This is a genomic window from Shinella sp. GW821-FHT11G07 (assembly GCF_058808115.1).
The window spans coordinates 57,672-113,821 of sequence record NZ_JBXARJ010000002.1 but is presented as its reverse complement, the minus strand read 5'-3'; the positions used below and the strand labels follow the sequence as shown (position 1 = coordinate 113,821).

The 56,150-nt window shown below is 63.3% G+C and carries 54 protein-coding genes (1 of these 54 only partly in view); 26 read left to right on the top strand and 28 right to left on the bottom strand.

The features are described from left to right. Positions 1-73: 73 nt before the first annotated feature. The 3 genes from AC1RT2_RS04040 to AC1RT2_RS04030 all read left to right on the top strand — a co-directional run bounded on the left by AC1RT2_RS04040 (position 74) and on the right by AC1RT2_RS04030 (position 3,921). Positions 74-895 (top strand): cyclase family protein, encoded by an 822-nt coding sequence (locus AC1RT2_RS04040; RefSeq protein WP_493099706.1) that lies wholly within the window; start codon positions 74-76, stop codon positions 893-895. 49 nt (positions 896-944) lie between these two features. Next, positions 945-1,358 (top strand): carboxymuconolactone decarboxylase family protein, encoded by a 414-nt coding sequence (locus tag AC1RT2_RS04035; protein WP_069058378.1) that lies wholly within the window; start codon positions 945-947, stop codon positions 1,356-1,358. Between the two features lie 103 nt (positions 1,359-1,461). Next, positions 1,462-3,921 (top strand): ATP-dependent helicase, encoded by a 2,460-nt coding sequence (locus tag AC1RT2_RS04030; protein WP_493100374.1) that lies wholly within the window; start codon positions 1,462-1,464, stop codon positions 3,919-3,921. Between the two features lie 31 nt (positions 3,922-3,952). On the opposite strand, the gene AC1RT2_RS04025 is transcribed toward AC1RT2_RS04030, so the two are convergent. The 5 genes from AC1RT2_RS04025 to AC1RT2_RS04005 form a co-directional block, all read right to left on the bottom strand. Next, positions 3,953-5,656: a methyl-accepting chemotaxis protein gene (locus AC1RT2_RS04025; RefSeq protein WP_493100372.1), complete on the bottom strand. Its 1,704-nt coding sequence runs from the start codon at positions 5,654-5,656 to the stop codon at positions 3,953-3,955. A 225-nt stretch (positions 5,657-5,881) separates the two neighbouring features. After that, a complete protein-coding gene (locus tag AC1RT2_RS04020; RefSeq protein WP_493099704.1) occupies positions 5,882-7,072 on the bottom strand; it encodes a DUF2778 domain-containing protein in 1,191 nt (396 codons plus the stop codon). A gap of 250 nt (positions 7,073-7,322) precedes the next feature. Further along, a complete protein-coding gene (locus AC1RT2_RS04015; RefSeq protein ID WP_493099702.1) occupies positions 7,323-8,741 on the bottom strand; it encodes an amidase in 1,419 nt (472 codons plus the stop codon). 64 nt (positions 8,742-8,805) lie between these two features. Next, a complete protein-coding gene (locus tag AC1RT2_RS04010; protein WP_493099700.1) occupies positions 8,806-9,288 on the bottom strand; it encodes an anthrone oxygenase family protein in 483 nt (160 codons plus the stop codon). A gap of 2 nt (positions 9,289-9,290) precedes the next feature. Continuing rightward, a complete protein-coding gene (locus AC1RT2_RS04005) occupies positions 9,291-10,109 on the bottom strand; it encodes a Rossmann-fold NAD(P)-binding domain-containing protein (RefSeq protein ID WP_493099698.1) in 819 nt (272 codons plus the stop codon). A gap of 98 nt (positions 10,110-10,207) precedes the next feature. On the opposite strand from AC1RT2_RS04005, the gene AC1RT2_RS04000 reads away from it, so the two are divergent. Continuing rightward, positions 10,208-10,816: a TetR/AcrR family transcriptional regulator gene (locus AC1RT2_RS04000; protein WP_493099696.1), complete on the top strand. Its 609-nt coding sequence runs from the start codon at positions 10,208-10,210 to the stop codon at positions 10,814-10,816. A 28-nt stretch (positions 10,817-10,844) separates the two neighbouring features. Here the strand turns inward: AC1RT2_RS04000 and AC1RT2_RS03995 are convergent, their stop codons facing one another. After that, entirely contained in the window at positions 10,845-11,936 is a 1,092-nt protein-coding gene (locus AC1RT2_RS03995; protein WP_493099694.1) for a hypothetical protein, read from the bottom strand. Positions 11,937-12,120: 184 nt separating this feature from the next. On the opposite strand from AC1RT2_RS03995, the gene AC1RT2_RS03990 reads away from it, so the two are divergent. From AC1RT2_RS03990 to AC1RT2_RS03980, 3 genes are all read left to right on the top strand, one after another. Continuing rightward, entirely contained in the window at positions 12,121-12,912 is a 792-nt protein-coding gene (locus AC1RT2_RS03990; RefSeq protein WP_493099692.1) for a DUF1194 domain-containing protein, read from the top strand. Positions 12,913-13,010: 98 nt separating this feature from the next. After that, positions 13,011-13,247, top strand: coding sequence for a hypothetical protein (locus AC1RT2_RS03985; protein WP_444797122.1), 237 nt, complete (start codon positions 13,011-13,013; stop codon positions 13,245-13,247). Between the two features lie 163 nt (positions 13,248-13,410). Continuing rightward, a complete protein-coding gene (locus AC1RT2_RS03980; RefSeq protein ID WP_493099689.1) occupies positions 13,411-14,610 on the top strand; it encodes an aromatic ring-hydroxylating oxygenase subunit alpha in 1,200 nt (399 codons plus the stop codon). 3 nt (positions 14,611-14,613) lie between these two features. On the opposite strand, the gene AC1RT2_RS03975 is transcribed toward AC1RT2_RS03980, so the two are convergent. After that, positions 14,614-15,684, bottom strand: coding sequence for a D-alanyl-D-alanine carboxypeptidase family protein (locus tag AC1RT2_RS03975; RefSeq protein WP_493099687.1), 1,071 nt, complete (start codon positions 15,682-15,684; stop codon positions 14,614-14,616). Between the two features lie 193 nt (positions 15,685-15,877). Beyond that, positions 15,878-17,293, bottom strand: a complete 1,416-nt coding sequence (locus tag AC1RT2_RS03970; protein WP_493099685.1) for an aminotransferase — start codon at positions 17,291-17,293, stop codon at positions 15,878-15,880. Positions 17,294-17,529: 236 nt separating this feature from the next. On the opposite strand from AC1RT2_RS03970, the gene AC1RT2_RS03965 reads away from it, so the two are divergent. Genes AC1RT2_RS03965 through AC1RT2_RS03955 form a run of 3 tightly spaced genes read left to right on the top strand, consistent with a single transcriptional unit; the run spans position 17,530 to position 20,387 of the window. Beyond that, a complete protein-coding gene (locus AC1RT2_RS03965) occupies positions 17,530-18,447 on the top strand; it encodes an ABC transporter permease (RefSeq protein WP_493099683.1) in 918 nt (305 codons plus the stop codon). Then, positions 18,444-19,268, top strand: coding sequence for an ABC transporter permease (locus AC1RT2_RS03960; protein ID WP_493099681.1), 825 nt, complete (start codon positions 18,444-18,446; stop codon positions 19,266-19,268). The genes AC1RT2_RS03965 and AC1RT2_RS03960 overlap by 4 nt, the downstream gene beginning before the upstream one ends. 24 nt (positions 19,269-19,292) lie before the next feature. Beyond that, a complete protein-coding gene (locus AC1RT2_RS03955) occupies positions 19,293-20,387 on the top strand; it encodes an ABC transporter ATP-binding protein (RefSeq protein ID WP_493100370.1) in 1,095 nt (364 codons plus the stop codon). A 9-nt stretch (positions 20,388-20,396) separates the two neighbouring features. Here the strand turns inward: AC1RT2_RS03955 and AC1RT2_RS03950 are convergent, their stop codons facing one another. The 4 genes from AC1RT2_RS03950 to AC1RT2_RS03935 all read right to left on the bottom strand — a co-directional run bounded on the left by AC1RT2_RS03950 (position 20,397) and on the right by AC1RT2_RS03935 (position 23,434). After that, the gene (locus AC1RT2_RS03950) at positions 20,397-20,648 is read right to left on the bottom strand and encodes a DUF982 domain-containing protein (protein ID WP_493099679.1); all 252 of its coding nucleotides are present in this window, start codon (positions 20,646-20,648) and stop codon (positions 20,397-20,399) included. 103 nt (positions 20,649-20,751) lie between these two features. Continuing rightward, on the bottom strand, positions 20,752-21,834 hold the full coding sequence (locus AC1RT2_RS03945) for an extracellular solute-binding protein (protein ID WP_493099677.1): 1,083 nt from the start codon (positions 21,832-21,834) through the stop codon (positions 20,752-20,754). Positions 21,835-21,863: 29 nt separating this feature from the next. Continuing rightward, on the bottom strand, positions 21,864-22,529 hold the full coding sequence (locus tag AC1RT2_RS03940) for a TetR family transcriptional regulator C-terminal domain-containing protein (RefSeq protein WP_493100368.1): 666 nt from the start codon (positions 22,527-22,529) through the stop codon (positions 21,864-21,866). A 41-nt stretch (positions 22,530-22,570) separates the two neighbouring features. Then, positions 22,571-23,434 (bottom strand): methyltransferase domain-containing protein, encoded by an 864-nt coding sequence (locus AC1RT2_RS03935; RefSeq protein WP_493099675.1) that lies wholly within the window; start codon positions 23,432-23,434, stop codon positions 22,571-22,573. Positions 23,435-23,553: 119 nt separating this feature from the next. Between AC1RT2_RS03935 and AC1RT2_RS03930 the strand changes: the two genes are divergently transcribed. Genes AC1RT2_RS03930 through AC1RT2_RS03915 form a run of 4 tightly spaced genes read left to right on the top strand, consistent with a single transcriptional unit; the run spans position 23,554 to position 28,195 of the window. Continuing rightward, positions 23,554-25,173: a phytoene desaturase family protein gene (locus AC1RT2_RS03930; protein ID WP_493099673.1), complete on the top strand. Its 1,620-nt coding sequence runs from the start codon at positions 23,554-23,556 to the stop codon at positions 25,171-25,173. Continuing rightward, positions 25,160-26,716, top strand: a complete 1,557-nt coding sequence (locus tag AC1RT2_RS03925) for a phytoene desaturase family protein (RefSeq protein WP_493099671.1) — start codon at positions 25,160-25,162, stop codon at positions 26,714-26,716. The genes AC1RT2_RS03930 and AC1RT2_RS03925 overlap by 14 nt, the downstream gene beginning before the upstream one ends. Positions 26,717-26,721: 5 nt before the next feature. Next, the gene (locus tag AC1RT2_RS03920) at positions 26,722-27,945 is read left to right on the top strand and encodes an aminomethyl transferase family protein (RefSeq protein ID WP_493100366.1); all 1,224 of its coding nucleotides are present in this window, start codon (positions 26,722-26,724) and stop codon (positions 27,943-27,945) included. Between the two features lies 1 nt (position 27,946). After that, the gene (locus tag AC1RT2_RS03915; protein WP_493099669.1) at positions 27,947-28,195 is read left to right on the top strand and encodes a hypothetical protein; all 249 of its coding nucleotides are present in this window, start codon (positions 27,947-27,949) and stop codon (positions 28,193-28,195) included. Here the strand turns inward: AC1RT2_RS03915 and AC1RT2_RS03910 are convergent. From AC1RT2_RS03910 to AC1RT2_RS03865, 10 genes are all read right to left on the bottom strand, one after another. Then, positions 28,187-28,810 (bottom strand): TetR family transcriptional regulator, encoded by a 624-nt coding sequence (locus tag AC1RT2_RS03910; RefSeq protein ID WP_069058359.1) that lies wholly within the window; start codon positions 28,808-28,810, stop codon positions 28,187-28,189. The two genes, AC1RT2_RS03915 and AC1RT2_RS03910, sit on opposite strands and share 9 nt — an antisense overlap. A 5-nt stretch (positions 28,811-28,815) precedes the next feature. After that, entirely contained in the window at positions 28,816-31,953 is a 3,138-nt protein-coding gene (locus AC1RT2_RS03905) for a multidrug efflux RND transporter permease subunit (protein ID WP_069058358.1), read from the bottom strand. 11 nt (positions 31,954-31,964) lie between these two features. Next, the gene (locus tag AC1RT2_RS03900; protein WP_069058357.1) at positions 31,965-33,281 is read right to left on the bottom strand and encodes an efflux RND transporter periplasmic adaptor subunit; all 1,317 of its coding nucleotides are present in this window, start codon (positions 33,279-33,281) and stop codon (positions 31,965-31,967) included. A 190-nt stretch (positions 33,282-33,471) separates the two neighbouring features. Further along, positions 33,472-34,473 carry an ABC transporter ATP-binding protein gene (locus AC1RT2_RS03895; RefSeq protein WP_493099666.1) on the bottom strand — a complete coding sequence of 334 codons (1,002 nt, stop codon included), beginning with the start codon at positions 34,471-34,473 and terminating at the stop codon, positions 33,472-33,474. An 11-nt stretch (positions 34,474-34,484) separates the two neighbouring features. Beyond that, positions 34,485-35,549, bottom strand: a complete 1,065-nt coding sequence (locus tag AC1RT2_RS03890; RefSeq protein ID WP_493099664.1) for a Gfo/Idh/MocA family protein — start codon at positions 35,547-35,549, stop codon at positions 34,485-34,487. Continuing rightward, complete coding sequence (locus AC1RT2_RS03885) at positions 35,546-36,385, bottom strand: carbohydrate ABC transporter permease (RefSeq protein WP_069058354.1); 840 nt, start codon at positions 36,383-36,385, stop codon at positions 35,546-35,548. Before AC1RT2_RS03885 ends, AC1RT2_RS03890 begins: the two co-directional genes overlap by 4 nt. 14 nt (positions 36,386-36,399) lie before the next feature. After that, positions 36,400-37,350, bottom strand: a complete 951-nt coding sequence (locus tag AC1RT2_RS03880) for a carbohydrate ABC transporter permease (RefSeq protein ID WP_069058353.1) — start codon at positions 37,348-37,350, stop codon at positions 36,400-36,402. Between the two features lie 287 nt (positions 37,351-37,637). Further along, a complete protein-coding gene (locus AC1RT2_RS03875) occupies positions 37,638-38,897 on the bottom strand; it encodes an ABC transporter substrate-binding protein (protein WP_493099661.1) in 1,260 nt (419 codons plus the stop codon). A gap of 44 nt (positions 38,898-38,941) precedes the next feature. Further along, positions 38,942-39,835: an N-acetylmuramic acid 6-phosphate etherase gene (locus tag AC1RT2_RS03870; protein WP_493099659.1), complete on the bottom strand. Its 894-nt coding sequence runs from the start codon at positions 39,833-39,835 to the stop codon at positions 38,942-38,944. A 58-nt stretch (positions 39,836-39,893) separates the two neighbouring features. Next, positions 39,894-40,022, bottom strand: coding sequence for a hypothetical protein (locus tag AC1RT2_RS03865; RefSeq protein WP_493099657.1), 129 nt, complete (start codon positions 40,020-40,022; stop codon positions 39,894-39,896). 10 nt (positions 40,023-40,032) lie between these two features. Here AC1RT2_RS03865 and AC1RT2_RS03860 point away from each other — a divergent pair, with 10 nt between their 5' ends. The 7 genes from AC1RT2_RS03860 (at position 40,033) to AC1RT2_RS03830 (ending at position 46,340) form a co-directional block, all read left to right on the top strand. Next, positions 40,033-40,920 (top strand): glucosamine kinase nucleotide-binding domain-containing protein, encoded by an 888-nt coding sequence (locus AC1RT2_RS03860; RefSeq protein ID WP_493099655.1) that lies wholly within the window; start codon positions 40,033-40,035, stop codon positions 40,918-40,920. Further along, positions 40,917-41,681 (top strand): GntR family transcriptional regulator, encoded by a 765-nt coding sequence (locus AC1RT2_RS03855; RefSeq protein WP_069058349.1) that lies wholly within the window; start codon positions 40,917-40,919, stop codon positions 41,679-41,681. Before AC1RT2_RS03860 ends, AC1RT2_RS03855 begins: the two co-directional genes overlap by 4 nt. 23 nt (positions 41,682-41,704) lie before the next feature. Beyond that, positions 41,705-42,727 carry an SIS domain-containing protein gene (locus AC1RT2_RS03850; protein WP_493099653.1) on the top strand — a complete coding sequence of 341 codons (1,023 nt, stop codon included), beginning with the start codon at positions 41,705-41,707 and terminating at the stop codon, positions 42,725-42,727. Next, positions 42,724-43,884 (top strand): N-acetylglucosamine-6-phosphate deacetylase, encoded by a 1,161-nt coding sequence (nagA, locus tag AC1RT2_RS03845; protein WP_493099651.1) that lies wholly within the window; start codon positions 42,724-42,726, stop codon positions 43,882-43,884. Before AC1RT2_RS03850 ends, nagA begins: the two co-directional genes overlap by 4 nt. A gap of 71 nt (positions 43,885-43,955) precedes the next feature. Next, the gene (locus AC1RT2_RS03840; RefSeq protein WP_493099649.1) at positions 43,956-45,011 is read left to right on the top strand and encodes a dipeptidase; all 1,056 of its coding nucleotides are present in this window, start codon (positions 43,956-43,958) and stop codon (positions 45,009-45,011) included. 19 nt (positions 45,012-45,030) lie between these two features. Further along, on the top strand, positions 45,031-45,777 hold the full coding sequence (locus tag AC1RT2_RS03835) for a copper homeostasis protein CutC (protein ID WP_493099647.1): 747 nt from the start codon (positions 45,031-45,033) through the stop codon (positions 45,775-45,777). A gap of 59 nt (positions 45,778-45,836) precedes the next feature. Then, on the top strand, positions 45,837-46,340 hold the full coding sequence (locus AC1RT2_RS03830) for a CreA family protein (protein WP_493099645.1): 504 nt from the start codon (positions 45,837-45,839) through the stop codon (positions 46,338-46,340). Between the two features lie 53 nt (positions 46,341-46,393). Here the strand turns inward: AC1RT2_RS03830 and AC1RT2_RS03825 are convergent, their stop codons facing one another. The 3 genes from AC1RT2_RS03825 to AC1RT2_RS03815 all read right to left on the bottom strand — a co-directional run bounded on the left by AC1RT2_RS03825 (position 46,394) and on the right by AC1RT2_RS03815 (position 49,398). After that, positions 46,394-46,756 carry a hypothetical protein gene (locus tag AC1RT2_RS03825; RefSeq protein WP_493099643.1) on the bottom strand — a complete coding sequence of 121 codons (363 nt, stop codon included), beginning with the start codon at positions 46,754-46,756 and terminating at the stop codon, positions 46,394-46,396. Positions 46,757-46,958: 202 nt separating this feature from the next. After that, positions 46,959-47,423 (bottom strand): chemotaxis protein CheW, encoded by a 465-nt coding sequence (locus AC1RT2_RS03820; RefSeq protein WP_069058342.1) that lies wholly within the window; start codon positions 47,421-47,423, stop codon positions 46,959-46,961. Position 47,424: 1 nt separating this feature from the next. Next, positions 47,425-49,398, bottom strand: a complete 1,974-nt coding sequence (locus AC1RT2_RS03815; protein WP_493099640.1) for a methyl-accepting chemotaxis protein — start codon at positions 49,396-49,398, stop codon at positions 47,425-47,427. Between the two features lie 291 nt (positions 49,399-49,689). On the opposite strand from AC1RT2_RS03815, the gene AC1RT2_RS03810 reads away from it, so the two are divergent. From AC1RT2_RS03810 to AC1RT2_RS03790, 5 genes are all read left to right on the top strand, one after another. Then, the gene (locus AC1RT2_RS03810) at positions 49,690-49,845 is read left to right on the top strand and encodes a hypothetical protein (RefSeq protein ID WP_493099638.1); all 156 of its coding nucleotides are present in this window, start codon (positions 49,690-49,692) and stop codon (positions 49,843-49,845) included. A gap of 125 nt (positions 49,846-49,970) precedes the next feature. Continuing rightward, positions 49,971-50,570: an SCO family protein gene (locus AC1RT2_RS03805; protein WP_493099636.1), complete on the top strand. Its 600-nt coding sequence runs from the start codon at positions 49,971-49,973 to the stop codon at positions 50,568-50,570. A 78-nt stretch (positions 50,571-50,648) separates the two neighbouring features. Continuing rightward, the gene (locus AC1RT2_RS03800; RefSeq protein ID WP_069058339.1) at positions 50,649-51,530 is read left to right on the top strand and encodes a 50S ribosomal protein L11 methyltransferase; all 882 of its coding nucleotides are present in this window, start codon (positions 50,649-50,651) and stop codon (positions 51,528-51,530) included. A gap of 407 nt (positions 51,531-51,937) precedes the next feature. Further along, the gene (locus tag AC1RT2_RS03795) at positions 51,938-52,462 is read left to right on the top strand and encodes a hypothetical protein (RefSeq protein ID WP_493099634.1); all 525 of its coding nucleotides are present in this window, start codon (positions 51,938-51,940) and stop codon (positions 52,460-52,462) included. A 60-nt stretch (positions 52,463-52,522) separates the two neighbouring features. Further along, positions 52,523-54,358 (top strand): aminopeptidase P family protein, encoded by a 1,836-nt coding sequence (locus AC1RT2_RS03790; RefSeq protein ID WP_493099632.1) that lies wholly within the window; start codon positions 52,523-52,525, stop codon positions 54,356-54,358. On the opposite strand, the gene AC1RT2_RS03785 is transcribed toward AC1RT2_RS03790, so the two are convergent. The 3 genes from AC1RT2_RS03785 to panB all read right to left on the bottom strand — a co-directional run. Further along, positions 54,348-54,659: an AzlD family protein gene (locus AC1RT2_RS03785; protein ID WP_493099630.1), complete on the bottom strand. Its 312-nt coding sequence runs from the start codon at positions 54,657-54,659 to the stop codon at positions 54,348-54,350. The two genes, AC1RT2_RS03790 and AC1RT2_RS03785, sit on opposite strands and share 11 nt — an antisense overlap. Positions 54,660-54,661: 2 nt before the next feature. Then, entirely contained in the window at positions 54,662-55,396 is a 735-nt protein-coding gene (locus tag AC1RT2_RS03780) for an AzlC family ABC transporter permease (protein ID WP_069058335.1), read from the bottom strand. Positions 55,397-55,525: 129 nt separating this feature from the next. Further along, positions 55,526-56,150 carry the 3' portion of a 3-methyl-2-oxobutanoate hydroxymethyltransferase gene (gene panB / locus AC1RT2_RS03775; RefSeq protein ID WP_069058334.1) on the bottom strand. It continues 200 nt past the right edge of the window, so 625 of the gene's 825 nt are visible here — the last part of the coding sequence; the start codon falls outside the window, past its right edge; the stop codon is at positions 55,526-55,528.

Below are 56,150 nucleotides of genomic sequence, written 5' to 3'. Positions count from 1 at the left end.
TTTCCACGGCCCGCGTGGCCAAGCCTATTTCAGTATTCTTTCATCAACGCATTGACCGACAGGGGGAAAATCCATGTGTGACGCCTGCGTCATCGAATCCGTCAAGAACCGCATGCTTTCGAGAAGAAGCTTCTTCCGCGCTGCCGCTGCGGGTGCTGCTACCGTTACCGCTGCCAGTTCCGGTGCGCTGAGCCCGGCTTTGGCTCAGGCACCGACGAAAGCCACGGACCTCACCCATGAACTCTATGAAGAGTTTCCGACCTTTTTCGGACAGCAGCAGTTCTGGCGAGAGCAGAAGTTCAATTACAAGGAACACAAGTTCAATCTGTTCGAACTGCGCGTCAACGAGCACACCGGTACGCATCTCGATGCGCCGCTGCACTTTTCCGAAGACGGCAAGTCGGTCGCCGAAATCCCGGTCTCCGATCTCGTCGTGCCGCTCGCCGTCATCGACATCCGCGCGAAGGCCGATGCCAACCCGGATGCACAGCTGACGCCGGACGACATCAAGGCGTGGATCGCCACCAACGGTGACCTGCCGGAAAAGGCCTGCGTTGCGCTCCTCTCCGGCTGGGGCAAACATCTCGGCACGGACAAGTTCCGCAATGCCGACGCCGAGGGCAAGATGCATTTCCCCGGCTTCCATGTCGAAGCCGTGCAGTATCTGGCGGAAAACTCGAGCGCCGCCGGCATCGCCGTCGATACACTGTCGCTCGACTATGGCATCTCGCCGGACTTCGCCACGCACTATGCCTGGCTTGCTTCCGGTCATTGGGGACTTGAAGCTGCCGCCAATCTGGACCAGCTTCCGGCCAAGGGCGCGACACTCATCGTCGGCGCGCCGAAGGTGCGGGGCGGCACGGGTGGCCCGTCCCGCGTCATCGCACTGGTCTAAACGACATCGGCCGGCGGATTTTCCGCCGGCCTTTCCTCCAGGAGAAACCATGAGCACCGTCAAGCCCGCCGAAGACCTCGAAGCCGATCCGCGTGTCAAGGCGGTGTTCGACGACATCCGCACCACCCGCAAGTCGGATTTCGTCAACAATATGTGGCGCTACCTCGCCTTTGATCCAGCCCTGCTGGAGCGCACCTGGGCCGAGGTGAAAGCCGTGATGGCGACGCCGTCCACGCTCGATCCGCTGGTCAAGGAAATGCTCTACATCGCCGTTTCGGTGACGAACGGCTGCAGCTATTGCGTTCACTCCCACACTGCCGCCGCCAAGGCGAAGGGCATGACGGATGCGCAATATGCCGAATTGCTCGCCATCGTCTCGCTCGCCGGCAAGACGAACCAGCTTGCGACGGCCCTTCAACTGCCCGTGGACAATGTCTTCGATGCCGACCGCGCAAAGGCCTGAACGGGCGCCGCTTTCCACACTCTTTCGGCTGTCGTTTCCCCACAGGGAATAAAAGCAGAACAGAAAACTGGTCTTTCGAACCCGAATCACTACATTGAACCGCATGATCAGCGGTTACGACGACATTCCCTTCTTCGACGAAGACCCGCAACTCGCCAAGAAACCCGCAGCGCCGGCGAAACCGGCCGGCGGCGGCATTGCTGCGCGCGCCATGGCAGCACGGGATTCCGGTCGGGCGCCGGACTATCTTTCCGGCCTCAATCCCGAGCAGCGCGAGGCCGTGGAAACGGTCGACGGCCCCGTTCTGGTGCTCGCCGGCGCCGGCACGGGCAAGACGCGCGTGCTGACGACGCGCATCGCCCATATCCTTGCCACCGGCCGCGCCTTCCCCAGCCAGCTGCTTGCCGTGACCTTCACCAACAAGGCGGCGCGCGAGATGAAGGAACGCATCGGGCTTCTCGTCGGCGGCGCCGTCGAGGGCATGCCCTGGCTCGGTACCTTCCACTCCATCGGCGTCAAGCTGCTGCGCCGCCATGCCGAACTCGTCGGCCTGCGCTCGGACTTTTCGATCCTCGACACCGATGACGTGGTGCGCCTGATCAAGCAGATCCTCCAGGCCGAAGGCATCGACGACAAGCGCTGGCCGGCAAAGCAGTTCGCCGGCATGATCGACGGCTGGAAGAACAAGGGCCTCGACCCGGCGCAGATCCCGGAGGGTGACGCCCGTGCCTTCGCCAACGGCAAGGGCCGCGAACTCTACATTGCCTACCAGAACCGCCTGAAGACGCTGAACGCCTGCGACTTCGGCGACCTGCTGCTGCATCCGATCCGCATGTTCCGCGCCAATCCGGACGTGCTGGCCGAATATCACCAGAAATTCCGCTACATCCTCGTCGACGAATACCAGGACACCAACACCGCCCAGTACATGTGGCTGCGCCTCCTGGCGCAGCGCCCCAAGGGCACGCCGCAGAACGTCTGCTGCGTCGGCGACGACGACCAGTCGATCTATGGCTGGCGCGGGGCGGAAGTGGACAACATTCTGCGCTTCGAGAAGGATTTTCCCGGCGCGAAAGTCGTCAAGCTGGAGCGCAACTATCGCTCCACCGCCCACATTCTCGGCACCGCCGGCCACCTGATTGCGCACAACGAGGACCGTCTCGGCAAGACGCTCTTCACTGACCGCCACGATCCCGACGACGACAAGGTCGTCGTGCATGCCGCCTGGGATTCCGAAGAGGAAGCCCGTGCCGTCGGCGAGGAAATCGAGCAGTTGCAGCGCAAGCAGCACAAGCTCAACGACATGGCGATCCTCGTGCGCGCCTCCTTCCAGATGCGCGAATTCGAAGACCGTTTCGTCACGCTCGGCCTGAACTACCGCGTCATCGGCGGCCCGCGCTTCTATGAGCGGCTCGAAATCCGTGATGCCATGGCCTATCTCCGCCTCGTCAGCCAGCCAGCCGACGACCTGGCTTTCGAGCGCATCGTCAACACGCCGAAGCGCGGCCTCGGCGACACGACGATCCGCAACCTGCACGACTATGCCCGCGCCCGCGATATCCCGATGCTGGCCGCCGCCGCCGACATTATCGAGACTGACGAATTGAAGCCGAAGGCGCGCAAGGCGCTTTTCGACGTCGTCACCGATTTCCGCCGCTGGCAGTCGCTGCTGGAAACCATGCCGCATACCGAGCTTGCCGAGCAGGTTCTCGACGAGAGCGGCTACACCGCCATGTGGCAGGCGGACAAGTCTGCCGAAGCCCCGGGACGTCTTGAAAACCTGAAAGAGCTCATCCGCTCGATGGAGGCCTTCGAGTCGCTGCGCGGCTTCCTGGATCACGTGTCGCTTGTCATGGATGCCGAGCAGAACGCCGAACTCGATGCCGTCTCGATCATGACGCTGCACTCGGCCAAGGGTCTCGAATTCGAGACCGTCTTCCTGCCCGGCTGGGAGGAAGGCCTGTTCCCGCACCAGCGCGCGCTCGACGAGGGCGGCCGCTCCGGCCTGGAGGAGGAACGCCGCCTCGCCTATGTCGGCATCACCCGCGCCAAACGGCGCTGCCACATCTGGTTCGTCTCGAACCGCCGCATCCATGGCCTCTGGCAATCGACACTACCGTCGCGCTTCCTCGATGAATTGCCGGAAGCGCATGTCGAAGTGGCCGAGGTCGAACAATCCTATGGCGGTTACGGTCGTGGCGGCTACGGCCAGTCGCGCTTCGACAAGCAGGAGCCGTTCCAGAACAGCTATTCGACGCCCGGCTGGCGTCGTGCGCAGACGAACCGCACGGATGCGACCCGCGATAACTGGGGTTCCCGCTCCGGACATGCCGTGGAGCGCATCGGCTATGGTGAGTCCGGGCCGCGCTCGCGCACCATCGACGGCGAACTGGTGGCGAAGTCGACCACGACCGAACCGTCGAAGTTCTCCGTCGGCGACCGTGTTTTCCACACCAAGTTCGGCAATGGCAATGTGGCGGCGATCGAGGGCAACAAGCTGACGATCGATTTCGACCGTGCCGGCCAGAAGCGCGTGCTGGACGGCTTCGTCGAAAAGGTCTGACGGGACCGCCGAGCGGCCCCGTCATCGGATATCAGGAGGCCCTGCGCATGCCGCCGAGACGGGCGGTGCGTTCTTCCGGCGTCCAGATTTCGCTTCCGTCACGGCGAAGGGCGCGGCGATTGAGCTGGAAGCGGTTCACCAGCTCGCTCAGGGTTATCGCGCCTTCGGCAAGCGACTGGCTGGTGGAGGTGGTGTGCTCCACCATGGCGGCGTTTTCCTGGGTGATCCGGTCCACGTCGCTCACGGCCGCGCTGATTTCCTCCAGCCCGCTCGCCTGTTCGGCGGCAGACGTCGCGATGGCATCGACATTGTGATCGATCTCTTCGACGAAGCTTCCGATTTCACGCAGCGCCCGGCCCGTCTCGCCGACAAGACGCACGCCATCCTGAACCTCGGCGCTGGAATTGGTGATCAGCGTCTTGATCTCGCGGGCCGCCTTGGCCGAGCGCTGGGCGAGTTCACGCACTTCCTGGGCCACGACGGCAAAGCCACGCCCCGCCTCACCTGCCCGCGCTGCCTCGACGCCGGCATTGAGTGCCAAGAGGTTGGTCTGGAAGGCGATTTCGTCGATGACGCCGATGATCTGGCTGATCTCGCTCGAGGCGGACTCGATCCGCTGCATGGCGCTGACCGTGTCGTTCACGACATTGGCAGATGTGTTGGCGGAGGCACGGGCATCCTGCACGAGCTTGCGGGTTTCCCGTGTGCGATCGGTCGAGGAACGCACGGCGACGGTCGCTTGCGTCAATGCTGCAGCCGTCTCTTCGAGGGCGACAGCCTGCCGGCGGGTACGCTCGGAAAGATCCTCGGCAGCCTTGCGCATGTCCTGGCCACTGCGGTTTTGCATATGCGTCTGGTCCAGCACCTGCGAGAGGGTTTCCTGGAACGCGCTGATCGAGTTGTTGAAGTCGCGGCGCAGCGGCTCGAATTCGGGCACGAACTGGTTGTCGATCGTCATGCGGATATTGCATTCGGCAAGCCGCCCAAGGCCCGCACCGATCTCCTCGATCGCCCGCACGCGTTGCGTCATGTCGGTGGCGAACTTCACCACCTTGAACACCTTGCCGTCGGCATCGAAGATCGGGTTGTAGGAAGCGTGGATGTGGACCTTGCCGCCACCCTTGGCGATGCGGGTGAACTGGTCGGAAACAAAGTGGCCTTCGGCCAGCCTTTGCCAGAAAAGCTTGTATTCCGCGCTCGCCACATAGTCCGGCGCGCAGAACAGCGAATGGTGGCGGCCGACGATCTCGGACAGGTCGTAGCCAAGCGCCGACAGGAAGTTCTGGTTCGCCGTCAGGATATCGCCCTTCGGCGAGAACTCGATGACCGCCTGCGCGCGACCAAGGGCCGTAAGCTTGCCCTCGTCCTCCAGCGCTTTCCGCTTCGCCGCGGTGATATCGGTCGCGAACTTCACCACCTTGTAGGGCTTCTTGCCGCGGAAGACCGGATTGTAGGATGCCTCGATCCAGATCTCGCGGCCGCCCTTGGCGATGCGCTTGTACTGGCGCCGGTCGAAATGCCCCTCGGCAAGGCGGCCCCAGAAGGCGGCATAGTCCGCCGATTTGGCCTCGGACGGTTCAACGAAGATGCGGTGATGCTGACCGACGATCTCCGACAGCTGGTAGCCGACGGCTTGCAGGAAGTTCTCGTTGGCATGCAGGATTTTGCCCGTCAGGTCGAATTCGATGATCGCCTGAGAGCGTTTCATCGCAGCAAGCACGGCGCGGGCATCCATTCCAAAGTCGAAAGCGGTCACGTGTCATCCCCAGCAGGAAACAGTCACAGAGCCGGCCAATCCGGCAGTCCTATTAGAATTGGCTGAAAATTCTTAGCAATTGCTAAACCAAACTGGTGTTCGGCGTAACATTCAGAAAAAAATCATATGAATGCGCGCCGGAAAGAGCGCGCATAAAAAAACCGGCGCACACGGCGCCGGTCTCATCACAAATATCCGTAAATCTCAGGCGCCCGCCTTGCGGTAGAGCGCCGCGAGCCGTGTGCGCGACGACGGCAGTTCCGGTACCACGACCATCATGGTGATGTGGCCACGCTTGAAGGCATTGAGGAACGGCTCGTAGTTCTGGAAGGCGACGCAGCCGTGCGAGCCCTTCTGACCGCGCAGCAGGTTGGTGTGCGTCAGCAGTCCCGTGCGGTTCTTCGGGTCGCGGCCGTCGATCGATGTCATGCGGATCGCCTCGACGCCATGGAAGCGCCGCTCGCGCATCTTCAGGCGGTAGATGCCGGCCGGGGTCGGGCCGGTCATCTTGACGTGCTCGTAGTCCGGATTGTCACGCATCTTGCCGATGCCGGAATGGGCGCGCAGCTTCGTGCCGTCGGGCATGTAGACGGTCGCGTTGGAGACGTCATAGATCGCCACCCGCGTACCCTTGCCCGGCCAGCCGGTTGCGCTGCCCTTGCTCTTGAAGAAATCGTTGAACAGCGAGCGCTCGGGCTTCGCAATGGCGATGTCTTCCTTGTCGTCCTGCTTTTCGCGCCGCGTGCGGGCGACCGGCTTTTCTTCCACCGGCTTGCGCTCGATGGTGACGGTCTCAAGCGCCGGCTTGGCTTCCGGCAACGGAATTTCGCTGAGGATGCTCTCCTCGTCGGTCTCCGGCTTCTGCATGACGAGGCCGAAGGGCTGGATGTTCTTTCGGGCGGATTCGTCGGGAAGCAGCGCCGTCACCATGGTCGGCTGGCCGGTGATCGCCTTTTCCTGCTCGACGGAGCGCTCGGCGCGCGCAACGGCCGCCTCGATGAGCGCCGCCTTGGCCTTCTCGCGTTTGACGGCTGAGGCCAGCTGAATGGAAATGCGGCGCTGGTGCGCGACCTGAACCGCTTCGGCGGTCAGTTGCTTCTGGCGGCGTTCGCTTTCCGAAGGTTGCGAGAGCCGGGAGAACTTTGCGATCTTCACCGTGCGCTCGGCACGGTTCCTGTCGGTGACTACGGACTTGCCGTGAAGAGACGCGGCAATCGCCTTCTTGCCTTCCGAAAGCGAGGACGCCGCATCCTGCATCGCGCCGAGCGTGGAGACGACAGCCCAGGCGGACCCGGCAATGACGCCGCAGGCAAGCAATGCGCTGAGAAGAATACCCCCGGAACGGACCCGACGGGATTTGGACGCGGAACGCGCGGACTCGTACACAGACGCCATGATACTCGTTACCCGAAACTCGTTACTCGACGCGGCCGCGGAGATGACGCTCCGAAAGCCGTTACGCTGGCGGCGAGCGGCGCGACCTGCGCCGGACCTCTGCCGAACGAGCAAAGAATGACGAAATATGGTAAGCAATTCCTAAACGGCGCCTCGTGTTTTTGAAGGAATCCGCCGGAAGGTCCTCAACATCCGGCAAGGCTGCCTGTCACGAGAATGCGGCAATGACGTGTCGGACCGCCCTGCCTCCCTAGAATTGGGGATGCTGGCCAAGCCAGTCGGTCGCCTTTTCGTAGCTTGCCGCCACTGCAAGCACGTCACGGTCAGCGCGCGCCCGGCCGATGATCTGGATGCCCGCCGGCAGTCCATTCGCGCCGAAACCGGCCGGCATGGCGGCGACGGGAAGCCCCGCCAGCGTCGGGCCGATCACCACTTCCATCCAGCGGTGATAGGTATCCATCGCCCGCCCGTCGATGGCCTTCGGCCAGTCCAGCTCCGCGTCGAAGGGGAAGACCTGCGCCGACGGCAGGATGAGGAAATCGTAAGTCTCAAAGAGGCCGGCGACATGGCGATGCCAGTCGCTGCGCGCCAGCGAGGCGGCATAGACGTCGTTGGCGGACAGCTGCTGACCGTTCTCGATCTCCCAGATCATCTCCGGCTTCATGCGCGCACGCCGCGCCGGATCGGCATAATCCGCCGCCTGCCCGTTGGCGACGAGGAAGTGGCGAAGCGTGCGCCAGGTCTGCCACAACCGCGCCATGTCGAAGCCGGGCGCGACCTCCTCGACCGTGCAGCCAAGCCGGCGGAAGACGTCGAGCGAGGCGCGGCACAACTCCAGCACGCCAGGCTCGAAGGGCAGATAGCCGCCGAAATCGCCGAGCCAGCCGATACGGGCGCCGGAAAGGTCGCGATGCGCATTCAATGAAAGGCTTTCGTCGGTCAGCGACAACGGATCGCGCGGATCATGCCCCGCCTGCGTGGCGAACAGTGCCGCGACATCGGCGACGCTGCGCCCCATCGGGCCGTTCACCGCGAGTTGGCCGAGGAAAAGCTCGTTGCCCAGCGATGGCACCCGGCCGAAGGACGGACGGAAACCGACGACATTGTTGAAGCCGGCGGGATTGCGCAGCGACCCCATCATGTCGCTGCCATCGGCGACAGGCACCAGCCGTGCTGCGAGCGCTGCCGCCGCGCCGCCAGAGGAGCCGCCGGCGCTCTTGCCCGTATCGTAGGGATTGCGGGTAACGCCGAAGACCGGATTGTAGCTGTGCGAGCCAAGCCCCATTTCCGGTGCATTGGTCTTACCGATGATGATGGCGCCCGCCGCGCGGATGCGCTCGACATGGATGTCGTCATAGTCCGGCACGAAATCCGCATAATTCGCCGAGCCGAAGGAGCAGAGAATGCCCTTGGCCTCGGAGAGATCCTTCACCGCAAACGGCAGGCCGTGCAGCCAGCCGCGATACTCCCCCGCCGCCAGCGCCCGGTCGGCCGCCTCCGCCTCGGCCAGCAGGTCTTCGACTGGACGGAGGCTGACGATGGCATTGATGCGCGGATTGATCGCCTCGATGCGGGAAAGGTAGGCCGCCATCACGCTGCGGCAGTCGAGCCGGCGTTCGGCAATGGCGGCGGAAAGGGCAAGGGCAGAAAGGGCGGTAATGTCCTGCAAGGTCGGCTCCGGCATTCGTCTGACAGAAGAGCTAGCAGGCCCGATGGAAGAGCGCCAGCCCGCCTCAGAGCCCTTGGCGGAAGGCCAGCGCGAAAAGCCCGACCGCGGCGAGCGAACCAAGCGTGCGCACATGGTTCCACATCGTCCAGACATCGAGATAGCGCTGCCAGAGGGCTGCCTGTTCCGCGCTACCGGCGGGGGCCGCGGCCAGCGCATTGTTGAGCGGCACGTTGAAGACGATCGTGACGCCGATGACCGCAACGAGGAAGATGATGCCGCCCGCCGCCGCCATCAGCCCGCCGGCCCCGCCCTGCATGAAGCCGAGAACAGCCAGCACCAACGACAGCAGCGCGCCGCCGAAGAAGGCCGAGAAGAACCAGGGGTTCTGGATGACGACATTGATGGCGTTCATCGCCGCAGCTCCTTCCGCTGGCGTCAGGCGCGCGAAGGCGGCCATGATGCAGACGGAGAAGATGAAGAACAGGCCGGCATTCAACGCCGTCGCAAGGATGGCGAGGAAGGTCAGGATGGGAAAGGCGCTTGCCATGATCAGGTCCTCCAGAAACCGGTTTCAGCCACGTCACGGGCGAAATCCGCAAAATCGCGCGGCGGTCGGCCGAGCACGCGCTCGATGTCATGGGTAAGCGCCTCGTTACGGCCGTCGAGCACCGAGCCGAACAGATAGGTGACGAGCCAGATGACATCCTCCGGCATCTGAGCGTCGCGCAGCATGGCAGCATAAGCGTCGATCGTGACCGGCGTATAGGTCACCGCGCGCCCGCCGGCCGCGGAAAATTCCGACGTCGCCTCGCGGAAGGTCATCAGCCGCGGACCGGTCAATTCATAGGTCTTGCCGGCATGCCCCTCCTCCGTCAGCGCCGCCACCGCGACGTCGGCGATGTCGCGCGTATCGACGAAGGGTTCGCGTACCGTTGCCGAGGGCAGGACCAGTTCGCCGGCAAGGATCGGCTCGGCAAACAGGCCTTCGCTGAAATTCTGGAAGAACCAGCTGCCGCGCAGCACCGTCCAGGCGATACCAGCCTCCTTCATCGCCTCCTCGCTCACTTCCGCGGCATCCTCACCGCGGCCCGAAAGCAGAACGAGGCGCGTGACGCCCGCTTCCGCGGCCAGGCGAGAGAACCGGCGAATGTCGTCGTCCGAGCCCGGTACGGCGAGGTCCGGCTGATAGGCGATGTAGACTGCCTCGACGCCCTCCAATACCGCCGGCCAGCCGGAGGCGTCGCGCCAATCGAACGGGATCGCCGCCGAGCGCGACCCCATCCGCACCTCATGCCCCTTTTCGCGCAGCCGCTCGGCAATTGGCCGCCCCGTCTTGCCCTCACCGCCCAGAACCAGAATGCGTGTCATCCGTTCATCCTCCAAAATATGAGTAATACTCATGTTTGCAAAATGTGAGGAATCCTCGTATTTGTCAAGCGTGATTTGAATGGGCCGTGGAGAAAGCGATGAACGACACGCAGATGCGCCGCGCGCCGAGCCAGAAGCGCAGCCGCGAACGGGTGGACGCCATCCTTGCCAATGCGACGGGGATGATTGCCGAAACGGGCAGCGACGCGCTGCGCATGAGCGAGCTTGCCCAGCGCACGGGCATCTCGATCGGCTCGCTCTACCAGTATTTTCCGGACAAGAGCGCCGTGGTGCGAGCGCTGGCCGAGCGCTGCAACGAGGACAGCCGCGCCTGCATCGCCGAAGGTCTCGCCACCGTGACAAGCATGGACGATCTCGCCACCGCCTTCGGTGCACTGATCGACACCTATTACGCGATCTTCCTTGGCGAACCCGTCATTCGCGACATCTGGTCGGCCGTGCAGGCAGACGGTGCGCTGCGCATCATGGAGGTGGAGGAAAGCCGTCGCAACGGCGCGCTGCTTGCCGAACGGTTGAAGGCACTGCAGCCGGCCGGCGATCCGCAGAAAATCGACGCAACGGCCCTCCTCGTCATGCATCTCGGCGAAGCGACGATGCGCCTTGCCGTCTCGATGGCGCGGCCGGAGGGTGACGCACTGGTCGAAGCCTATAAGCACATGGCGATCCGGCAATTGACGACGCCGTAAGTCGCGCGCCCGGACGCTCGATCCGTAGCTAGCCGGGCTTTCGCCCTTCCAGAACCTCCGCCGCTTCGAGCAGCGTGGCGAAGAGATAGGACATCTGGTCACTGCGCGTTTCGCCATACCATATCTGCGGCACCATCACCCGGAACCGGGTTTCGAGCAGATCGGCGAGCGCTTCGATGTCACCCATCCATTCCAGCGTGTCGGCATAGAGGTTCATCACGCTCGGCGCGGGAAAGCGGGCGAGCAGGTCCTCGAAACCCCGTTTCACCAGATCGGGATCACACAGCGTATCGGCAAGTTCATGGTCGCCGACATCGGTGTTCGCCTGCTGGATCAGTGCATAGAAGCCGAGGCCGAAACGGTCCTTCGTCCGCTCCGCGGCACGCCGCGCAAAGTCTTCCAGATCCTGTGCGTCGCGGCCGAGCCAGCGCGGCATGATCATGCGGGCATGCGAGCGGCAAAGGTCTATGTTGTAGCGGTCGAGCAGCAAGGCCCGCTCGAAGCGCGCCTTGAATGTTTCGAAATCGCCCTCGTTGGCCGAGCGTCGATAGTCGCTGATCCGCCAGCTGAAATTCTCGGGATCGGCATGACCATCGAGAACGTCGTCGGCCTCCTTCAGCAATTCCTCATAGCCCTGCCACTGGTCGGCCCGCACATCGCGCCCCCAGCCGGTGCCGCGCCGCACGAAGGCGGTGACGCGCAGGGCATCGGCATAGGTGGCGGCGGAAAAGGCCGAGGGGCTGCGATGGAAGAAATCCCGGAACGGTTTCAGCATGTCTTCATGCTCCGGCGCAGCCGCCTCATCATCCGGCAGCGCCATGAAAGGCTCGAGGAACCAGTCCTTGACGAGCGAATAGAGTGGCTTGCCGTTGTCCGCGATGACGCCGCTTGCCCGCGCGGCCTCGAAAGCCTGGTGGTAGACCTCGAAATCACCCCTGTGCCAAGCCGCGCGCATGGCATCACGCTGTGGAATGAGGGCCGGCATTTCGTCATGCAGATCGATGAGGTAGAGGTCGTAGTCGCGGACCAATTGCTCTTCCGGGGAGAGTGGCGTTGCCGGTGCGGCGCCTGCGCCTGATATCCTGCTGCGAAACCTGGCAAAAATATCCTTGAAACCCATGTGATCCGTTCTCTGCTCCAAGCGGCAAGCCCTGTTCGGCACCCGCAGTCGCGGGTCATGAGGCAACGGATGCGACCCGCGCACTATTCGCCGGCCATCACCGATTTTTGAAGAGCACGTACCCTTTCCAACCGTCCATCGTGCACCATCTAATGAATGGGATATGCACGGATGGGTGATGGTCATGCTGACGACGCTTGCCTTGCTGATGAGCCTGACGGCTGGTGTCGAGATCGCCGCTACCTCCGCGGAGGAGGTGGATGTCGAACTGGTGCTGGCGGTTGATGTGTCCGGATCCATGGATCTGGAAGAAGCGCAGGTGCAGCGCGCCGGCTATGTGGATGCACTGCGGCACCCCGATTTCGTCAATGCTGTACGCGAGGGCCTGACCGGCCGTATCGCCATCAGCTATTTCGAATGGGCGGGCACGATCCAGGACAGTTCGCACCTGCCCTGGCAGATCATATCCAGCCCCGAGGAAGCCAATGCCTTCGCCGCACGGCTGGAGGCGCGCCCGATCGCCACGCGCCGCGGCACGTCGATTTCGGGGGCCATCGCCTATGGCGCAAAACTGTTCGATGCCAACAGCTATTCCGGCATGCGTCGCGTCATCGATGTTTCCGGTGACGGCCCCAACAATTTCGGCCCACCGGTGACACCGGCACGGGATGCCGCGACCGCACTCGGCATCATCATCAACGGGCTTGCCATCATGATCCGGCCCTCGGCCGCCTACGGTTCGCTCGATGATTACTACTCCAACTGCGTTATCGGCGGTCCCGGCGCCTTCGTGCTGCCGGTGCAGGAGCCCGAGGACTTCGCCATCGCCATCCGCCGCAAGCTGATCCTGGAAGTCTCCGGCGTCGAACCACCCGCCCGCGTCATCCACACCGCGGCAACAGACGCCGATTGCATGATCGGCGAGAAACTGCGGCCGAGCAATATGGAACGCTACTACCCTGAACTCGACCGATAAGGCCTGTTCCACCCGAAACAGCGCCGCCCAGTCCCTCATGCGACAGTGAACCTACGGATGAAATGGTTCATCCCTTCACTGGAAGAGAGGAGACTGAAATGCGCAAATTCCTCATGTCCGCCGTTGTCGCGACCATCGCAGCGGTATCCTTCGCAGCCCCGTCGCAGGCGGGTGGGTTCTACTTCGGCTTCGGTGGCGACCACGGCTGGGGCGGTCATCACCGCGGTTATGTCACCCATTACTACGGCCACCACCGCCACTGCTTCTGGAAGAAGATCAAGCGCTATGACAGGTGGGGCAACCTCATCGTCAAGCGTGTGAAAATCTGCCGTTAAGATCAGGCACCGCCGCGATTTTCCATCGGATATCCGCCCTGCCCCGGCCGCCCTGCGACCGGGGTTTTCTCGTTATCGAAGCAGAGTGTTTTCTCAAGCTATTCCTTTTGCACGGAAATCGTGCTTATATTGAATGAACGTTCAGCAAAATAAGGGGAACACCATGAACGAGATGATCCGCGACATCAGCGTTCCGAACGACTGGGACAGAAGCGGGCTTCCGGGTTGGTGTTATCATAGCCCTGCCCTGCTGGACCTCGAAAAGCAGCATGTCTTTCGCGAACACTGGCAGATCGCCTGCCATGTCTCCGATATTCCGGAGCCCGGCAATTACCTCACCATGGATGCCATCGGCGAACGTGCGCTCATCCTGCGCGGGCAGGACGGCGAGGTTCGCGCTTTTCACAACATCTGCCGCCACCGCGGCTCCCGCCTCGTCGCCGACGACAAGGGAACCTGCCGCAACGCACTGGTCTGTCCCTTCCACGGCTGGGTCTACAATCTCGACGGCACGCTGCGCGGCGCCGCGCGCCCCAAAAGCTTCCCGCCGCTCGACAAGAACGAGTTCGCGCTGAAATCGCTCGAATGCGAGATCTGGCAGGGTTTTGTCTTCGTCCGCTTCGCGCCCGGCCCACAGCCCTCCGTCGCCGAGTTGATGAAACCCTTTGAGCAGGAGCTTTCCCACTACCGCTCTGAAGACATGGTACCGGCTGGCGAGATCTGGACGCAGGAGACGCCGGTCAACTGGAAGTCGGTGCGGGACGTCGACAACGAGGGCTATCACGTCGCCATGGCCCATCCGGCTTTGCAGGACCTCTACGGCTCCACCTACTACGACGAGCCTTTCATCAATGGTCTTTGCCGCTCTTTCGCGACCTACAATCCCCATGCCGGCCGCCGCTGGAGCGTGCGCAACTATGTGAAGATCTCGCCGGAGAACCCTCACCTGCCGGAACAGTTGCGCAAGGCCTGGATCTATTTCGGCCTCTTCCCGAACTGCGTCATCGCCGTCACTCCGGAGACCGTGCAATTCTATCAGGAATTTCCCGTCGCTGTCGGCAAGACGATGCTGCGCGGCGGCATCTACCGCCACCGCGAGGAGGATCGCGCACATCGTCTCGCCCGCTACCTCGCCTTCCGCATCGATCGCGACACGCAGGCCGAAGACGTACAGCTCACCGTCTGGTCGAACGAAGCCATGACATCAAACGCCTTTGCCGGCTTCTACCTCTCCGACCTCGAATATGGCGTGCGCACGCATCATGACCACCTGCGCAAGGTGCTGCCGGTGATGACCCTGAAGGACGCGCCGGAGGAAAAGGCGATGGCGGAAACCAATGCCGGTCTGAAAAGCCGGGACTAGGTTTCACGAAGGACGGGACTTCGGCAGGGGCACATCCTCAAGATGCTCGCTGGGCCAGGTGGCGATGGCGTGAACCTGCTCGGTTACCCGGTCCTTCAAATAGCTTTCCTGCCCCGGCAGACCCATCGGGTAAAGGGCATCCCGGCTCGCCTCATAGGCCGCACTCTTGTCGGTGCACAGACGGATGCGCATGTCTTCCGGCGCCACACCGGATTGGTTCTGCAGCCCCTCGACAAGCCCTGCGCCTGTGGGCAAGCGGCCATCGAATGCCTGTGTCAGGTATTGCGCAGAGCGCTCGTTGCGCTCGCGTTCCGTCGTCGCACCCAGGATGACCACCATCATGCGCCGTCCGTTGCGTGTCGCCAGCCCGACGATGTTTCGCCCGGAGGCACAGATGAAGCCCGTCTTCATGCCGATCGTGCCGTTGAAGCGAGTCAGGAGCAGATTGTTGGACTTGATCTCCTTGCCATCGATCGTGACGGAAGAGGCCTGGAAAAAGCGCCTGTATCCGGGAAACACCCGGTCAACTTCCATGCCCAGGATCGCGAGATCCCGCGCGGTCGTATAGTTCGTCTTGTCGAACAGGCCGTTCGGATTGGAATAGTGGGTGCCGGTGAGGCCAAGACGCGCCGCCGTCCTGTTCATCCGCACAACGAAGGACGCCTCATCGGATGCCACGGCTTCGGCAAGGGCTACGGCGACGTCATTGGCCGATGCGGTAATCACGGCATAAAGCGCGTCTTCGAGCGTCATCGTCCGCCCGAAGGTCAGGCCGGACTCGAGAAATGCCTGCTTTGTGGCATTGCGGGTCATTACCACCGGCGTCGACATGGTCACTTCACCGGCTTTCAGCGCCTCGAACACGACGAGAGCCGTCATCAGCTTGGTCGTGGAGGCGGGATACCACGGCGCGCCGGCATCCTCCTGGTAGAGTACCTGGCGGCTGTCGGCATCGACGACGAGAACGGGCGTGGCCTTGGCCGGTGTGGCGGCGGCAAACGGCGCCCACGCAAAAAGCGATGCGATAAGGACCAGTCGCGCCCACGGCCGCCTTGCTGTTTTGTCGTTGCTCATGTGCCATTCTCCGAAGAAGGAGCCCTAATGCCATCATGCGCCGCATGAGTGCAAGCCTTTGCTGCGCCGCCCGCGCTGGCGGGTCCGCCGGTCTCCCTGTGGAAACGGCGTGCAAAAAAGAGGCCCGCTTTCGCGGGCCTCAACCGTTTGGAGCGGGGAATGGTCGCTCCAAACGTACTTTCTACAGAAGGGCTTAGCCCTTCCAGAGCCCCTCGCGGACAAGATCGCCCATGGTGAGCTCAATGCCCTTGCGCAGGATCGCCGTCATGTCGTCGATCTGCGAAAGGGAGATGGTCAGCGGCGGCGACATCACGCACATGTTAATGAGCGGACGCACCAGGAGGCCGAGTTCCTGGCAATGTTTGTCGATGCGCTTGCCCACTTCGAGGTCGAGCACAAGCGGATTGTTGCTAACGCGATCGGCGACGCATTCGACGCAGGCCATCAATCCGAGACCCCGCACCTCGCCAACCAGCGGCAGGTCCTCAAGCGCCTTCAGGCTTTTCTGGAAGTGGTCCGACACCGCCAGCGTATGCTCCAAAAGCCCGCCTTCCAGGATATCGAGGTTCTTCAGCGCCACGGCGCAGCCGACCGGGTGGCTGGAATAGGTGAGCCCGTGTGCGAACATCGCTTCGGAATGGTTCGACCGGCGCAGTTCCTCGAAAAGCCGTCCGGCGATCATCACGCCGCCGAGCGGGAAATAGCCCGACGTGACGCCCTTGGCGAAGGTGATCATGTCCGGCTCGATGTCGAAGACATCCTTCGAGGCAAAGACATGGCCGAGCCGCCCGAAGGCCGTCACCACCTCGTCGGCGATGAACAGGATATCGTTTGCGCGGCAGAGCGCATGCATGCGCTTCAGGTAACCGGGCGGCGGCACGATGACGCCGCCGGAAGCCATGACGGGCTCGGCGATGAAGGCACCGATCCTGTCCGCGCCTCTCTCCTCTATGACCTGCCGGAACTCCTCGACGAGGAAATCGCAGAAAGCCTCGACGCTCATGCCTTCCGGCCGGCGGAAGGGGTTCGGGCAGGAAAGCTTCACGACGAGGTCGGACGCGCTGTCCATCCAGTCATGGTCGCGTGGCCTGCCGTTGAGCGAGGCCGAAAGAAAGGTCGAGCCGTGATAGCCGCCCTGCCGGGAGACGATCAGCTTCTTCTCCGGCCGGCCCTTTACATTGTTGGCGAACTGCATGAAGCGCAGCGCCGTCTCGACCGCCGAAGAACCGCCCGTCGTGTAGAAGACGTGATCGACACCATCCGGCGCATGCGCCGCCAATCGCGCCGAAAGCACGGCAGAGGGCGTATTCGTCGTATACCAGGGCGAATTGTAGGACAGCTCCATGGCCTGCGACGCCATGACATCGGCCAGTTCCTTGTTGCGGTGGCCGGCATTGACGCACCACATGCCGGCAGGGCCGTCGATCAGCTTTCGGCCGGCGGCATCTGTCACATAGATGCCCTCACCGGATTCGATGCGCCCGCGCGCCTCCGCGCCGATGGAGCCGGAAACCGGCCAGGGCTGCACCAGATGGCGCTCCGCAAGCCGGGTGAGATCGTCGACCGCCTCGTCAGCCTGCTCGTTCGCCGTCTTCAGAATTGCCGCCATATCCCTCTCCATCATGTTTTTGCGAAAAGATTCCGCGCACAACAATATGAAAGAATTTAAGTTTCCCAATCATATTGAATGTTCGTTCAATCAATATTGCAGAAACAGGGCTTGATTTCAACGGGGATTTGGGCGCATGTTTCGTTTCGGGAACACACCAAGCCTAAAAGGCAGGCGTACATGGAAACGGGAAAGCTCACCCTCTACGAGAGTTGTCGCGGCTGGAGTTTCGCACGATGACGGCGACGGCGTTCGAGAGGATCGTCGACACGCCCTCCCCCTCCAGGCGCCGGGCCTGGATGCGGAGCGAAGAGGCCCGCGGCCTCGCCATGGTGTCGCCGACCTTCCTCTACGCGCTGGCGCTGCTTTTTCTCCCGGTTCTCATCGTCATCGCCTACAGTTTCTGGACACAGAACTATCTCGACATCGATCGCACCTTCACGCTGGAAAACTACCGGCAAGCGCTCACCGAGCCGATCTACCGCGACCTTTTCATCCGCTCTCTGTGGATCTCGCTGACGGTCAGCATCGTCACCGTCGTCTTCTCCTACCCCGTCGCCTGGTTCATCTCCTTCCATGGCGGCGTGCACAAGAATCTCTGGCTCTTCCTCGTCACCGTGCCCTGCTGGACCAGCTACCTGCTGCGCGTCATGTCGTGGAAGATCATTCTCGGTTATGGCGGCGTCATGAACACCGGCCTCATCTCGATGGGCCTCATCGACAAGCCGGTCACCTCTTTGCTCTACAATTCCAATGCCGTCGTCATCACGTTGGTGCACAGTTGGGCGGCCTTCGCCATCCTGCCGATCTATGTGTCTCTCCAGAAGGTCGACCGCACCCTGATCGAAGCGGCGCGCGACCTTGGCGATAGCCGCGTGCGCGCCTTCTTCCGCGTCACCCTGCCGCTGTCGCTGCCGGGCGTCATCTCGGCTTTCCTGATCGTGATGATCCCGACGGTCGGCGACTACGTGACGCCGCGCCTCGTCGGCGGCAAGGACGGCGTGATGATCGCCACCGCCATCCAGGCGCAGTTCGGCAAGGGCGCGAACTGGCCGCTGGGTGCGGCTCTATCGGTCACGACGATGATCCTCGTGTCGCTCGTGGCGGCCGCCGTGGTTCTCGCCCTGAAGTTCACCGTGCGGAGGATCAAATGAACCTTCTCACGCAGCGCCTGCGCTTCATTCCCTGGCTGCCGGTCTATGTCGCGGTCTATTTCCTGTTCCTCTACCTGCCCATCCTGCTGCTGCCGGTCTTTTCCTTCAACAATGCGGCCACCACCACCTTCCCCCTCGCCGGCTTCACGACCAAGTGGTACGGCTCGCTCGCCGGCAATTCGGTGATGATGGAGGCAGCCTGGAACAGCCTCGTCGTCGGCATCTCGGTCGCGCTGCTGTCGACCATCCTCGGCATCTGCGCCGCCCGCGCCATCACACGCTACCGCTTTCGCGGCCAGCGCGCGGCGACAGGCCTCATCATGGCGCCGCTCTTCCTGCCGGAGATCATCGTCGCCGTCTCGCTTTTGATGATCGTGCTGGCGATGGGCGTCGAACTCTCGCTCTTCACCGTCATTCTCGGCCAGACGGTGTTCTGCGTGCCCTATGCCATGTCGGTGCTGGTCTCCGGCTTCGAGGGCTTCGATCGCAGCCTGGAGGAAGCCTCCTACGATCTCGGCGAAACCGCCATCGGCACCTTCCGACGCGTGACGCTGCCGGTGGTGGCGCCCGCCATCGTCTCCAGCCTGCTCGTCACCTTCACCATTTCGCTCGACGAGTTCATCCTCGCCTTCTTCCTCTCCGGCACCGAGCCGACGTTGCCGGTCTACATCTGGGGCCAGTTGCGCTTCGCCGCCAAACTGCCCGGCGTGCTGGCGCTCGGCACCATCATGCTCGTCGCCTCTATCCTCATGCTGACCCTCGCCGAAATCCTGCGTCGCCGTGCTGAACGCCGCACGCAGATGGCGCTCATGCTGCCCTAGGAGCCATCCATGCCCGACCGCGCGATGATCCAGATCGAAAACGTGTCGAAGTTCTACGGCATCTACAAGGCGCTCGACGACGTGTCGCTGTCGATCGCAGAGGGCGAATTCTTCTCGCTGCTCGGCCCCTCCGGTTGCGGCAAGACCACGCTTCTGCGCTCCATCGCCGGCTTCGAAACGCCGACGGCCGGCGAGATCTACATCGACGGCGTGCCCTCTCTGGCGCTGCCGCCGAACAGGCGGCCGACCAACATGGTGTTCCAGAGCTACGCCATCTTCCCGCATCTCGACGTGGCGGAAAACGTCGCCTACGGCCTGAAACGGCTAAAACTTTCCCCGGAGGACGAGAAGAAGCGCGTCGGTGATGCGCTCGATATGGTGCGCCTGTCGGGCCTCGGCCAGCGCAAGGCGCACGAACTTTCCGGCGGCCAGCGCCAGCGTGTGGCCCTCGCCCGCGCCCTCGTCATGCGCCCGAAGGTGCTGCTGCTCGACGAACCCCTCTCCGCCCTCGACAAGAAGCTGCGCGAGGAAATGCAAGTGGAACTGCGCACGCTGCAAAAAGCGGTTGGCATCACCTTCATCCTCGTCACGCATGACCAGTACGAGGCCTTGGCGCTTTCCGACCGCATCGCCGTCATGTTCGGCGGTCGCATCGCCCAAATCGCCAGCCCCAAGGAAATCTACCAGCGCCCACGCACCCGCAAGGTCGCGGACTTCCTCGGCGGCATGAACTTTTTGAAGGCCAAAGTGCTCGGCGAGCAGGCCGATGCCGTCTCCGTCGATGCCGCGCGCTTCGGTGCCGTCAATCTCGTCAAGCCGCAGGGCTTTGCCGCCGCCAGCGGCCATGTCACCGTCGGCATCCGCCCGGAGCGGCTGCGCCTGCTGTGGGACGACGACCGCGCACCGCACGAACTCACCGGCCGCATCGAGAACCGTGCCTATTTCGGCGAAGTCACCCACCTGACAGTCGGCATCGACGGACTGGAACAGCCGCTCTCCATGGTCGAGACGAACAATTTTGGCGCAGACGACCTGCCTGTCGGCACAGAAATCCGCCTCGCCTATGATCCAGATGCCTTCGTGCTTCTGGCGGAGGACCCGCCGGTTTCGCGGGTGTAATGCCAGAGCCTACTTTTCGCGGACGAAAACGTCAGCCTCGACGGCTGCGGCGATGAAGGCGTTGCGCGCCTCGGACGGCGGCTTCCTGCCCTCGAGCACGGCTGCGCAGGTCTTTCGTGCCGCCTTGAGTTGCCGTCCCTTCTGGAGAGGCCAGTCATTCACAAGCGCGCGCACCGCCTCCTGCGTGCTGACGATCGTTCTATACTGGCCAAGACGCGGCGTCTCGAAAGTGATCGGTTTGCTCCAGCGTTTCGGGTCCATGACGCAATACCTCACGCGATACTGAACCGGACTCAACGCGAAGTGCTCCCGGGTCGTTCCGGGAGCGGGACAGGCGATCTATGGCAGGGGCGCGTAAAACCCCTCAATAGCCTGATTTAATCTTCTCGAACTCGGCGATCATCTTCTGCCGCAACTCCGTCGGGATCGGCGCCTGGAAGAGCGTGTTGGCGACGAATGAATCGACATCCGCATAGCCCTTGGCGGCAAGGATCTTCGGGTCGACGGCGGCCATACCCTTGGCATTGGAATGGCCATAACCCCAGCTTTCGACCATATAGGCGGCGACGGCAGGATCCGTGACGGCGTTCAGGTAATCATAGGCAAGATCGGGGCTGCCTTCGGCACCCTTGAGCCGTGAGTAGCCGCAAACCCAGGTGGAAAGCCCCTCCTTCGTGTCCTTCTTGATGGCGACCGGCTGGCTTTCCGCTTGCAAAGTGGTCGCCGTCTCGTTCCAGGCCCAGGCGAGATCGACTTCGCCGCTGGCGAGCGCCTGGCTGAGATCCGTGTTGTCCGTCCAGTAGAGCCGCACGTTCTTGTGCACCTCGCGCAGGAACGCCGAGGCCTCCTGGAACTGCGCGTCCGTCATCGCCGTCAGGTCCTTGAGGCCGATGGCAAGGCCCGCCAGCGCATAGGCGTCGTCGACATTGTCGCCGATCGACACGCGGTCCTTGAACTTCGGATCGGCAAAGGCTTTCAGCGAGGCGATTTCTTCCGGCTTCACCGTATCCGTGCGGTAGGTGAGCACCGTGTTGCCCCACTCGAAGGGAAGGAACCATGCCGTGCCGTCTTCCGACGTCATCAGGTTCTTCATCGTCTTGAAATTCGGCAGCATGTCGTTCCACGACGCCAGCTTCGACGTATCCAGCGGCTCCAGCAACCCGGCCTCGCGCCATTTCACGATGCTCTGCGCGCAGGGATGCGCAATATCCGCCTTGAAGCCGGACCGTAGTTTCTGAAATGCTTCTTCCTCATCGCCGAAGAACGAGAAATCCGGCGAACCGTCGTGTTTCTCCGTATATTTGGGATGAAAAGCGGGGTCCTCGTAGCCGGACCAGTCGAAGACGGTAAGCGTATCGGCGGCGAAGGCAGGGAGCGCGGTTCCGAGAGCGAGGAAGGCGGCGAATGCCGTCGTGGTGTACCGCTTGGCCGTGTTTGTTGTCGTCATGCCGTGCTCCTTCCCCGTTTTCGGGTTCCCTATTGTGGTTTTGGTCCTTGCAAAGTCAGATGGTTCGGGAAAACCGTGACGACGAAGGCGATTGCCGCCTCCAGCGCCTTCTCCCGCGTGGTGCCGTCGCCCATCATCAGGCGAAGCCACAGGCCCTCCAGCATGGCGCAGAGCGATAGCGCCATCGGCTCCGGTTCATAGGCATAGCCGCCGTCCGCCTTCAGCTCGGCGCAGAGCGCGATCACGGTTTCCTGGTATTTGACGTCGCGTGCACCGCACAGCGCCTGGTAGGTCGGGCGCGACTTCGCCTCACCCCAGAAGGCACACCAGGCGGCAAGCTTGCGCTTGGTGCAGATTTTGCGGTCGAAATCGGCATGCACGACGGCCCAGATGCGGCTCGCCACGCTTGGGCCGGCTTTTTCCAGCGCGGCATTCCAGTGGTCGCCATACTCTTCCGACATGAATTGCAGCGTGGCGACGAGCAGGTTTTCCTTGCTCTCGAAATGGAAATTGACGATGCCGCGGGAAAGGCCAGCGCCATCCGCCACATCTGCCAGCGTGGTATCGGAGTAACCGCGCTTGGCGAGCGAATCGATCGTCGCCTCGATGAGCTGCTGCCGTCTCGTTTCCTTGGAGGCCTTGCGCCCCCGCTTCTCGCCATCACCCGAGCCCTGTTCAGCCCCGCCTGCCCGCATCTTCACCGTCACCTTGCCTTTGGGATTTTTCATGAGCACGGTCACGGGCGTTCTCCCGCGGCCGGCTTGCTTGCGCGCAGATGAGTGGGACAATGCTCCCCGCTGTCAAGAACCTTCTGCATGGCTGTCCAGGTGCGGATATTCTTCTCGACATAGGCCTCGCCGACAGCTGCGACAGCCTCGTCATAGAGCGGGCCTTTCAGGCGTGCCAACTCACCGCGCGCCACCTCGCGATACCAGCTGTTGCGGCTCTCGGCGGTGCAATCGACGAACCCCGCCGCGGCCATGGCTCGCAAATAATGGCGCGACGAGGCCATGCCGAAGCTCAGGCCCTCGGCGGCGATATAGTCCCTCATGTCGGGGCTTGGCTCGCCGTCATGGCCGATCAGCCAATCGGATGCAGCAAAGACGCCGCCGGGTTTCAGGACGCGGAAGAGTTCGGCAAAGAGCGCCTGCTTGTCCGGCACATGGATCATCGCATCCTTGGAGAACACGACATCGAATGCGCCATCATTAAACGGCAGGCTGCCCGGCGGACTGGAAACGAAACGCACGACGGACGAAAGCCCCTGCGTCACCGCCGCCGCCCTCGCTCGTTCGATGACAGGCTGCTCGACATCATAACCGACGATCTCCGCAGGCCCTTGAGTCCTGGCAACATGCAGGGTTATGCCGCCGACCCCACAGCCGAAATCGAGAACGCGTCGCCCCTTGAGATCGACACCCGCCAGCACAAGATCGACCTCTTCAGGCCCGCCGGGCGAAAGATAGCCCTCACCCCACAACACGCCGAGGAAGCGGATCGCCGCCTCGTCATATTCCGGCTCTGACGCCGTACTGCCCTCGTCCGTTGCCACCATGGCAATCCCTGCTCCAGCGGCCACAGAACCGGCGCGCTTGTCCATAGGTCGAAATTCTAGCGCATAATCAGACGATTGCAAGATACTTGCTGAATGATCATTCAGAATATCTGGACAACATTTTGCTTTTGATGCAGCTTTTAGAAACAAGGGAGACATCAAAAATGCAGAAGTACGATGCCCTGATCGTCGGTGGCGGCCACAACGGGCTGGTCACGGCGTGTTATTTGCAGCGCGCCGGCCTCAAGGTCGTGGTGGTGGAAAAGAACGGTTGGGTCGGGGGTGCCGCGACCAGCCGGGAGCTGACACCCGGCTTCCTCTATTCCAACTGTTCCTATGTCTGCTCGCTGTTTAGGCCCGAGATCATGCGCGATCTCGAGCTGCCGAAACACGGCCTCCAGGTCATCGCCTATGAGGGCGGCGCGGTCTTCACCCGCGATGGCGACTACCTCGCCTCCTACCGCGACCACGACAGCCACCGCCGCGAATTCGCCCGCTATTCGAAGCGCGACGCCGAGGCTTACGAACGTTATGCTCGCGACGTGACGCGCCAGTGCCGCTTCATCCAGCCGCTCCTGATGCGCACCGCGCCGGACCCGTTCGGTTTTCGCCCGCGCGACATTTCGGAACTTCTCTATCTCGCCAAGAAATTCGGCGAGTTCAGCCCGCACGAAATGGCCGAGACGCTGCGCTTCTGGACCATGTCGATTTCCGATTATCTCGACGAATATTTCGAGACGGACGTCATCAAGGCGTATCTTGCGCTCTCCGGCATCATCGGCACGGCGCTTGGTCCCATGTCGCCGGGCACGGCCTACGTCCTGCTCCATCACTACATGGGCGAAGTGGACGGCTCCGTCGGCGCGTGGGGCTATGCGCGGGGCGGCATGGGCGCGGTGACACAGGCTCTCGCCCGTTCCTTCGAGGCTGTGGGCGGTACGATCCGCACCGATGCCGAAGTCTCGAAAATCCTCATCCGCGGCGGACGAACCACCGGCGTCGTGCTGGCGAACGGCGACGAGATCCACGCCGATCTCGTCGTCTCCAATGCCGATGTGAAACGCACCTTCCTGAAGCTCGTCGACGAGGACGCCCTGCCCGGCGAGTTCGTCCACCGGGTCAAGCACTTCAAGATGCGCGGCTCGTCGGGCAAGGTGAACATCGCGCTCGACAGCCTGCCGGAATTCCCGGCGCTGCCGGAAGGCTCTTCCTGCATGCGCGGCGACATGCACTTCACCGATTCCATCGAGCGCATGGAGCGCGCCTATGACGACTGGAAGGACGGGCGATGGTCGGCCGATCCGTTCCTCGACATGGTGATCCCGACGACGCTCGACCCGACCATGGCCTCGCCCGGCAAACATTTCATGAGCTGCTTCGTGCAGTACTGCCCGCCGAAGGTGGAGGGCCACGACTGGACGGATGCCAACCGCGACGCCTTCGCCGAAACCGTCATCAGCCAGATCGCCGACTATTCGCCCGGCTTCCGCAACCGCATCGTGCATATGGAAGTGCGCACGCCGCGCGAGATCGAAAACGAGGTGGGCCTCACCGAGGGCAACATTTTCCAGGGTGAACTCACCTTCGACCAGCTTCTCTTCAATCGGCCGGTGCCGGGCTACGCCCAGTATCGCAGCCCCATCCATGGGCTCTACATGTGCGGCTCGTCCACCCATCCGGGCGGGGGCGTGATGGGCGCACCCGGCCGCAACGCCGCCGCCGAAATCCTGCGAGACCTGAAGCGCACCCCCGAACAGATGAGCAAAGCCCATGACGTCATTTGATGCGATCGTTATCGGCGCCGGCCACAACGGGCTCGCCGCCGCCACCCGCCTCGCCAAGGGCGGCCGCAGGGTGCTGGTGCTGGAAGCGGCGAATGCGCCGGGCGGCGCGACGCGCGGGCATGAATTTGCCCCCGGCTTCCGCTCCGCCGGTCTTGCGCATCTCGTCAACCGGCTCGATGCGGACGTCGCGCGTGATATCGGCCTCGACCTCACCGGCGACGGGACGCTGCTGCCCACGACCGTGCTCGATGGCTCCGGCAAGGCCATCACGCTGCATGGCGCCTATGGCGAAAACATCGCCGGTGTCTCCGCCGAGGAGGAAGCGGCGTTCACAGCCCTGCGCAAAAAACTCATTTTCCAGGCAGGCATCCTGAAACGCTTCCTGCGCCGCCCGCCGCCGCAGATCGGCGCGATCTCGCTTGGCGACCTCTCCACCTTCGCCGCCGCCGGCTTCGGGCTGATCCGCAAGGGACGCAGCGAGGGACGCGATTTCCTGCGCATGCTGTTGATGAATGTCGCCGACGTATCGGACGAATACCTGAGCGACGACCGGTTGAAAGGGCTGCTCGCCTTCGATGCAACGCTTGGCATCCATCTCGGCCCCCGTTCGCCGACGTCGCTGCTTGGCCTCTACTATCGCCTGACCGGCGAGGCAGCCGGCAAGGTCGGCGGCCAGTTCGTGCCGGCCGGCGGCATGGCGTCGGTTGCGCCCGCCTTCGTTCGCGCGGCGGAAAAGGCCGGCGTCACCATCCGCTGCGGCACACCCGTGGGCCGCATCCTGGCCGATCGCGGCAGGACGAGCGGCGTCGTCACCCGCGACGGCGCGGAGATTACCGCCCCGATCGTCGTCTCGGCGATCCATCCGCAGACGACCTTCCTCAATCTCGTCGATCCCGCGGAAAGCGGCACCGGCTTCGTACGCTCGGTGAAGAACGTGCGCAGCTACGGCAATGTCGCCAAGCTCGACCTTGCACTCGATCGCATTCCGAACTTCGAGGGCCTGCCGGTGGATGCCCGCACCGGGCGCATCGTGCTGGTGCGGTCGACGGAACAGGTCGAGCGCGCCTTCAACCCCGCGAAATACGGCGAATTCTCTCCCGATCCGGTGATGGAAGTGACGCTTCCGAGCCTCATCGACACGTCACTCGCTCCGGGCGGCGGCTGTACGCTCTCGGCCCTGGTTCAATATGCCCCCTATCGTCTCAAGGCAGGATGGGAGGCCGGTAAACCGGCATTCCTGAAGATCATCCTGGAAACCCTGGAGCGTCACGCCCCCGGCATTGGCAAATCCGTCGTCGCAGCCAACCTGATGACGCCCGTCGACATCGAGGCGGAGTACAATCTGCCCGGTGGCCATTGGCATCATGGCGAATTGCAGGCCGACCAGTTGCTGATCAACCGGCCGACAAGTGCTGCCTCCGGCTACACGACGCCGATCGAGGGCCTGTATCTCGCCAGCGCCGGCACGCATCCGGGCGGCGGCATTTCGGGCCTGCCGGGCTGGAATGCGGCCCGCCACATCCTTTCGGGAGCGAAAGCATGAACGCCATGACGAAATCCGCCGCCGAACTGCGCCGCGCCGCCCGCGACCATATCCTCGCCCCCCGCCTGGAAACGCCGTTCCATGACCGGCTGATGGCGTTGAGCGAAGTCAACGACTGGTACAATTGGGCCGGCTACAAGGCGCCGCATTCGCTGTTCGACGGCGAACTCGAATATTTTGCCATCCGCTCCACCGCCGCCCTCTTCGACATATCGCCGATGGTGAAATACCGCATCACCGGCCCGGATGCCGAACGCTACCTCAACCGCCTGACGCTGCGCGACATCAGGAAGCTCGGTGTCAACCGCGTGCAGTACACCGCCTGGTGCGACGACCATGGCCATGTCCTGGACGATGGCACGCTCTTCCGCCTTGGCGAACAGGAATTCCGCCTGTGTTGCCAGGAGCGCCACCTCCCCTGGCTGCTCGACAGCGCCTTCGGCTTCACCGTCGATATCCGTGAGGAAACAGAGGAAATCGCAGGCCTCGCTTTGCAGGGTCCGACCAGTTACGCCGTACTGCGCGCCGCTGGCTTTGCGGGCGCGGAAAGGCTGAAACCCTTCGATATCGCCACCTTCCCGCATGAGAATGGCGAGGTGGCGATTTCCCGAACCGGCTTCACGGGTGACCTCGGTTACGAACTCTTCGTTCCTCGGGCCAAGGCGCTCTCGCTGTGGGATCGTTTGTGGGCCGCCGGGCAGGAGCACGCCATCCGCGCCATCGGTTATGGCGCCCTCAACCAGACGCGCATCGAAGCCGGCTTCATCGTCGCCAATGCAGATTTCGTTACCGCCGAAGGCTCGCTTCGCGCCCAACGCGTGCGCATGCCGGACGAGATCGGCCTTGACTGGCTGGTCGATCCGGACAAGCCGAACTTCAACGGGCGTCGGGCGATCCTCGATGCGAGGCGGAATCAAACTCTCAAGCACATCCTCGTCGGCCTTGAAATCGAAGGAAATATTCCCGCCGAGCATGCCATCGTCTATCATCGAAAAAAGCACGAGGCGGGCCTCGTCACAGCCGCGATCTGGTCGCCGACGGCCAAGCGCAACATCGCCATCGCCAGCCTCGAACGACCCTACGGTTCGAAATTCACCGATGACCTCTGGGTCGAGATCTATGCCATGCGAGAGCTGAAGTACCAGAAGATGATGAAACGCGCGAAGATCGTGCCACGGCCCTTCGTCAAGCTGGCACGCCGCACGGCGACCCCGCCCGGCCTGACGTAACATGGACGAGGAAACACGCCGCAACTGGGAGATCATCACCACGCCGCCCGGCGCCGAATGGTCCGGGCGCGCGCGCTATGCGGCGGCGATGTATTTCTGCCAGCGCGGCGACATGGCGGCGGAGGTACTGGAAATCTACCGCATCTGTTCGCGGCTCGATGCGGAAGATCCGATTTCGGTGCTGAGGCGATGGAAGCTCGGCGAAGAGTGGATCGCGCGCCTGGAGGCCTTCCGCAAAGGGTCAGGTTGACGCCGCAGGCGTGCCATAGGTGGCGAACAGGCGGTGAAGGGCATCCTTGCCTTCGCTGGCGATGTCGAAGCGACGGCCGAAGAGAAGCCATTCCGAGCACAGGCCCTTGATCACCCAGCGCAACGTGGAGGCGGCCGAGCGCGGCGTCCACGCTCCGCCAAGCTTGCCCTGCCCTTGCGCCTTCAAGAAGGCCGCTTCCAGCGCCTGCATGTGCTCGTCGTCGATGTCGTTCTGGCGTTCGGAGATGACGGCGAATTCGCCGGTATTGTCGCAGCGTAGCAGGATCGAGAGGATGCGCTGGCGATGCTCGTCCGTCGCGAGCATTTCGAGCCATTCCCGGCCCACCCGTTCGAGCACGCCGAAAACGTCGGCATTCTCGGCTTCCAGTTCGCGGGCTATCAGCTCTTCCTGCGGCATGGGAAGCGAATTGTAGAGTTCCAGCACCAGATCCGCCCGGTTGGCGAAGTGCCAGTAGATGGCGCCGCGGGTAACCCCCGCGGCGCGCGCCACATCCTCCATCGAGGCATGGGCGACACCCTTTTCGTAGAAGACCTTTTCGGCCGCCAGCAGGATCTGCTGGCGGGTTTCCTTGGCCTCTGCCTTGGTCCGGCGCATGGTGCCTACTCCGCCGGGCTTGTTGCCGCCGAAGTCGGCTCCTCCTTCTTTTTCCCGTAGCCGAACAGCTTCATCACGAAGACGAAGAAGACCGGAACGAAGAAGATCGCAAGAACGGTGGCGGTGATCATGCCGCCCATCACGCCGGTACCGATGGCGCGCTGGCTGCCCGAGCTTGCACCCGTCGCGATCGCGAGCGGCAGAACGCCGAGCGTGAAGGCAAGCGAGGTCATCAGGATCGGGCGGAAGCGCAGGTGGCAGGCCTCGATCGTCGCATCGATCAGCGACTTGCCGTCCTCCATCAGTTCCTTGGCGAACTCGATGATCAGGATCGCGTTCTTTGCCGACAGGCCGATGATCGCGATCAGGCCCACCTTGAAGTACACGTCGTTCGACATGTCGCGCATCGTCACCGCAAGCACGGCGCCGATGACACCGAGCGGCACCACCAGGATGACGGCGAACGGGATCGACCAGCTTTCATAGAGCGCTGCAAGGCACAGGAACACCAGGAGGATCGAGAGGCCGACGAGAATCGGCGCCTGCGAACCGGACTGGATTTCCTGCAAGGACTGGCCCGTCCACTCGTAGCCGAAGCCCGGCGGAAGCTGGGAGGCAAGCCGCTGCATCTCGGCAATCGCATCACCGGATGAGAAGCCCGGCTTCGTATCACCGCTGAAGCGAACGGACGGATAGCCGTTGTAGCCGACCGTCTGGGTCGGCGCCATCGTCCACTCCGCGGTCGCAAAGGCCGAGATCGGCACCATGCCACCGTTCGCATTGCGAACGTTGAGGTTCAGGAGATCGGCCACCTGCATGCGTTCGTTCTGGTCCGCCTGGACCGTCACGCGCTGCATGCGCCCGGCATTCGGGAAGTCGTTGACATAGGTCGAGCCGAGATTGGTCGAGATCGTCGAGTTGATGTCGGCGAAGGTCACGCCGAAGGTATTGGCCTTCTCGCGGTCGATGATGACATTGACCTGCGCCGCATCCGGCATGCCTTCAACGCGCACGCCCGCCACGACATTGCTCTGGGCCGCCAGGCCGAGAAGCTGGGCACTTGCAGCCGAGAGCGCCTGCTGGCCGAGGCCGGCACGATCCTGCAGACGGAACGAGAAACCGCCCGTCGTGCCGAGACCCTGGATCGGCGGCGGCGACAGCGCGAAGCTGATCGCATCCTTGATCTGGCTCATCGCCATGCTGGCGCGTCCGGCAATCGCCTGCGCCGAGTTTTCCGGCCCACGCTCGCTCCAGTCCTTCAAAGTCACGAAGGCAAGACCGGCGTTCTGACCCGAACCGAAGAACGAGAAGCCGTTGATGCCGACGATCGTCTCCACGGCCGGTTCCTGGCCGAAGATGTGCTCGACCTGCGACAGCACCTCGTCGGTGCGGTGTCCCGTCGCTTCGGAGGGAAGCTGCATCATGACGATGGCAAAGCCCTGGTCTTCGTCCGGCAGGAACGACGACGGCAGCTTCATGAACAGGTAGCCGAGGCCGGCGAGAATGGCGAGGTAGATCACCATGACCCGGCCGGTGCGCCGGATCAGCCAGCTGACGCTACCGCTATACTTCCTCGATGTCTTGTCGAAGCCGCGGTTGAACCAGCCGAAGAAGCCGCGCTTGACCTGGTGATGCCCCTTCGGAACCTGCTTCAGGAAGCTGCCGGCAAGCGCCGGCGTCAACGAGAGCGCAAGGAAGGCCGAGAACAGGATCGAAACGACCATGGTGAGCGAGAACTGCTGGTAGATGACGCCGACGGCACCCGGGAAGAAGCCCATCGGAATGAACACCGAGGCGAGCACCAGCGTGATGCCGATGACGGCGCCGGTGATCTGCTTCATCGCCTTGCGGGTCGCCTCCTTCGGCGGCAGGCCCTCTTCCGACATGATGCGCTCAACGTTCTCCACGACGATGATTGCATCGTCGACGAGAATGCCGATGGCGAGCACCATGGCGAACATGGTCAGAACGTTGATCGAGAATCCCATGGCGAGCATGACGGCACAGGTGCCGAGCAGTGCGACCGGAACGACGAGCGTCGGGATGATCGTGTAGCGGATGTTCTGCAGGAACAGGAACATCACGAGGAACACGAGGCCGACGGCTTCGAGCAGCGTGTGCAGAACCTTCTCGATCGACACTTTCACGAAAGGCGAGGTGTCATAAGGCGTCGAATATTCGATGCCCGGCGGGAAGAATTTTGACAGCTCTTCCATGCGGGCCTTGATCGCCTCGGACGTCGCCATGGCGTTGCCGGTCGGCGAAAGCTGCACGGCAACGGCTGCCGAAGGCTGGCCGTTGAGGCGCGTCGAGAACGAATAGCTCTCGCCGCCCACTTCGACCCGCGCGACGTCGCGCAGGCGCACGGCCGAACCGTCCGCATTGGCGCGAAGCACGATGGCACCGAATTCTTCCGGCGTCGTCAGCTGGCCCTTGATGTTGACGGGGGCTGCGACCTGCTGGGTGATCGGGTTCGGTTGCGCGCCAATCGAACCTGCGGCGATCTGGGCGTTCTGTGCCCCGATAGCGGCATTGACATCCGCAGCCGTCAGGTTGAGACCGAGCATCTTGTCCGGATCGAGCCAGATGCGCATGGAACGCTGCGTTGCGAAGAGCTGCGCACGGCCGACGCCCGGCACGCGCTGAACTTCGCTGAGGATGTTGCGGTTGACGTAGTCACCGAGGCTGATGGCATCCATCGAACCGTCGGTGGAGGTCAGCGCGACGATCAGGAGGAAGCCGGAACCGGCTTCTTCGACCGTCACGCCCTGGCGACGAACCGCATCGGGAAGACGCGGCTCGACGCGGCTGACGCGGTTTTGCACGTCGACCGACGCCTGGCTCGGATCGGTGCCCGGAGCGAACGTGATGTTGATCTGCGCGGACCCTGCGGCATCCGAGGTCGACTCGAAGTAGAGCATGCCCTCGACGCCGTTCAGCTCATCCTCGATGAGCTTGGTGACGCTCTGGTAGGTATCCTGCGAGGATGCGCCGGAATAGGATGTCGACACCGTTATCTGTGGCGGCGCGACGTCCGGGTACTGCGCGATTGGTAGAAGCGGGATGGCGATGGCGCCGGCGATCATGATGAAGATCGCGACGACCCAGGCGAAAATCGGCCTGTCGATGAAAAAACTGGGCATCGTTCAGATCCTTACTTCGCCTGTTCGGTCTGTTCGGTCTTTGCAGCACCCTCGCCGCCTGCGGCCTTGTCAGCTTCACCGGTCTTTGCAGCACCGTCGCCACCCGCAGCCTTGTCGGCCTCGCCGGTCTTGGCAGCACCTTCACCGCCTTCGGCCTTGCCAGCCTCGCCCTCGGCGGCTTTGGCCACCGCATTCGGGTCCCAGTCGGTCGGCACGACTTCACCGCCCGGCTGAACCTTCTGGAAGCCTTCGACGATGATCTTCTCACCGTCCTTAAGGCCGTCCGTTATGACCCAGCGCGTGCCGGCTGCGCGGCCCACGCGAACGTTGCGGGTGCCGGCCTTGTTGTCGGCGCTGACCACGTAGACGAGCGCGCCGCCGGCGCTGTCGCGCTGCACGGCCTGCTGCGGCACGAGCACCGCGTTGCGTTCGATGCCCTGCACGATCTGCACGCGCACATACATGCCCGGCAGAAGGTCACCGTCCGGATTCGGGAATTCGCCGCGCAACGTCACCTGGCCGGTCGTCTCGTCGACGGCGGCTTCGGAGAACAGCAGCTTGCCCGAATGCGGGTACTCGGAACCGTCATCGAGCATCAGCTTGACGTCGGCGGAATTGTTTTCAGCCATCAGGTCGCCATCCTCCAGCGCCTTGCGCAGGCGCATCAGGTCGGTCGCCGACTGGGTGAAGTCGGCATAGACCGGGTCGAGCTGCTGGATCGTCGCAAGGTTTTCCGTGCCGTTGGCCGAAACCAGCGCGCCCTCAGTGATGAGCGCGCGACCGATGCGGCCGCTGATCGGCGCCTTGACGTCGGTATAGGCGAGATTGAGCTTGGCGGTCGCGAGGCTGGCCTCGGCGATGGCGACATCGGCATCCGCCTGGGCGAGCTGGGCAACGGCGTCGTCATAAGCCTGCGCGGAGGCGACATTCGACTTGCGCAGCTGCTCCTGGCGATCGGCCGTGTTGCGCGCCTGGGCCTGGACCGCCTTGGCACGACGCAGCGTCGCCTCGGCGCTATTGACCTGGACCTGGAACGAGGCCGGGTCGATGCGATAGAGCACATCGCCTTCCTTGACCTGCGAGCCCTGCTCGAAGATACGCTCGATGATGATACCGGTCGCCCGCGGACGGACCTCCGCGGTGCGGGTCGCAGCTATGCGGCCCGGCAGGTCGTTGGTGATCGGCACATCCTCGGCCTTCACGGTGGTGACGGACACTTGCGGCGGCGGAAAGGCAAAGCCCGCCTGCGGCGCCTGCTCGTCCTGGCAGCCGGCGAGAATCAAAAGGGCGCCAAAGGTCACAATCGAAATCGGTCTCGTGAAACGCATGGGTTCTTCCATAGGCAATGCCGGCTGGGATGGCGGCAGGGTGCAAAAAACGAGTCGATGCGGTGATCGCAAGACCACCGCATCGCAACATACAAACATCGCTGTATGTTAGTTTCTGACGTTTGACAACCGTAGACCACAGCGTGATTTGCTGCAATCCACTCCGATCACGGACTTGTTATGAGGGGCCTCAACGTATTGCGTGGCCATTCGCATCGAAGCGATGGGTCTGGCCGGCAGCCGGCGTGGCGAAGACGATGTCGTCCACCGCATAGTGATGCTCGCCGAACAGGCGGACCGTCACCAACCCTATCTTTTCCGATTCGAGATAGACGATGGTGTCGGCGCCGAGATGCTCGACATGCACCACCTTGCCCTGCCACTCGCCACTCTCACGCGACAGCGTCAGGTGTTCCGGCCGCACTCCGATGGTCTTCGCATCGGTTACGCCGACCCGGCCCGCATCGATGAAGTTCATGCTCGGCGAACCGATGAACCCGGCAACGAACAGGTTGGCAGGCCGGTTGTAGAGTTCCATCGGCGAGCCGATCTGCTGGATGACGCCGGCATCCAGCACCACGATCTTGTCCGCCAGCGTCATCGCCTCGACCTGGTCGTGCGTGACGTAGATCATCGTGGCCTTCAGCTCCCGGTGCAGCCGGGCGATCTCAAGGCGGGTGTTGACGCGCAGCGCCGCATCGAGGTTCGAAAGCGGCTCGTCGAACAGGAAGAGTTTCGGTTCGCGCACGATGGCACGGCCGATGGCGACGCGCTGGCGCTGGCCACCGGAAAGTTCCGCCGGGCGGCGGGCCAGATACTTTTCCAGCGACAGCATGGATGACGCCTTGTCGACCCGCTGTTCGATCTCCGCCTTCGGGGTGCCCGCCTGCTTGAGGCCGAGACCCATATTGTCCTTCACCGTCAGGTGCGGATAGAGCGCGTAGGACTGGAACACCATGGCGATGCCGCGCTTGGCGGGCGGCACGGTCACGACTTCCGCGCCATCGATGGTGATCGAGCCGGAGGTCGCATCCTCAAGGCCGGCGATGATTCGCAGCAACGTCGATTTCCCGCAGCCCGAGGGGCCGACGAAGATGACGAATTCACCGTCCTTCACGTCGAGATCGATGCCCTTGATCACGTCGACGGTACCGAAGGACTTGCGTATGGATTTAAGTTGAAGAGAGCCCACCTGATTTCCCCTTAAAGCTTGACCGTTTGACCGGTTCTGACACTTTCGTCGGCCGCCAGGCAGATCCTCAGCGACTGCACTGCATCGTCCATGTGCCGCGAGAGGTCGATGTCCTCACGGATGGCCTTCAGCACGAAGGCCTGCTCCCGGTCGCACAGTTCCTGATGGCCGGGTTCGCCCGCCATTTTCAGATCCTCGTCCGCTGACAGGAACTTGCCGTCCGGTCCCGTCGCCGCGTTGTGAACGCGGATGACCGCCGTCTTGGTATGGGTGTCGATATCGTCCGACTTGGCATTCGGATCCATGACGATCGAAACCGAGCCGTTCGGCGACATGACGTCCTTCACGAAAAAGGCCGTTTCGGAGATCATCGGGCCCCAGCCCGCCTCGTACCAGCCGAGCGAACCATCGTCGAACAGCACCTGGAGGTGGCCGTAATTATACATGTCCGGCGCGATCTCGTTGGAGAGCCGCAGGCCCATGCCACGCACCTCGACCGGCTTGGCGTCGGTGATCTGGCACATCACGTCGACATAGTGCACGCCGCAATCGACGATCGGCGGGGTGGTCTGCATCAGCGCCTTGTGGGTCGCCCAGGTCGGTCCGCTCGACTGCTGGTTCAGGTTCATGCGGAACACGTAGGGACCGCCGAGCTTGCGGGCCTCCTCGATGAGCCGCACCCAGGACGGATGATGGCGCAGGATGTAGCCGACGACGAGCTTGCGGCCGTTGGCCTTCGCGCAGGCCACGACCCGCTCTGCATCCGCCACGGTCGTCGCCAGCGGCTTTTCGAGGAAGACATGGGCGCCGGCTTCCATCGCCGTAATCGCGTATTCGGCATGGCTGTCCGAATAGGTGCTGATCGAGCAGAGTTCCGGCTTGAACTCGGTCAGGGCATCCAGGAACGACGGATGGATCTCGTAGCCTTCCAGACCGGCCGGCACCGGAACCTTCGAGCGGTTGACGAGCCCGACGATCTCGAAACCCGGATTTTCATGATAGGCGAGCGCATGGCTGCGACCCATATTGCCGAGGCCGGCGGACAGAACGCGGATTGGGGTAGTGGCAGAACTCACTTGACTGCTCCCGAGGTGATGCCGCGGATCAGCTGCCGCGAGAAGATGAAGTAGAGGATGAGCACGGGCAGGATCGCCAGCGAGAGCGCCGCGAGCACCGCATTCCAGTTGGTGACGAACTGGCCGATGAATATCTGCGAGCCCAGCGTCACCGTCTTGGTCGCCTCACTCGGCGCCAGGATCAGCGGGAACCACAGGTCGTTCCAGATCGGGATCATCGTGAAGACCGCAACCGTCGCCATGGCCGGCCGCACCAGCGGCAGCACGAGGCGGAAGAAGATCGAATATTCCGAAAGCCCGTCGATGCGCCCGGCATTCTTGAGGTCGTCGGAGACGGTCCGCATGAATTCCGACAGGATGAAGACCGCGAGCGGAATGCCCTGCGCCGTATAGACCAGCACCAGCGCCGTCAGCGTGTTGACGAGACCCGTCGCCACCATTCCCTGCAGGATTGCCACCGTGCCGAGGCGGATCGGGATCATGATGCCGATGGCGAGATAAAGCCCCATCAGCGTGTTGCCGCGGAAGCGGTATTCCGAGAGCGCGAAGGCGGCCATGGCACCGAACAGCAGCACCAGCGCGATGGAGACGACCGTGACGACAAAACTGTTCTGGAAGTAGGTGGCGAAATCACCCTGCCCCAGCACCGTGTAGTAGCCGACGAGATCGAAGGTCTTCGGCGTCGGGATCTGCATCGGGTTGCGAAAGATCGCGTTGCGATCCTTCATCGAGTTGATGAGCGTCAGGAAGACCGGGAAGATCGAGATCGCCGCGTAGCTGAGGAGCGCCAGGTGGACGAGCCCCGTGCGGGTCAGCGAAGTGCGTGCTTTAGACATGTCAGCCCTCCCGATCAGAACTGGTAGCGGCGGATACGCCGCTGGATGACGAAGAGATACAGCGAGACGCCGGCGAGGATGATGAGGAACATGACCGTCGCGATCGTCGCGCCCATCGAGCGGTCACCGAGCTGGAGCTGGAAACCGAAGAAGGTGCGGTAGAGCAGCGTACCGAGGATGTCGGTCGCCCCGTCCGGCCCGGCAAGCGCGCCCTGCACGGTATAGACCAGGTCGAAGGCGTTGAAGTTGCCGACGAAGGTGAGGATCGAGATGATGCCGATGGCGGGCAGGATCAGCGGCAGCTTGATCTTCCAGAACTGGCTCCAGCCGGTGACGCCGTCACATTCGGCCGCCTCGATCACCTCTTCCGGGATGTTGAGCAGCGCGGCATAGATCAGCATCATCGGGATGCCGACATATTGCCAGACGGAGATCAGCGAGACGGCGATCAGCGCCGAGTTCGGCTTGCCGAGCCACGGTGCGAAAAGCGACTTCAGGCCGACGAGGTCCATCAGGTAGGGCGAGACGCCCCAGATCGGCGAAAGGATGAGCTTCCAGATGAAGCCGACGATCACGAAGGACAGCAGCGTCGGCAGGAAGATCGCCGTGCGATAGGCGGCAGCAAAGCGCAGCTTCGGCAGCGACAGCATGGCGGCAAGCGCCACCCCCATCGGGTTCTGCACCAGCATGTGGATGATGAAGAAGATGACGTTGTTCTTCAGCGCATTCCAGAAGTCGTCCGCCCAGCGCTCGTCGCCGAACAGCACCTGGAAGTTGCTGAGCCCCACGAAGGTCGACTGGCCGTCGACCGTGTTGAACAGGGACAGGCGCAACGTCTCGATGAGCGGCAGGATCATGACCGCCGAGTAGACGATGAACGCCGGCAGCAGGAAAACACCGATATGCCAGCGCGTCGGGCGCTTGATCGGCCCTGTCGCTTCATGGGTGGAAGGTATGTCGCTCATGGCCCAGCCTGCCCCTCTGATGGTTGTTCGTTTAAATCCGCATACGCGAACGCCTTGCGCGGCGGCTTCACCGCACATGACAATTTCAGCATACACATTAGTAACGGGGTCGCGCCCCGAATTTGCCCTTCGGCACCCTCTGTCCACCGGGACAAGGAGGGATATGGCATGCGCTGGTCATTTCAAGCCGCGCCGCCTAAAGTCCCTCCCCCCGGAATGGTGCGGGGAGAGGACCGGAGCAGGGAAACCCTGCTCCTGAAGCAGAATTCAGCGACTGGAACCGGAGCTTACTTGGCCGGCTTGTACCAGCTGTCGAGACCCTTCTGGAGCTTCTCGGCAGCCACTTCCGGCGTATCGGTGCCGTTGATGACGTTGGCCGATTCGGTCCAGGTCTCGTTTTCGAGGTTCGGCGTGCCGCGCGACAGGATCTGGTAGGTCGAGCGGATCGTCGGCTTGCACTTTTCACGCCAGGAAACGAATTCCTGCGCCAGCGGATCGGCCATCTTCACCGCGGTCGAATTCAGGCTGAAGAAGCCCGGCAGCGAGTTGGCGTAGATGTCGGCAAATTCCGGCGAGGCAATGAAGGTCAGGAGCTTCTTTGCTGCTTCCGGATTGGCGCCCTTTGCATTGAGGCCAACGCCGATATCGTTATGGTCCGAGATGTAGCAGGTGTCACCGGCATTCTTGACCGGCGGCGGGAAGGCACCCATCTTGAACTGCGCCTGCGTGTTGAACAGGCCGATTTCCCACGAGCCGGCCGGATAGATGGCAGCGCGGCCGAGCGTGAAGAGGTTCTGGCTGTCCGGATAGGTCTGGGCTTCGAAACCGTCGCCGAGATAGTCCTTCCACTTGGCGAGAACGCGGAACGGCTCGACCCAACCCTCGTCGGTCAGCTTCTGCTCGCCCTTGATCAGCGCCTTACGGCCTTCCTCACCCTTCCAGTAGGTCGGGCCGATGTTCTGGTAGGCCATGGTTGCGGCTTCCCAGAGATCCTTCGTGCCCATCGCCATCGGGATGAAGCTGCCTTCGGCCTTGATCTTGTCGAGGGCTGCGAAGAATTCGGCTTCCGTCGTCGGAACGGTGATGCCGAGCTGGTCGAAGGCATCCTTGTTGTAGATGAAGCCGTGGATGACCGAGGCCATCGGCACGCAGAACGCCGTCGCACCGTCGTCCGTCGTCCAGGCGGCCTTTGCCACGTCGGAGAAGTTCTCCATGCCCGGCAGATCGTTCAGGCTGGCAAGGTGACCCTTGTTGAAGAGTTCCAGCGACGCGTCGAACGGACGGCAGGTGATGAGATCGCCTGCGGAGCCGGCGTCGAGCTTGGCGTTCAGCGCCGCGTTGTATTCGGTCGGCGCGGTCGGCGCGAAGACGACCTTGATGCCGGGGTTCTTGGCTTCGAAGGCCGGGATGATCTTTTCCTGCCAGATGGCAAGATCGTCATTGCGCCAGCTTTCGACGGTCAGTGTGACGTCCTGTGCCTGGGCAAACCCGGCCGTGCCGAGGATGCTCGAAGCAAGGAGCAGACCCTTGATTGCGTTGCGTGTCATTTCATTCTCCCCTTTTATGCGCCGCAGCGCGTTTTGAGACTGTTTTATCCGAGAGCCTTGAGGGCGCGCCGGAGACTTTGCCCCGACCGGTCCAGCGCCGCCTGGGCGGCACCGGCATCCCGAGCTCCCGCAGCGAGCAGCACGGCCGCCTTGACCGACCCCTCGGAGCGCGCGAGAAGGCGCTCCGCCTCGTCGAGCCCGACACCGGAAATGTCGGAGACGATACGGCAGGCACGCCCCTTCAGTTTGATATTGTCGGCCTTGAGATTGACCATGTGCCCATCGTGCACATGGCCGAGATGGATGCCGACCAGCGTGGAAAACATGTTGAAGGCGATCTTCTGCGCGGTGCCCGCGCCCATGCGCGTCGAGCCGGAAATCACCTCCGGCGGCGTCTGCAACAGGATCGCAACGTCGGCACCGTCAAACAGCCGGGCACCGGGATTGTTGGCGAAGGAAACGACGTTTGCGCCCTTCTCCTTCGCGTAAGCCGCGATGGCGAGCGCATAGGGCGTGCTGCCGCTGGCGGAGACAGCAATCACACAGTCGCCGGGGCCGATACCGGCCTGCGAGGCATCGGAAACCGCCAGGTCGCGGTCATCTTCATATCCGCCTGCAAGGTCTTCGAGGCTCGCGGCGCCGCCGGCGAGCAAAATGACGATGCGGTCGCGGGAAATGCCATAGGTGCCGGGGAGTTCGAGCGCGTCGGCCATGGCCATCAGGCCGGAACTGCCGGCGCCCACATATACAAGGCGGCCGCCGGAGAGTAACGCATCGGCGGCAAGACGGGCGGCAGCGGCGATATCGCCAAGCGCGCCGTCGACCACGGCGGCCGCAGCCTTCTGCCCATCCGCAAGCACTTTCAGCACATCCACGGGCTGACGTTCGTCGAGCCCGCTTGCCTGATCGTGCCTGCCTTCAGTCTTGCCTGCAGCCATCGTTGTGTCTCCTCTGCCCGAAATTAATGCCAAAAAAATACCAATTGTCCATAGGAAATTAATTTTTGAGACCACTTTTTTGCAGTTCAATATTTTTATATAGTAAAATCAATAATATAGAAGAAAGCTTATTTTCGATACCACCATACCCCTTGGTTAATGGTATTTTTTTGGTATCGTTGCTCATGGAGGTGCCCATGACGGATTACATTCTCGGTATCGACGGCGGAGGGACGAGTTGCCGTGCGGCGGTCGCAAGACCGGACGGCACGATCCTCGGGCGCGGCAAGAGCGGCGCGGCCAACATCCTGACCGACCCCAACAATGCGATCATTTCCATCACGGAAGCAGCCAAGGCCGCCTATCGCGACGCCGGGTTCGATGAGGCCAGCGTCAATGGCGCCTCGGCGTTTCTCGGCCTTGCCGGCACCAATGTCGGCGATCTCACGCGCTATGTGCACGACCGCCTGCCCTTCCGTCACACCGACATCGATTCCGATGGCCTGATCGCCCTGCAGGGCGCGATCGGCGACGAGGACGGCGCCGTGGCGATCCTCGGCACCGGCTCCATCTACATGGGCCGCAAGAATGGCACCGTGCGCTATATCGGCGGCTGGGGCTTTACCGTCGGCGATCTCGGCGGCGGCGCGCGCATCGGCCACGCCCTCTTGCAGGAAGCCCTGCTCGCCCATGACGGCGTGCACGCACGCTCTCCGGTCACCGACGCCGTGCTGGAAGAGTTCAAACACGATCCGCGCGGCATCGTCGAATTCGCACGGCTCTCCAAGCCCGGCGATTTCGGCCGGTTCGCGCCCCTCGTCTTCGATCATGCGCGCCAGGGCGACCCACAGGCCATCGCCATTGCCAAGGCCGGGGCAACGGCGGTCAACGAATCCCTCGATGCCATCATGGCGCAAGCCGGCGCACCGCGCCTCTGCCTGCTGGGCGGGCTGGCGCCGCTCTATCCGCACTGGCTGTCCGAGCACCATCGCGCCATTCTGGTTGAAGCCCAGGCCGACGCCCTGACCGGCGCCGTGGCGCTCGCCGCCAATCGCCGCAGCGAACGAACGGGAGCTGCCGCATGACCACGCCGCTCACCACGATCCTTTCGCCCGAAAGCCTGCAATCCGGCGTGCCCGGCCCGCTTTACGTCAAGCTGCGCCAGACGCTGGAAGAAGCGATCACCTCCGGCAAGCTCAATTACGGCGATGCCCTGCCGGCCGAGCGCGATCTCGCCGACCACGCCCATGTCAGCCGCGTCACCGTGCGCAAGGCGGTCGACGATCTCGTCAAGGACGGCCTGCTGGTGCGCCGTCATGGCTCCGGCACCTTCGTCGCAAAGCCTGTCTCCAAGGTGCAGCAATCGCTCTCGCGCCTCACCTCGTTTACCGAGGACATGGCGCGGCGCGGCCTCACCACCCGCGCCGAATGGCTCGACCGCGGCCTGTTCCACCCCTCGCCGGACGAGATGATGATGCTCGGCCTGCCGCCGGATGGGCTCGTCGCCCGGCTCGGCCGCCTGCGCGTTGCCGACGACATGCCGCTCGCCATCGAGCGCGCCTGCATTTCCTCCGAGTTCCTGCCGGATCCGATGCAGGTGCAGGGATCGCTCTATGCGGCGCTCGAAAAACATGGCTGCCGCCCGGTGCGCGCCGTGCAGCGCATCTCCGCCTACAACATGAAGGATCCGGACGCCGCCATGCTCGGCGTTCCCGCCGGCTCCGCCGGGCTCTCCATCGAGCGGGTATCCTATCTCCGTACCGGCCGGGTGGTGGAATTCACCCGCTCCATCTATCGCGGCGACGCCTACGATTTCGTCGCCGAACTCACGCTCTCCGAGACGTGAGCGCCAACCGCAAAGGGACTTCCATGCAGACCAACATGCGCAAAGAAATCAACGAGATCCCCGAAGCGGCTGCCCGGTTGCTGAGCGGCTCGGCAAGCGCAATTGCGGCCACCGGCAAGGCGCTGCGCGAGCGGGATCCGCAATTCTTCGTCACGGTCGCACGCGGCTCCTCGGATCATGCCGCACTCTTCCTGAAATATGCCATCGAACTGACCGCCGGCCGGCCGGTCGCCTCGCTCGGCCCGTCGCTCGCCTCGATCTACGGCGCCAAACTGAAGCTCGGCGGCGGCGCTGCCATCGCCATCTCCCAGTCGGGAAAAAGCCCTGATATCGTTGCCATGGCGGACGGTGCGACGAAGGGCGGCGCGGTCTCGATTGCGCTCACCAACACCTTGCCCTCGCCGCTTTCGGAGACCTGCTCGCATTCGCTCGACCTGTCCGCCGGTCCCGAACTCAGCGTCGCCGCAACAAAATCCTACGTGAACTCCATCGTCGCCGGCCTCGCCGTGCTGGCGGAATGGACGGGTGACGACGCGCTCGACCGCGCGGTGAAAAACCTGCCGGAACAGTTCGCCAAGGCCGTCGCCCTCGACTGGTCCGAGCTTGCCGGCGATCTCAAGGACGCCCAGTCACTCTACGTGCTCGGCCGCGGCCCCGGCCTCGCCATCGCCAGCGAAGCCGCGCTGAAGTTCAAGGAAACCTCCGGCATGCATGCCGAAGCCTATTCCTCGGCGGAAGTGCTGCACGGCCCGGTCGCCCTCGTCGGCCCGTCCTTCCCGGTCATCGCGCTTGCCGCCCGGGATGCTGCGGAAGCTTCCGTCACCGGCATGGCCGACAGCCTGGCCGAGCGCGGCGCCTATGCCTGCGTCACCGGCGCCGGCGCGAAAAGCGCGAGAAAACTGCCCTTCGTCGCCACCGGCCACCCGATCACCGATGCGCTCGCCCTCATCGTGCCCTTCTACGGCTTTGTCGAAGCTTGGTCGCGCGGCAAGGGCCTCGACCCCGACAAGCCGGTCAACCTCAAGAAAGTGACGGAAACCCGATGACAGCGCTCACCGCCATTACCGGCGCCCGCATTTTCGACGGCGATCTCTGGCACGAGAACAGCGCGTTACTGATCGATGACGGCAAGGTCGCCGCCATCGTGCCACACCGCGAGGTGCCTGCCGATGCCCGGGCCGTTCCGATGGACGGGCTCTCGCTGGTCCCCGGCTTCGTCGATTTGCAGGTCAATGGCGGTGGCGGCGTGCTGCTCAACGAGCAGCCTGATCTCGAAGGCATCCGCACCATCTGCGCGGCCCATGCCCGCTTCGGCACAACCGGGCTGCTGCCGACGCTGATCACCGACAACCGCGCGGTGACGACGCAAACCATCGCCGCCGGCCTCGCCGCACAGAAAGCCGCGGTTCCGGGTTTTCTCGGCCTTCACCTGGAAGGCCCGCATCTCTCCGTCGCGCGCAAGGGCGCACATGACCCGGCGCTCATCCGCCCGATGGAGGACGCCGACCTCGCCCGCACCATCGACGCCCGCAAGGGCCTCGATGCCCTGCTGATGACGCTCGCGCCGGAAAACGCCACCAACACGCAGATCGCAGCGCTCCATGCGGCGGGCGTCACCGTCAGCCTCGGCCATTCCGATTGCGGCTATGATACCGCAGCCACCGCGGTCGACGCCGGCGCGCGCATGATGACCCACTTGTTCAACGCCATGAGCCCGCTCGGCCACCGCGAACCCGGCATGGTCGGCGCGGCACTCGATCTCGGCCATCTCAATGCCGGCCTCATCGCCGACGGCTTCCATGTCCACCCGGCCTCGATTGCCGCGGCGCTTCGAGCCAAGAGCGGCCCCGGCCGCATCTTCCTCGTCACCGATGCCATGTCGACCATCGGAACGGACATGACGACCTTCTTCCTCAACGGCCGGGAGATTTTCCGCGAGGGCGGCCGCCTGACGCTCGCCGATGGCACGCTCGCCGGCGCCGACATCGATATGGCGTCCTGCATCCGCTACATGCGCGACCATGTCGGCCTCGACCTGGAGGAAGCGCTGCGCATGGCGTCGCTCTACCCGGCCGAAGCGATCGGCATGACGGGCCGCAAGGGTCGCCTGACCCACGGCCACGATGCCGACTTCGCTGTCATCGACGACAACGTCAACGTCCTCTCCACCTGGATCGGCGGCACGCCGGTCTTTGCCGCCTGACGAGGACGCCACGGTCCTTGCAGGCCGCGGCGGAATCGGCTCTACCGGCCGGGCAAGGATAGGAGCGACACATGCAATTGATCTTCGACGGCCACAACGACGTTCTCCTGCGCCTCTTGGAAAATGCGCGAAAGGGCGCCGACCCGGTCGCCGAATTCGTGGACGGCACCGACAAGGGCCATATCGATGCCCCGCGCGCCAAAAAAGGCGGTCTCGCCGGTGGTTTCTGCGCCATGTTCATCCCGCCGAACGAGGATTACCCCGCGCGTGAGGTCGACGAGAACGGCCATTACAATATCCCCATGGTCGGTCCGCTGGAACAGCCCGCAGCCCTCAACACCGCCATCGAAATGGCCGCCATCGCCTTCCGCCTGGAACGCGTCGGGGCACTCGCCATCTGCCGCTCCACTGCAGACATCCGCTCTGCCATGGCGGCCGGCCGCTTCGCCGCCGTCCTGCATATCGAAGGCTGCGAGCCGATTGCAGAAGATCTTTCCACGCTGGAGGCGTTTTACGCAGCCGGCCTGCGCTCGCTCGGTCCGGTCTGGAGCCGCCATAACCGCTTCGGCCACGGCGTGCCCTTTGCATACCCCTCCTCGCCGGACACCGGCCCCGGCCTCACCGATGCCGGCGTCGAACTGGTCAAGGCCTGCGATCGCCTCGGCATCATGATCGACCTTGCCCACATCACCGAGCAGGGCTTCTGGGACGTCGCAAAAACCAGCACCCAGCCGCTCGTCGCCACCCATTCCAACGTCCATGTCCTGACGCCGATCTCGCGCAACCTCACCGACCGCCAGCTCGACGCGATCCGCGAGCGCAAGGGCATTGCCGGCCTCAACTACGCCACCACCATGCTGCGCGCGGACGGGCTCGAAAACGCCGACACGCCGCTGTCCGACATGGTGCGCCACGTCGACCACATGGTCGAACGCATGGGCATTGACTGCGTTGCGCTCGGCTCGGACTTCGACGGTGCCACGATCCCCGCCGCCATCGGCGACGCCGCCGGCAGCCAGGCGCTGGTCGAGGCGCTGCGTTCTGCCGGTTACGGCGAAGACGATCTTGCAAAACTCTGCCGCGAAAACTGGCTGCGGCTCCTGAAAACCGTCTGGCGCGAAGCCTGACCAAACTGCGGAAACGACCATGACCAAGCCCCTCATCGAACTCTGCGTCGAAGGCATCGACGGTTTCCTCGCCGCCCAGGAGGCGGGTGCCGACCGCGTGGAACTGTGCGCGAGCCTCGTGGAGGGCGGCCTGACGCCAAGCCTAGCGACGATCCGCGCCGCGGTGAAAGCGGCAAGGATCCCCGTGCATGTCATCGTCCGCCCGCGCGGTGGCGACTTCCTCTATTCGGACACCGAATTCGAGACGATGGCAGAAGACATCAAGGCGCTGCGCGACGAGGGTGTCTCCGGCGTCGTCATCGGTTGCCTGACGCCGGATGGCAGGATCGACGAACGGCGCACGAAAGCACTGGTCGAGGCTGCGCGGCCGATGTCGGTCACCTGCCACCGGGCCTTCGACATGACGGCCGATGCCCGCGAGGCGCTGGAAGCGCTGATCCGTTGCGGCATCGACCGCGTGCTCACCTCCGGCCAGCGCGACACCGCGGTCGAAGGCGCCGCAATCCTGAAAGCCGCCGTGGAACAGGCCGACGGCCGCATCGTCATCATGGGCTGCGGCGCGCTCGATGCGAACAACATCCAGACGGTCCGCGACGAGACCGGCCTCACCGAAATGCACTTCGCGGCACTTACCACCGTTCCAAGCGGCATGGCCTTCCGCAATCCGCATGTCGGCATGGGCGGCAGCGAAAAGGACCGGGAATACGAGCTGACGCTGACCGACAAGGACGCCGTGCGCGCGACCATCGCCGCTGCAAAATCCTGACGGACGTCTTGCAAGCGGCCGGCGGTCCCTTACGTGTAAGCGAAACAAGGAGTTCCGCCATGCCGCTCAAACCATCCGTTCCCCGCCTGCGCACGCTCGTCGCCGCCGGCCTTCTGGCGCTCGCCGCCCTGCCGGCCGCCGCCGAAACCGTTGGCAAGGTCGGCGTCGACTGGATCGGCAACGATATCTATATCGACGCGGTGACCGACCCGGAGGTCTCCGGCGTCACCTGCCACGTCACCTATTTCGACCGAAGCGTCATCGATCGCCTGAAGAAGGGCAACTGGTTCGAAGATCCGTCGAACAACGCCATCTCCTGCCAGCAGACCGGACCGATCAGCATCGGCGACATCGAACTCGACCGCGAAGGCGAGGAAGTCTTCAAGTCCGGTCTGTCGCTGATCTGGAAGTCACTGATCGTCACGCGCGTCTACGACAAGAAGAACGACACGTTGATCTATCTCGCCCACTCGCGAGAATTGACGGAGGGGTCTGCAAAAATGTCGATCTCCACCGTCCCGCTCTACGGCGAGACCGTTACCTGGAACAACGGCAAGCCATAAAAAACACCCCGGTGCCTGAAGGCCCGGGGCGTCTTTTTGCGGTGAGTGGCGGCTTACTTGACGTAGACAATCTTGCCACCCGTTGCAGATGTCTTGATTTCGACCACGTTTTGCAGCTGGACGTCCTTGGATGCCAGCGTCTCGAGGAGCGCCGGATCCGACTGCAGTTCAGTCTGGACCTTCTCCATCTGCGAAGGATCGTTTGCCTTCAGCTTCAGGCGCTCAGCCTCGGCAGTCTCCGTTTTGTCATCCTCCAGGGTGGAAATCTGGACGATGCTCACGTCCGCCGCCGCAATCGCGCCGGTCGCCAGACTATCCGAGGTCATGGGCGCTGTGGCGTCCTGAGCATAGGTGATGCCCGCAACCGGCGACACGGCAAGAAGCGAAGCAAGAGCGATAGTAACAGTCTTCTTCATAACGTTTCTCCAATGTTTCTCTTACGGGAAGCATGGGTAAAACGGTAACGTCTTCGGTTGGTTCCGAATAAAATGGCACTCTGGCGCGCGCCGCGGATGCTTGATATACGATAGTGCCCTGAAAAAGAGCTTTAGACAGCCGAAAGCACCCGGCCGAAAATCGGCCAGGTGCTCAAACCCGAATTCCGTCCCTGCCCGCGAACTAGGCGGCCTGGGCGAGTTCGTCGGCGATGACGGTGTCGAGGTTGAGGAAGCAGACCATCGACTTTTCCAGCGCCACGATGCCGCGGCAGAAGGCGCGCTGGGCTTCCGGAATGATTTCCGGCGCCGGCTGCAGGGCCTCGCTCTTGATGGTCATCATGTCGGAGACCTGCTCGACCAGCAGACCGACCAGCTTGCCGGCAATGTCGGTGACGATGATGGCGGAGCGCTCGGACGGCTCGGTCATCTTCATGCCGAGGCGGCAGGCCATGTCGATGACCGGGATAACCGCGCCGCGCAGGTTGATGAGACCGAGCACGTAGGGCGGCGTATGCGGCATCGGCGTCACCGGCGCCCAGCCGCGGATTTCACGGATGGCCATGATGTCGATGCAGAATTCCTGCTCCGCGAGGTGAAAGGAAACGATTTCGAGATAGGCGCCGGACTGCTTGATGGCGTTGGACATGTCAGAATTCTTCCCAGTTTTCTGCGACGGCAAGGGAGTTCCCCTTCACCGCGGCATTGCTTTTGAAGGCCCCGGCAACCTTGGAGACAAGGTTTCTTGCCGGAGACGGGGCGGGACGGGAGGCGGCAGAGGCCGCCCTCGGGCTACCGACGGAGGCGCGCACGCCCTCGTGGATCTGGAACTGGCCGACGAGACGGGTAAGGTTTTCCGCGTCCTGGGCCAGCGTATGGCTTACGGCATTCGACTGTTCGACCATCGCGGCGTTCTGCTGCGTGACATGGTCCATCTGGTTGACGGCGACGTTGATTTCCTGGAGGCCGCTCGCCTGTTCGCGGGCAGCGGTGACAATGGAAGCCATGTGCTCGTGGATACGCACCACATCGCCGCCGATGCGGCCGAGCGACTGGCCCGTCGCCTGCACGAGGCGCGAACCGGTCTTCACCTCTTCCGAAGAGCGGGTGATGAGGCCCTTGATATCCTTGGCGGCGCCGGCGGCGCGCTGGGCAAGTTCGCGAACCTCCTGGGCCACGACGGCAAAGCCCTTGCCGGCCTCCCCTGCCCGTGCCGCTTCGACACCGGCATTGAGCGCAAGCAGGTTGGTCTGGAAGGCGATTTCGTCGATGACGTTGATGATCTTGCCGATTTCGCTGGAGGCACCTTCGATGCGCTCCATCGCCGACATGGCGTCACTGACGATGCGTTCGGATTCCACCGCACTTGCCTTGGTGGAATCGATCATCTGGCCGGCTTCTTCGGCGCGGGCGGTCGCCGTGCGCACGGTCGTCATGATCTCTTCGAGTGCGGCGGAGGTCTCTTCAAGCGAGGCCGCCTGCTGCTCCGTGCGTTTTGCCAGATCGTCCGCGGCCGCGCGCATCTGGCCGCTGTTCGACTGGATAGAACCCGTATTGTCCTTCACGTCGGCCATGACGTTGCGCAGGCGTTCGACGGTGTTGTTGAAGTCGATGCGCAGTTGTTCGAGGTCGGTGCGGAACGGATCGAGCAGCGCGACCGTCAGGTCGCCTTCGGACAGACGGTTGAGGCCACGACCGAGCGCTTCGACGGCCACGCGCACCTGCCGCTCGTCCTCGTGGGCCGCGGTCTCGCGACCATGCCGTTCGGTTTCGATGCGGGTGCGGCTGTCTTCGTTCGCCTGTTCCAGGGCGCGCTTTTCGACGGCGGCTTCGCGGAAGGCTTCAGCCGACCGGGCCATCTCGCCGATCTCGTCGCCCCGTTCAGTCGCGGCGACTGGCGTGTTCACGTCGCCGGAAAGGATGCGCTTCATGCTATCGCGCACCGCGTAGATACCATCGCGCAGTTTCTTGCCATGATAGACGATCAGGCCAAGCAGCATGATCATGCCGAGAAGGCCGATACCGATCTGGTATTGCAGGGACTGTGCGGACGCGAGCTGCGCATCGTTGACGCGCGCTTCGAGCAGTCCGGAGCCTTCTCCGGCGAGCGTTGCCAGTGTTGCCGTCATACGTTCGCCGCCACCGTCGATGGCGTCGTCAAGTGCTGCGAAGGCCTCGAACGGCGCACCGTCCTCGATCATCTTCTTGAGATCGACGGAAATCGCCTTCTCGACCTGCTGCAGATCCGCCTCGAACGAATCGAGCATGATCGGCTTGCCAAGTTCGACGGCCAGCGCCTTGGCTGGGCCTGCGCCCTCCTTCAGCGTCTTCAGCGAGCCTTCGATGATCTTCAGCCGCTCCGGCTGGATGGCCTTTTCCTCGCGGTCGATGATGCTGTCCATCGCAACCAGGACGAGATCGACATTCGCCAACCGCATGGCCTGAACGACATTGACTTTGGTCTGAATGCCGACGGCGGCCTCGGAGGCGCCGCGGATCGTGGTGCCGCCGTGCCAGCCGGCTGCGAGCATTGTGCCGAAGCCGAGGAAGGCGGCAGCGCCGAGAGTTGCGAGACGGGAACTGACGGAAAGGGTCCGGCCCTTTGCTGAATTTTCGTGAGACATGATGCGGTTCGCCCGATCGAGCCCGGCCCTCGCCGCGGCATCCCTTCTGGATCCTGGGTGAAATACGCTTCTCGCCGTCTCCCCCGGTCGGCGGACATCATGCCCGGTGAGCCGATTCCGGCCCTTTTGCGTGTTCGAACCGTGACAAAGAGAGATTAAACAAAACCTAAAGATATCCCGACCAACCGCGCATTTTAGCAAAATTTGATGAATTCCGGGCCGCCGGAATACCTGACGTTGCAGGAGGCGGCCCCCGTTCCAAAACCAGCCGTTTCATGTTATGCTCGGCGCATGGACAAACGCCGCCGATATACACCCTTGCTCGCCGCGCTGATTGCGCTCGGCCTCGGCGTTCTCGCCGCCCGAGCTGCCTTTGCCGGCTGGCTTGAGCACGGTCCGGAAATCTTTCTGAGCCTTGCCGAGTCCGGCATGTCCTGGTGCTTCTGATCACAATCCCGCGAGCCGACCCGCTTGCCTGCCGTTGCGGCAATTGGCGCGTTTGCGCGCCCCCGCACGAAGGACTATGAAACCGGCAAGCGGCGACAGCCGCACCGTGCTCTCGAAGGACTGCCATGAAGACCCTGCGCCTCGTACTCTGGATCGCCGTCGCCCTCGTTGCGGCCCTGCTCGGCTGGCTGACCCTGGAAATGACAAGGAACAAGGACCAGGTCGCCGGCGGCCCGTTCGGCGTGCCCTTCGAACTCGTCGCACAGGATGGCAAGCCGATCACCGAGAAGGCGTTTACCGGCAAGCCGACCGCCCTGTTCTTCGGCTTCACCCATTGCCCGGAAGTCTGCCCGACGACGCTGTTCGAACTCGACGGCTGGCTTGCCAAGGTCGATCCTGACGGCTCCAAGCTCCAGGCCTATTTCGTCACCGTCGATCCGGAACGCGACACGCCGGAACTCATCGGCCAATATGTCGGCAACGTGTCGAAGCGCATCATCGGCATTTCCGGCGCGCCGGACAAGGTTTTGGAAATGGCCAAGGGTTTTCGCGTGTATTACCGCAAGGTACCGCTCGACGAGAAGAAGCCCGATGGCGACTATACGATGGATCACTCGGCCTCGGTCTTCTTACTCGATGCCGGCGGGCGCTTCATCGGCACGATCGCCTATGGCGAGAACGCCGAGGTTGCCGAAGAGAAGCTTGCCAACCTGATCAAGAGATAAGCATGAAGGCGGGCAATCCGCCTTTGCCCTTGGCTTTCGGACATGCTAGGCGGACCTGAAACAACAGGGACCCGAGCCGTGGCCGAAATCCGCCTCTATATCTCCACGACCGAGAAGCGCTCCGAGATCGCGCTTTCGCTGATGAGCGACGCCTTCGAAGAAGAAGGCTACGCTATCGCGACGATGGAGGTCGATGAGAAAAACGATATCTGGGAAGCCTCCGTCTACATGTTCAAAGAAGACGAGGCGGAGATCCATGACCGCTTCGCCGCCCTGCTCGCCGCGGATTTTCCCGATGCGGCGATCGAGCGCGAGGTACTGCCGGATATCGACTGGATCGCCAAATCGCTGGAAGGCCTGAAGCCCGTGCGTGCCGGCCGCTTCATCGTGCATGGCTCGCATGATCGCGGCACCGCCCGCCCCGGTGAAATCGCCATTGAGATCGAAGCCGGGCAGGCTTTCGGCACCGGTCATCACGGTACGACGGCGGGCTGCCTTGAGGTGATCTTCAGCGTGATGCGGTCACGCAGAGTCAAGCGCGTGCTTGACCTTGGGACAGGCAGCGGCGTGCTGGCGATCGCTGCGCGCAAGCTCGCACCCGCCCGCGTTCTCGCTACGGATATCGACCCGATCGCCACCCGCGTCGCGCGCGAAAACGTGCGCCTCAACGGAATTGCCTCCGGCGTCACGCTGGAAACCGCACCCGGCTTCCATTCCACCGCCTTCCGCCGTCACGGCCCCTTCGATCTCATCATCGCCAACATCCTCGCCCGCCCGCTGATGCGCATGGCGCCGCAGCTTGCGGCCCAGCTCGCACCGGGTGGCGATGTCATCCTCTCGGGCATCCTCGCCTCGCAACGCTGGAAGGTACTGGCCGCCTATAACGGCGCGGGCCTGCGCCATGTGCACACCATCTGGCGCAACGGCTGGGTGACGATCCACCTCGACAACAGACGATAGGCCGATGATGGCAGCGGGATGGTCACATTCCGCTGTCAGGTGCCGGAAAAGCGGGCAAAATAAAAGGCGGCGCCAGAGGCACCGCCTAGGGGTCGGCAAGCCGACCTGCCCGCGAGCTTGAGGAGGAGGAGCGCTCAAGCGGGCCTATGTGTTCCGAGCGCCTTCCCGGAGGAGGGAGGAGGAGTGACCGGCAAGACGCCTGATCGGAACACCTAGCTGTTTGCGATTCGAAGGACTGGAGGAACGTTCACTTCGTTTCGCTTGAAGCGCGTTTTACGTTCGCTTCGTTGGCGCCGCTTATAATCGATTCGGAAATTCAAGAAAGCCGTCTTGGCACATGGGTGCCATGCGCAAAGTGCATAAGTCCAATTCCAGACCTCTTTGAACCCTCCCGAGGCGACTTGGCCATGGCTGCGATCATCATCCCTCTCCTCGCTCTGGCCGTCATCGTCTTCGTGCTCTGGACGGCCATTCGTGCCACGATCGCTTCGGGCAAGCCGCCGCTTCACAGCAACAACACGACACAGTCGGAAGAGGAACGTCATCGCAGCGCCGTTTCGCTGCGCGACCGGCTGAGCCGCAAACCGCTTGGCGGGCCGCTTGCCGAACGCGTCTGGCGCAAGCTGCTCGATGAAACGCCCGGCAACGGCGTGATCTACGACCATCACCGGGATTTCTGCGGCCAGGGCCTCATCCGCACGCAGAACGGCGTCATGCTTGCTGACGTGCAGGACGGCGGCCTGTATTTCGGACCGCCCATCGCCGAATGGACCACAGAGGCGGATTTCGTCACCTTCCTCGCCCGCCAATCCGATTTTTCGATGAGCGGCTGGGACGGGGCAGAGCCCGCCTTCTTCACCGAGGACGACTGGTATCGCAACAATCAACGCCTCACCCGCGCGGTGCTGGAACGCTACCTCTCCCGCCTTTGACGCGGGGGGCCGATGGGCTAAGTTACCATCGCGATTCATTACATCATCGAAAGCCTTCCCATGTTCCAGAGTTTCGACGTCAAATCCACGCCCCAGTTCGGCCGCGAGCGCGCAGACGCGCTGCGTGCCGCCTTCGATGTTCTCGGCATTGACGGCTTTCTCGTGCCGCGGGCCGATGAATACCAGGGCGAATATGTGCCGGCGTCCGCCGAGCGCCTGTCGTGGCTGACCGGCTTCACGGGCTCGGCGGGTGTGGCACTCGTCATGCGCAATCAGGCGGTGGTTTTCGTCGATGGTCGCTATGTGACGCAGTTGGTCGAGCAGGTGGACGGCAGCGTCTTTACCGGCGGCGACCTTGTCGGCGAGCCGCCGCATCTCTGGCTGCAGAACCACGCCCCGAAGGGCTTCAGGCTCGGCATCGACCCGTGGCTGCACACAGGTGCCGAAGTTCGACGGCTGGAGAAGGCGCTGTCGGGCGTTGGTGGCGCGCTCGTCCTGCTGCCCCACAATCCGCTCGATCGCATCTGGACCGACCGTCCGGCCGAGCCGCTCGGCCGCGTCGTCATCCAGGCCATCGACCAGGCCGGCGAACTCGCCAGGGACAAGCTGGCGAAGATGGCTGAAGCGACGGCTGTCGCCGGCGCCGATGTCCTTGCCGTCACCGACCCCTCTTCGATCGCCTGGATCTTCAACATCCGCGGCAGCGACGTGCCCCACACGCCGCATCCGCTGGCCCGCGCCATCATCCCGGCAGATGGCCGCCCACTCCTCTTCCTCGACAAGCGCAAGACCGGCATCGAACAGGAAGCCTACCTCACCCAGCTTGCCGACCTCGTGCCGCCATCGCAGTTCGATGAGCGCATTGCCGCGCTGGCTGCCGCGGGCAAGCGCATCCTCATCGACCCCGACCAGGCTCCCTTCGCACTCGCCGAGATCGTGCGCGCGAAGGGCGGCACGCTGGTGGAAGCCATCGATCCGGCCCGCCTGCCCCGCGCCTGCAAGAACGCCGTGGAGCTTCAGGGCTCGGCCCGCGCCCATCTCCAGGACGGCGCGGCGATGGTCGAGTTCCTGGCCTGGCTCGACAGCACGATGCCCGGTTCGCAGACCGAGATAGCCGTCACGAAGAAACTGGAAGAAGTTCGCCGCAGCGTCGGCGAGCGCCAGCAGAACCCGCTGAAGGACGTGTCCTTCGACAGCATCGCCGGCGCCGGTGCGCATGCTGCCATCATGCATTACCGCGTGACGACCGACAGCGATGCGACCATCGAGCCCGGCACGATGTTCCTCATCGATTCCGGCGCGCAATATATCAACGGCACGACGGACATTACCCGGACCGTCGCCATCGGCGCGGTACCGGAGGAGCAGAAGCGCTTCTTCACGCTGGTGTTGAAGGGCATGATCGCCATCAGCACGGCGCGCTTCCCCAAGGGCACGCGCGGCTGCGATCTCGATCCGCTCGCCCGTATCGCCCTGTGGAAGGCAGGGGCCGACTACGCCCACGGCACCGGCCACGGCGTCGGCTCCTATCTGTCCGTGCATGAAGGCCCGCAACGCATTTCGCGGCTTTCGACGCAGGAGCTGCTCGAAGGCATGATCCTCTCGAACGAACCGGGCTATTATCGTCCGGGCGCATTCGGCATCCGCATCGAGAACCTGATCCACGTCCTGCCGGCCGCGCCGGTGGAGGGTGGCGACATCGATATGGCGAGCTTCGAAACGCTGACTTTCTGCCCGATCGATCGCCGCCTCATTCTGACGGCACTGCTGACGGACGAGGAACTTGCCTGGCTCAACGCCTATCACGCGCAAACGCGTGAAAAGCTCCTGCCGCTGCTGTCGGATGACGCAACGAAAACCTGGCTCGAAAAGGCGACGGCTGCAATCAGCCGATGACGTGACGCAGGACCATGACGACGATCCAGCCGACGCCCAGCATCGGCAGGAGCGAAAGGCGCAGGCCGACGAGGAAGGCAATCGCCATCGTCAGGCTCACGTCGAGTCCACCCGTTACGGCAGCCGGCGCCACCAGCGTGGTGAGCACGGCGGCCGGAACGGCGTTCAGCGCCGCTTCCGCCCGTGGCGGAATGCGCTTCATGCGCGTGATGAAGACATAGCCGCCCACGCGGGTCAGGTATGTCGCGATGGCTCCGGCCGCGATGATCAGGAGCGTCTGCATGTGGAACATGTTTTCCATTTTCACGCCTCCCCTTCTGCCGTCTTGCCGACCGGTGTTTCAGTCTCCTTGCCGTCGAGCGGCATGAGAGCGGCCACGAGGACTCCGGCGAGCGCGCCGAGGCTGACATGCCAGGGCGAACCGACAAAGTGCATGGCAAGGATCGAGCCCGCCGCCGACGCGATCACCACGGGCAGCCAGTTCGCCCGGCTGCGGAAGCCGAGCACGAGACCCATGAAGTAGATCGGCAACAGCACGTCAATGCCGATCGCCTTCGGGTCGCCGATCAGGTTGCCGAGAAAGCCACCGACGATCGTCAGGCACAGCCACGGCACATAGACGCTGAGGCCGAGCACCATCGACCAGACATAGCTGACGCGGATGCCCGCATCGGCGCGGCGCTCGGTTTCGGCGAACTGCGGATCTGTGAGCAGGAAGAGCGAGGTCGCCTTCTGCCAGAAGGTCAGGTGGCGGATATGGGCGGCAATGGCCGCCGAATAGAGCACATGCCGGAAATTGACCGCGAAGATCGACAGCACCACCAGCCACGGCGCGACATTGTGGTTGAAGAGCTCGACACCGACAAGCTGGCTCGCGCCAGCATAGAGCGTGGCGCTCATCAGCGCCGCTTCGGCGATGCTGAGCCCGTTGTCGACGGCGACAGCACCGAACAGCACGGCAAACGGCGCCGCTGCAATCGCAACGGCAATGCCACGCCGAAAGGCGTCGCGGATTTCATCTTTGGTGGCGGGGGTCATGGGTCTGCTCTGTGTTGCAACGGCGCAGCCATAGAGCAGCAACGGTCCACCGGCAAACCAATATGGCTGATGGACCGTTCAGTTTCGTTGATCGATCAGCGCCGGTCGTCGCCTGGCGCTGATCGATAATCAGCCCTTCTTGAGCTGGAACGTGTGCTCCGGTGCCGGGAAGGTGCGGGCCTTCACCTCTTCGGCATAGGTCGCGAAGGCTTCGCTCATCACAGGTGCCAGATTGGCGAAATGCTTGACGAAACGCGGTTTGAAATCCGTGAAGATGCCGAGCACGTCGTCCACCACGAGCACCTGACCGTCACAGGCCGGCGATGCGCCGATGCCGATCGTCGGTGCCTTGACCTTGCCGGTGATCTCGCGCGCCAAAGGCTCGACCGTGCCCTCGATGACGATGGCGAAGGCGCCGGCATCATCGATGGCGGCAGCATCGCGGCGGATCTTTTCGACTTCCTTGTCATTGCGGCCGAGCGAGCGGTAGCCGCCGGTCGTGTTGATGAGCTGCGGCATGAGGCCGACATGGCCGAGAACCGGAATGCCGCGCTGGGTCAGGAAATCGACCGTCTCGGCCATTTCCGCCCCGCCTTCCAGCTTGATGGCAGAACAGCCGGTTTCCTTCAGCACGCGGGCGGCCGTGGTGAAGGCCTGCTCCTTCGATGTCTGGTAGGAGCCGAACGGCAGGTCGACGACGACGCAGGCGTTGGACGAGCCGCGCATGACGGCCTGGCCATGCGCGATCATCATC

Coding starts and splice junctions, on each gene's coding strand:
- AC1RT2_RS03900 (WP_069058357.1), bottom strand. CDS start 33,281: ATGCGTTTCACGAGACCGATTTCGATTGTGACCTTTGGCGCCCTTTTG.
- AC1RT2_RS03780 (WP_069058335.1), bottom strand. CDS start 55,396: ATGACCCCCGCCACCAAAGATGAAATCCGCGACGCCTTTCGGCGTGGC.
- AC1RT2_RS03905 (WP_069058358.1), bottom strand. CDS start 31,953: ATGCCCAGTTTTTTCATCGACAGGCCGATTTTCGCCTGGGTCGTCGCG.
- AC1RT2_RS03865 (WP_493099657.1), bottom strand. CDS start 40,022: ATGAGCAACGATACCAAAAAAATACCATTAACCAAGGGGTATGGTGGT.
- AC1RT2_RS03970 (WP_493099685.1), bottom strand. CDS start 17,293: ATGGCGGCAATTCTGAAGACGGCGAACGAGCAGGCTGACGAGGCGGTC.
- AC1RT2_RS04035 (WP_069058378.1), top strand. CDS start 945: ATGAGCACCGTCAAGCCCGCCGAAGACCTCGAAGCCGATCCGCGTGTC.
- AC1RT2_RS03945 (WP_493099677.1), bottom strand. CDS start 21,834: ATGACGACAACAAACACGGCCAAGCGGTACACCACGACGGCATTCGCC.
- AC1RT2_RS03930 (WP_493099673.1), top strand. CDS start 23,554: ATGCAGAAGTACGATGCCCTGATCGTCGGTGGCGGCCACAACGGGCTG.
- AC1RT2_RS03785 (WP_493099630.1), bottom strand. CDS start 54,659: ATGGAAAACATGTTCCACATGCAGACGCTCCTGATCATCGCGGCCGGA.
- AC1RT2_RS03920 (WP_493100366.1), top strand. CDS start 26,722: ATGACGAAATCCGCCGCCGAACTGCGCCGCGCCGCCCGCGACCATATC.
- AC1RT2_RS03830 (WP_493099645.1), top strand. CDS start 45,837: ATGCCGCTCAAACCATCCGTTCCCCGCCTGCGCACGCTCGTCGCCGCC.
- AC1RT2_RS03955 (WP_493100370.1), top strand. CDS start 19,293: ATGATCCAGATCGAAAACGTGTCGAAGTTCTACGGCATCTACAAGGCG.
- AC1RT2_RS04000 (WP_493099696.1), top strand. CDS start 10,208: ATGAACGACACGCAGATGCGCCGCGCGCCGAGCCAGAAGCGCAGCCGC.
- AC1RT2_RS03935 (WP_493099675.1), bottom strand. CDS start 23,434: ATGGACAAGCGCGCCGGTTCTGTGGCCGCTGGAGCAGGGATTGCCATG.
- AC1RT2_RS03875 (WP_493099661.1), bottom strand. CDS start 38,897: ATGACACGCAACGCAATCAAGGGTCTGCTCCTTGCTTCGAGCATCCTC.
- AC1RT2_RS03835 (WP_493099647.1), top strand. CDS start 45,031: ATGACCAAGCCCCTCATCGAACTCTGCGTCGAAGGCATCGACGGTTTC.
- AC1RT2_RS03810 (WP_493099638.1), top strand. CDS start 49,690: ATGGACAAACGCCGCCGATATACACCCTTGCTCGCCGCGCTGATTGCG.
- AC1RT2_RS03960 (WP_493099681.1), top strand. CDS start 18,444: ATGAACCTTCTCACGCAGCGCCTGCGCTTCATTCCCTGGCTGCCGGTC.
- AC1RT2_RS03850 (WP_493099653.1), top strand. CDS start 41,705: ATGCAGACCAACATGCGCAAAGAAATCAACGAGATCCCCGAAGCGGCT.
- AC1RT2_RS03805 (WP_493099636.1), top strand. CDS start 49,971: ATGAAGACCCTGCGCCTCGTACTCTGGATCGCCGTCGCCCTCGTTGCG.
- AC1RT2_RS03995 (WP_493099694.1), bottom strand. CDS start 11,936: ATGGGTTTCAAGGATATTTTTGCCAGGTTTCGCAGCAGGATATCAGGC.
- AC1RT2_RS03855 (WP_069058349.1), top strand. CDS start 40,917: ATGACCACGCCGCTCACCACGATCCTTTCGCCCGAAAGCCTGCAATCC.
- AC1RT2_RS03795 (WP_493099634.1), top strand. CDS start 51,938: ATGGCTGCGATCATCATCCCTCTCCTCGCTCTGGCCGTCATCGTCTTC.
- AC1RT2_RS03915 (WP_493099669.1), top strand. CDS start 27,947: ATGGACGAGGAAACACGCCGCAACTGGGAGATCATCACCACGCCGCCC.
- AC1RT2_RS03840 (WP_493099649.1), top strand. CDS start 43,956: ATGCAATTGATCTTCGACGGCCACAACGACGTTCTCCTGCGCCTCTTG.
- AC1RT2_RS03815 (WP_493099640.1), bottom strand. CDS start 49,398: ATGTCTCACGAAAATTCAGCAAAGGGCCGGACCCTTTCCGTCAGTTCC.
- AC1RT2_RS03825 (WP_493099643.1), bottom strand. CDS start 46,756: ATGAAGAAGACTGTTACTATCGCTCTTGCTTCGCTTCTTGCCGTGTCG.
- AC1RT2_RS03950 (WP_493099679.1), bottom strand. CDS start 20,648: ATGGACCCGAAACGCTGGAGCAAACCGATCACTTTCGAGACGCCGCGT.
- AC1RT2_RS03790 (WP_493099632.1), top strand. CDS start 52,523: ATGTTCCAGAGTTTCGACGTCAAATCCACGCCCCAGTTCGGCCGCGAG.
- AC1RT2_RS04010 (WP_493099700.1), bottom strand. CDS start 9,288: ATGGCAAGCGCCTTTCCCATCCTGACCTTCCTCGCCATCCTTGCGACG.
- AC1RT2_RS03910 (WP_069058359.1), bottom strand. CDS start 28,810: ATGCGCCGGACCAAGGCAGAGGCCAAGGAAACCCGCCAGCAGATCCTG.
- AC1RT2_RS03985 (WP_444797122.1), top strand. CDS start 13,011: ATGCGCAAATTCCTCATGTCCGCCGTTGTCGCGACCATCGCAGCGGTA.
- AC1RT2_RS03885 (WP_069058354.1), bottom strand. CDS start 36,385: ATGTCTAAAGCACGCACTTCGCTGACCCGCACGGGGCTCGTCCACCTG.
- AC1RT2_RS03975 (WP_493099687.1), bottom strand. CDS start 15,684: ATGAGCAACGACAAAACAGCAAGGCGGCCGTGGGCGCGACTGGTCCTT.
- AC1RT2_RS04030 (WP_493100374.1), top strand. CDS start 1,462: ATGATCAGCGGTTACGACGACATTCCCTTCTTCGACGAAGACCCGCAA.
- AC1RT2_RS03820 (WP_069058342.1), bottom strand. CDS start 47,423: ATGTCCAACGCCATCAAGCAGTCCGGCGCCTATCTCGAAATCGTTTCC.
- AC1RT2_RS03925 (WP_493099671.1), top strand. CDS start 25,160: ATGACGTCATTTGATGCGATCGTTATCGGCGCCGGCCACAACGGGCTC.
- nagA (WP_493099651.1), top strand. CDS start 42,724: ATGACAGCGCTCACCGCCATTACCGGCGCCCGCATTTTCGACGGCGAT.
- AC1RT2_RS04040 (WP_493099706.1), top strand. CDS start 74: ATGTGTGACGCCTGCGTCATCGAATCCGTCAAGAACCGCATGCTTTCG.
- AC1RT2_RS03940 (WP_493100368.1), bottom strand. CDS start 22,529: ATGCGGGCAGGCGGGGCTGAACAGGGCTCGGGTGATGGCGAGAAGCGG.
- AC1RT2_RS03980 (WP_493099689.1), top strand. CDS start 13,411: ATGAACGAGATGATCCGCGACATCAGCGTTCCGAACGACTGGGACAGA.
- AC1RT2_RS03990 (WP_493099692.1), top strand. CDS start 12,121: ATGCTGACGACGCTTGCCTTGCTGATGAGCCTGACGGCTGGTGTCGAG.
- AC1RT2_RS03860 (WP_493099655.1), top strand. CDS start 40,033: ATGACGGATTACATTCTCGGTATCGACGGCGGAGGGACGAGTTGCCGT.
- AC1RT2_RS04005 (WP_493099698.1), bottom strand. CDS start 10,109: ATGACACGCATTCTGGTTCTGGGCGGTGAGGGCAAGACGGGGCGGCCA.
- AC1RT2_RS04020 (WP_493099704.1), bottom strand. CDS start 7,072: ATGGCGTCTGTGTACGAGTCCGCGCGTTCCGCGTCCAAATCCCGTCGG.
- AC1RT2_RS04025 (WP_493100372.1), bottom strand. CDS start 5,656: ATGGATGCCCGCGCCGTGCTTGCTGCGATGAAACGCTCTCAGGCGATC.
- AC1RT2_RS03870 (WP_493099659.1), bottom strand. CDS start 39,835: ATGGCTGCAGGCAAGACTGAAGGCAGGCACGATCAGGCAAGCGGGCTC.
- AC1RT2_RS03880 (WP_069058353.1), bottom strand. CDS start 37,350: ATGAGCGACATACCTTCCACCCATGAAGCGACAGGGCCGATCAAGCGC.
- AC1RT2_RS03965 (WP_493099683.1), top strand. CDS start 17,530: ATGACGGCGACGGCGTTCGAGAGGATCGTCGACACGCCCTCCCCCTCC.